50 protein-coding genes and 1 riboswitch (1 of these 51 cut by a window edge) are annotated in these 57,230 nt (G+C 72.2%); of the genes, 25 read left to right on the top strand and 25 right to left on the bottom strand.

The features are described from left to right. Positions 1–27: 27 nt before the first annotated feature. Positions 28–260, top strand: a riboswitch (cobalamin riboswitch). Positions 261–291: 31 nt separating this feature from the next. Next, on the top strand, positions 292–1,416 hold the full coding sequence (locus AB8735_RS31420; RefSeq protein WP_344022164.1) for a HoxN/HupN/NixA family nickel/cobalt transporter: 1,125 nt from the start codon (positions 292–294) through the stop codon (positions 1,414–1,416). A 28-nt stretch (positions 1,417–1,444) separates the two neighbouring features. Here the strand turns inward: AB8735_RS31420 and AB8735_RS31425 are convergent, their stop codons facing one another. The 5 genes from AB8735_RS31425 to uppS all read right to left on the bottom strand — a co-directional run bounded on the left by AB8735_RS31425 (position 1,445) and on the right by uppS (position 7,046). Then, on the bottom strand, positions 1,445–2,707 hold the full coding sequence (locus AB8735_RS31425) for an MFS transporter (RefSeq protein ID WP_372410979.1): 1,263 nt from the start codon (positions 2,705–2,707) through the stop codon (positions 1,445–1,447). Between the two features lie 99 nt (positions 2,708–2,806). Further along, positions 2,807–4,183 carry a cytochrome P450 gene (locus tag AB8735_RS31430; RefSeq protein WP_372410982.1) on the bottom strand — a complete coding sequence of 459 codons (1,377 nt, stop codon included), beginning with the start codon at positions 4,181–4,183 and terminating at the stop codon, positions 2,807–2,809. A 25-nt stretch (positions 4,184–4,208) separates the two neighbouring features. Further along, on the bottom strand, positions 4,209–5,183 hold the full coding sequence (locus AB8735_RS31435; protein ID WP_372410984.1) for a spirocyclase AveC family protein: 975 nt from the start codon (positions 5,181–5,183) through the stop codon (positions 4,209–4,211). Beyond that, positions 5,180–6,229, bottom strand: a complete 1,050-nt coding sequence (locus AB8735_RS31440) for a hypothetical protein (protein WP_372410987.1) — start codon at positions 6,227–6,229, stop codon at positions 5,180–5,182. Before AB8735_RS31440 ends, AB8735_RS31435 begins: the two co-directional genes overlap by 4 nt. A gap of 61 nt (positions 6,230–6,290) precedes the next feature. Then, complete coding sequence (gene uppS / locus AB8735_RS31445) at positions 6,291–7,046, bottom strand: polyprenyl diphosphate synthase (protein WP_372410989.1); 756 nt, start codon at positions 7,044–7,046, stop codon at positions 6,291–6,293. A 719-nt stretch (positions 7,047–7,765) separates the two neighbouring features. Between uppS and AB8735_RS31450 the strand changes: the two genes are divergently transcribed. Then, positions 7,766–8,584: a class I SAM-dependent methyltransferase gene (locus AB8735_RS31450; protein WP_372410990.1), complete on the top strand. Its 819-nt coding sequence runs from the start codon at positions 7,766–7,768 to the stop codon at positions 8,582–8,584. A gap of 73 nt (positions 8,585–8,657) precedes the next feature. Here the strand turns inward: AB8735_RS31450 and AB8735_RS31455 are convergent, their stop codons facing one another. The 3 genes from AB8735_RS31455 to AB8735_RS31465 all read right to left on the bottom strand — a co-directional run bounded on the left by AB8735_RS31455 (position 8,658) and on the right by AB8735_RS31465 (position 12,904). Then, positions 8,658–9,581 (bottom strand): aromatic prenyltransferase, encoded by a 924-nt coding sequence (locus tag AB8735_RS31455; protein WP_344022178.1) that lies wholly within the window; start codon positions 9,579–9,581, stop codon positions 8,658–8,660. A gap of 32 nt (positions 9,582–9,613) precedes the next feature. After that, complete coding sequence (locus AB8735_RS31460) at positions 9,614–10,417, bottom strand: TauD/TfdA dioxygenase family protein (RefSeq protein WP_372410992.1); 804 nt, start codon at positions 10,415–10,417, stop codon at positions 9,614–9,616. A gap of 993 nt (positions 10,418–11,410) precedes the next feature. Beyond that, positions 11,411–12,904: an alpha/beta hydrolase gene (locus tag AB8735_RS31465; RefSeq protein ID WP_372410994.1), complete on the bottom strand. Its 1,494-nt coding sequence runs from the start codon at positions 12,902–12,904 to the stop codon at positions 11,411–11,413. A gap of 179 nt (positions 12,905–13,083) precedes the next feature. Between AB8735_RS31465 and AB8735_RS31470 the strand changes: the two genes are divergently transcribed. From AB8735_RS31470 to AB8735_RS31515, 10 genes are read left to right on the top strand one after another with little or no spacing between them, the layout of a single operon-like run. Further along, positions 13,084–14,340, top strand: a complete 1,257-nt coding sequence (locus AB8735_RS31470; protein WP_372410995.1) for an ATP-grasp domain-containing protein — start codon at positions 13,084–13,086, stop codon at positions 14,338–14,340. After that, a complete protein-coding gene (locus tag AB8735_RS31475) occupies positions 14,337–15,176 on the top strand; it encodes a Rossmann-like domain-containing protein (protein WP_372410996.1) in 840 nt (279 codons plus the stop codon). Before AB8735_RS31470 ends, AB8735_RS31475 begins: the two co-directional genes overlap by 4 nt. Continuing rightward, a complete protein-coding gene (locus tag AB8735_RS31480) occupies positions 15,173–16,255 on the top strand; it encodes a PLP-dependent cysteine synthase family protein (RefSeq protein ID WP_372410998.1) in 1,083 nt (360 codons plus the stop codon). Before AB8735_RS31475 ends, AB8735_RS31480 begins: the two co-directional genes overlap by 4 nt. Next, positions 16,252–17,325: a dipeptide epimerase gene (locus tag AB8735_RS31485; RefSeq protein ID WP_372411000.1), complete on the top strand. Its 1,074-nt coding sequence runs from the start codon at positions 16,252–16,254 to the stop codon at positions 17,323–17,325. Before AB8735_RS31480 ends, AB8735_RS31485 begins: the two co-directional genes overlap by 4 nt. Then, positions 17,322–18,533, top strand: a complete 1,212-nt coding sequence (locus tag AB8735_RS31490) for an MFS transporter (RefSeq protein WP_372411002.1) — start codon at positions 17,322–17,324, stop codon at positions 18,531–18,533. Before AB8735_RS31485 ends, AB8735_RS31490 begins: the two co-directional genes overlap by 4 nt. Further along, positions 18,530–19,315 carry a class I SAM-dependent methyltransferase gene (locus AB8735_RS31495; RefSeq protein WP_372411004.1) on the top strand — a complete coding sequence of 262 codons (786 nt, stop codon included), beginning with the start codon at positions 18,530–18,532 and terminating at the stop codon, positions 19,313–19,315. The genes AB8735_RS31490 and AB8735_RS31495 overlap by 4 nt, the downstream gene beginning before the upstream one ends. A 58-nt stretch (positions 19,316–19,373) precedes the next feature. Next, the gene (locus AB8735_RS31500; protein WP_372411006.1) at positions 19,374–20,909 is read left to right on the top strand and encodes an ABC transporter substrate-binding protein; all 1,536 of its coding nucleotides are present in this window, start codon (positions 19,374–19,376) and stop codon (positions 20,907–20,909) included. Beyond that, on the top strand, positions 20,906–21,844 hold the full coding sequence (locus tag AB8735_RS31505) for an ABC transporter permease (protein ID WP_372411008.1): 939 nt from the start codon (positions 20,906–20,908) through the stop codon (positions 21,842–21,844). Before AB8735_RS31500 ends, AB8735_RS31505 begins: the two co-directional genes overlap by 4 nt. After that, positions 21,841–22,632 carry an ABC transporter permease subunit gene (locus tag AB8735_RS31510; protein WP_344022201.1) on the top strand — a complete coding sequence of 264 codons (792 nt, stop codon included), beginning with the start codon at positions 21,841–21,843 and terminating at the stop codon, positions 22,630–22,632. The genes AB8735_RS31505 and AB8735_RS31510 overlap by 4 nt, the downstream gene beginning before the upstream one ends. After that, complete coding sequence (locus AB8735_RS31515) at positions 22,629–24,104, top strand: ABC transporter ATP-binding protein (protein ID WP_372411011.1); 1,476 nt, start codon at positions 22,629–22,631, stop codon at positions 24,102–24,104. Before AB8735_RS31510 ends, AB8735_RS31515 begins: the two co-directional genes overlap by 4 nt. Positions 24,105–24,231: 127 nt before the next feature. Here AB8735_RS31515 and AB8735_RS31520 read toward each other — a convergent pair whose 3' ends face one another. Further along, positions 24,232–24,594 (bottom strand): 5-carboxymethyl-2-hydroxymuconate Delta-isomerase, encoded by a 363-nt coding sequence (locus AB8735_RS31520; protein ID WP_372411012.1) that lies wholly within the window; start codon positions 24,592–24,594, stop codon positions 24,232–24,234. A 63-nt stretch (positions 24,595–24,657) separates the two neighbouring features. Then, the gene (locus tag AB8735_RS31525; protein WP_372411014.1) at positions 24,658–25,527 is read right to left on the bottom strand and encodes a class II glutamine amidotransferase; all 870 of its coding nucleotides are present in this window, start codon (positions 25,525–25,527) and stop codon (positions 24,658–24,660) included. A 293-nt stretch (positions 25,528–25,820) separates the two neighbouring features. Here AB8735_RS31525 and AB8735_RS31530 point away from each other — a divergent pair, with 293 nt between their 5' ends. Both AB8735_RS31530 and AB8735_RS31535 read left to right on the top strand, forming a co-directional pair. After that, positions 25,821–26,675, top strand: a complete 855-nt coding sequence (locus tag AB8735_RS31530) for an arylamine N-acetyltransferase (RefSeq protein ID WP_372411015.1) — start codon at positions 25,821–25,823, stop codon at positions 26,673–26,675. Positions 26,676–26,710: 35 nt separating this feature from the next. Further along, entirely contained in the window at positions 26,711–27,574 is an 864-nt protein-coding gene (locus tag AB8735_RS31535) for an Fpg/Nei family DNA glycosylase (protein WP_372411017.1), read from the top strand. 73 nt (positions 27,575–27,647) lie between these two features. Here AB8735_RS31535 and AB8735_RS31540 read toward each other — a convergent pair whose 3' ends face one another. After that, positions 27,648–29,090: an amino acid permease gene (locus AB8735_RS31540; protein WP_372411019.1), complete on the bottom strand. Its 1,443-nt coding sequence runs from the start codon at positions 29,088–29,090 to the stop codon at positions 27,648–27,650. A gap of 134 nt (positions 29,091–29,224) precedes the next feature. Next, positions 29,225–31,567, bottom strand: coding sequence for a GH92 family glycosyl hydrolase (locus AB8735_RS31545; RefSeq protein WP_372411020.1), 2,343 nt, complete (start codon positions 31,565–31,567; stop codon positions 29,225–29,227). Between the two features lie 236 nt (positions 31,568–31,803). Between AB8735_RS31545 and AB8735_RS31550 the strand changes: the two genes are divergently transcribed. The 6 genes from AB8735_RS31550 to AB8735_RS31575 all read left to right on the top strand — a co-directional run bounded on the left by AB8735_RS31550 (position 31,804) and on the right by AB8735_RS31575 (position 40,622). Continuing rightward, positions 31,804–33,351 (top strand): hypothetical protein, encoded by a 1,548-nt coding sequence (locus tag AB8735_RS31550; protein ID WP_372411022.1) that lies wholly within the window; start codon positions 31,804–31,806, stop codon positions 33,349–33,351. A 37-nt stretch (positions 33,352–33,388) separates the two neighbouring features. Beyond that, positions 33,389–35,050 carry a peptidase M23 gene (locus AB8735_RS31555; RefSeq protein ID WP_372411024.1) on the top strand — a complete coding sequence of 554 codons (1,662 nt, stop codon included), beginning with the start codon at positions 33,389–33,391 and terminating at the stop codon, positions 35,048–35,050. A gap of 82 nt (positions 35,051–35,132) precedes the next feature. Beyond that, positions 35,133–37,073 (top strand): glycosyl hydrolase family 32, encoded by a 1,941-nt coding sequence (locus AB8735_RS31560; protein WP_372411025.1) that lies wholly within the window; start codon positions 35,133–35,135, stop codon positions 37,071–37,073. Positions 37,074–37,159: 86 nt separating this feature from the next. Then, a complete protein-coding gene (locus AB8735_RS31565) occupies positions 37,160–37,810 on the top strand; it encodes a cutinase family protein (protein WP_372411027.1) in 651 nt (216 codons plus the stop codon). A 449-nt stretch (positions 37,811–38,259) separates the two neighbouring features. Then, positions 38,260–39,771 carry an LPXTG cell wall anchor domain-containing protein gene (locus tag AB8735_RS31570; RefSeq protein ID WP_372411029.1) on the top strand — a complete coding sequence of 504 codons (1,512 nt, stop codon included), beginning with the start codon at positions 38,260–38,262 and terminating at the stop codon, positions 39,769–39,771. A gap of 140 nt (positions 39,772–39,911) precedes the next feature. Then, positions 39,912–40,622 carry a (2Fe-2S)-binding protein gene (locus AB8735_RS31575; protein WP_372411031.1) on the top strand — a complete coding sequence of 237 codons (711 nt, stop codon included), beginning with the start codon at positions 39,912–39,914 and terminating at the stop codon, positions 40,620–40,622. Between the two features lie 12 nt (positions 40,623–40,634). Here AB8735_RS31575 and AB8735_RS31580 read toward each other — a convergent pair whose 3' ends face one another. Together AB8735_RS31580 and AB8735_RS31585 are read right to left on the bottom strand one after the other, a co-directional pair. After that, positions 40,635–40,838: a DUF397 domain-containing protein gene (locus AB8735_RS31580; RefSeq protein WP_372411032.1), complete on the bottom strand. Its 204-nt coding sequence runs from the start codon at positions 40,836–40,838 to the stop codon at positions 40,635–40,637. Further along, positions 40,835–41,713 carry a helix-turn-helix domain-containing protein gene (locus tag AB8735_RS31585; protein ID WP_372411034.1) on the bottom strand — a complete coding sequence of 293 codons (879 nt, stop codon included), beginning with the start codon at positions 41,711–41,713 and terminating at the stop codon, positions 40,835–40,837. Before AB8735_RS31585 ends, AB8735_RS31580 begins: the two co-directional genes overlap by 4 nt. A gap of 511 nt (positions 41,714–42,224) precedes the next feature. Between AB8735_RS31585 and AB8735_RS31590 the strand changes: the two genes are divergently transcribed. Further along, complete coding sequence (locus AB8735_RS31590; protein WP_372411036.1) at positions 42,225–42,500, top strand: DUF6255 family natural product biosynthesis protein; 276 nt, start codon at positions 42,225–42,227, stop codon at positions 42,498–42,500. A gap of 145 nt (positions 42,501–42,645) precedes the next feature. On the opposite strand, the gene AB8735_RS31595 is transcribed toward AB8735_RS31590, so the two are convergent. Next, on the bottom strand, positions 42,646–44,130 hold the full coding sequence (locus AB8735_RS31595) for a carboxylesterase/lipase family protein (protein ID WP_372411038.1): 1,485 nt from the start codon (positions 44,128–44,130) through the stop codon (positions 42,646–42,648). An 84-nt stretch (positions 44,131–44,214) separates the two neighbouring features. Between AB8735_RS31595 and AB8735_RS31600 the strand changes: the two genes are divergently transcribed. Continuing rightward, the gene (locus tag AB8735_RS31600) at positions 44,215–45,195 is read left to right on the top strand and encodes an Lrp/AsnC family transcriptional regulator (RefSeq protein ID WP_372411040.1); all 981 of its coding nucleotides are present in this window, start codon (positions 44,215–44,217) and stop codon (positions 45,193–45,195) included. A gap of 21 nt (positions 45,196–45,216) precedes the next feature. On the opposite strand, the gene AB8735_RS31605 is transcribed toward AB8735_RS31600, so the two are convergent. From AB8735_RS31605 to egtA, 8 genes are all read right to left on the bottom strand, one after another. After that, positions 45,217–46,092: a VOC family protein gene (locus AB8735_RS31605; protein ID WP_372411042.1), complete on the bottom strand. Its 876-nt coding sequence runs from the start codon at positions 46,090–46,092 to the stop codon at positions 45,217–45,219. Between the two features lie 115 nt (positions 46,093–46,207). Continuing rightward, a complete protein-coding gene (locus tag AB8735_RS31610; RefSeq protein WP_372411043.1) occupies positions 46,208–46,600 on the bottom strand; it encodes a VOC family protein in 393 nt (130 codons plus the stop codon). A 2-nt stretch (positions 46,601–46,602) separates the two neighbouring features. After that, the gene (locus AB8735_RS31615; protein ID WP_344022241.1) at positions 46,603–46,815 is read right to left on the bottom strand and encodes a dodecin; all 213 of its coding nucleotides are present in this window, start codon (positions 46,813–46,815) and stop codon (positions 46,603–46,605) included. Between the two features lie 209 nt (positions 46,816–47,024). Beyond that, on the bottom strand, positions 47,025–47,510 hold the full coding sequence (locus AB8735_RS31620) for a universal stress protein (RefSeq protein WP_372411045.1): 486 nt from the start codon (positions 47,508–47,510) through the stop codon (positions 47,025–47,027). 33 nt (positions 47,511–47,543) lie between these two features. Continuing rightward, positions 47,544–48,542: an L-histidine N(alpha)-methyltransferase gene (gene egtD / locus AB8735_RS31625; RefSeq protein ID WP_372411047.1), complete on the bottom strand. Its 999-nt coding sequence runs from the start codon at positions 48,540–48,542 to the stop codon at positions 47,544–47,546. A gap of 50 nt (positions 48,543–48,592) precedes the next feature. After that, positions 48,593–49,330, bottom strand: a complete 738-nt coding sequence (egtC, locus tag AB8735_RS31630) for an ergothioneine biosynthesis protein EgtC (RefSeq protein ID WP_372411049.1) — start codon at positions 49,328–49,330, stop codon at positions 48,593–48,595. Further along, complete coding sequence (egtB, locus tag AB8735_RS31635; protein WP_372411051.1) at positions 49,330–50,688, bottom strand: ergothioneine biosynthesis protein EgtB; 1,359 nt, start codon at positions 50,686–50,688, stop codon at positions 49,330–49,332. The genes egtC and egtB overlap by 1 nt, the downstream gene beginning before the upstream one ends. Continuing rightward, positions 50,685–51,980, bottom strand: a complete 1,296-nt coding sequence (gene egtA, locus AB8735_RS31640) for an ergothioneine biosynthesis glutamate--cysteine ligase EgtA (protein ID WP_372411052.1) — start codon at positions 51,978–51,980, stop codon at positions 50,685–50,687. The genes egtB and egtA overlap by 4 nt, the downstream gene beginning before the upstream one ends. Positions 51,981–52,123: 143 nt before the next feature. Between egtA and AB8735_RS31645 the strand changes: the two genes are divergently transcribed. After that, on the top strand, positions 52,124–53,422 hold the full coding sequence (locus AB8735_RS31645; protein WP_344022253.1) for a cytochrome P450: 1,299 nt from the start codon (positions 52,124–52,126) through the stop codon (positions 53,420–53,422). Here the strand turns inward: AB8735_RS31645 and AB8735_RS31650 are convergent. Both AB8735_RS31650 and AB8735_RS31655 read right to left on the bottom strand, forming a co-directional pair. Next, a complete protein-coding gene (locus tag AB8735_RS31650) occupies positions 53,400–54,155 on the bottom strand; it encodes a hypothetical protein (protein WP_344022255.1) in 756 nt (251 codons plus the stop codon). The genes AB8735_RS31645 and AB8735_RS31650 overlap by 23 nt on opposite strands. Positions 54,156–54,333: 178 nt before the next feature. Then, on the bottom strand, positions 54,334–55,974 hold the full coding sequence (locus AB8735_RS31655) for an acyl-CoA dehydrogenase family protein (RefSeq protein ID WP_372411054.1): 1,641 nt from the start codon (positions 55,972–55,974) through the stop codon (positions 54,334–54,336). 244 nt (positions 55,975–56,218) lie between these two features. On the opposite strand from AB8735_RS31655, the gene AB8735_RS31660 reads away from it, so the two are divergent. Both AB8735_RS31660 and AB8735_RS31665 read left to right on the top strand, forming a co-directional pair. Next, complete coding sequence (locus tag AB8735_RS31660) at positions 56,219–56,920, top strand: response regulator transcription factor (protein WP_344022259.1); 702 nt, start codon at positions 56,219–56,221, stop codon at positions 56,918–56,920. 17 nt (positions 56,921–56,937) lie between these two features. Continuing rightward, positions 56,938–57,230: the start of a HAMP domain-containing sensor histidine kinase gene (locus AB8735_RS31665; protein ID WP_344022261.1), read on the top strand. It continues 1,141 nt past the right edge of the window; the window shows 293 of its 1,434 coding nt (coding positions 1–293); the start codon lies at positions 56,938–56,940; its stop codon lies off the right edge, out of view.

Here is a 57,230-nt window from a genome sequence, read left to right on the forward strand (position 1 = left end):
CTCGCCGCATTCGCGCAGACGGGGGCGCTACAGTGGCCCGGCCGTGGTGTTCGGGAAGACCGGTGAGGAGCCTTTGGTTCCGAGTCCGGAGCGGCCCTCGCCACTGTGATCGGGGAGTTACCGTCCCGTTCCGCGTGCCCGGCCGGGGACCTCCCCACGGCGCGCGCGGAGCCACTGGCAGCATCCGGCTGCCGGGAAGGCAGGGGCGGGCGCGAACGAACCCGTCAGCCAGGAGACCGGCCACGGCATCTCACGAACGGATTCCACGAGGTGCTGGAGCGTGACTCTCAGATGACCCTGCCCACCGCTGCCCCCGGCGGCACCGCGACCGCCGTCCGGGCGCCTTCGTTCCGCTGGCGCCGCGAGGACACCGTGCGCACCGCCGTCCTGCTGGGCGTCATAGCCCTCCTGCATGTCGTCGCCTTCGGCGTCCTCTTCCTGCTCGTCGTCCCGAACCACTACGAAGTGGGCTCCAAGGTCTACGGCGTCGGCCTCGGCATCACCGCCTACACCCTCGGCATGCGGCACGCCTTCGACGCCGACCACATCGCGGCGATCGACAACACCACCCGCAAGCTGATGGCGGACGGCAAGCGTCCCGTCTCCGTCGGCTTCTGGTTCGCGCTCGGCCACTCCAGCGTCGTCGTCCTCCTGACGCTGCTCGTCAGCGGCGGCACCCAGCTCGCCGGAAAGCTGATGGACGAGGACTCCACGACCCACCAGACCCTCGGTGTCGTCGGCACGAGCATCTCCGGCGGCTTCCTCTACCTCATCGCCGCGCTCAACCTCGTCGCCCTCGTCGGCATCCGGCGCATCTTCCGCGCCATGCGCCAGGGCCGCTACGACGAACGGGAGCTGGAGCAGCACCTCGACTCCCGCGGCTTCATGAACCGCATCCTCGGCCGCTTCACCAAGTCCATCACCCGCTCCGGCCAGATGTACCCCCTGGGCTTCCTCTTCGGCCTCGGCTTCGACACGGCCACCGAGGTCACCCTGATGGTGATGGCCGGCAGCGGCGCCGCCGCGGGCCTGCCCTGGTACGCGATCCTCTGCCTGCCGCTGCTCTTCGCCGCCGGCATGAGCCTCTTCGACACGCTCGACGGCACGTTCATGAACTTCGCCTACCAGTGGGCGTTCTCCAACCCCGTCCGGAAGGTCTACTACAACCTCACCATCACCGGTCTGTCGATCGCCGTGGCCTTCCTGATCGGCACGATCGAGCTGGTCGGCGTCCTCCACGAGAAGCTCGACATGGACGACCCGGTCAGCTCCTGGATCGCCGCGCTCAACCTCGACAACGTCGGCTTCGTCATCGTCGGCCTGTTCGTGGTCGTCTGGGCGGCGGCCCTGGCGTACTGGCGCTTCGCGAAGGTGGAGGAGAGGTGGGCGGCGCGGTCGGCCGCCGCGGAGGGCTGAGACCCCGTACCGCCGGGACCCGGAGGCGTCACCGCCGCCCGGCTCCCGGCCCGTCCTCCTCCGGCGCGATGTGCGGCAACACCCGCCGATCGGGCGGCAGTCGGGGGAGCACCACGAGCCCCACGACGGTGGCCAGGGCGCACGCGAGCGCGCCGAGCCCCAGGGCCACACGGGCCCCGAGCACGTCGGCGACCGCGCCGACGACCGGCCCCCCGACGGGCGTGCTGCCCATGAACATCACCGACCACAGCGCCATCACCCGCCCCCGGAAGCGCGGTTGGCTGGTCATCTGGAGCGTGGTGCTCACGGTGGCCAGGAAGAAGGTGCCGGCCGCACCCACGAACGGCAGCGCCACCAGCTCCGCCGTGAGCGTCGGGACGAGGGACGCGGCGAGGATCGCGAGGCCGAACCCGGCCGCCGCGCAGGTGAGCGGCAGCACCCCCGCCCGTCCCCGGAGCGTGACGGCCAGACCGCCGGCGACCGCCCCCAGCGCCATGGCGGATGTCATGTATCCGTACGTCCGGGAACCGCCGTGCAGATCGTCCACCGCCAGCAGGGGCAGCACCACCTGGAACTCGTAGGCCAGCGTGCCGACCACGGCCAGCATCAGCAGCGGCGCCCAAAGCCCTGTTTGCCCCCGCACATAGCGCAGTCCCTCCCTGACCTGCCCCGGCTCCCGGGCCACCGGCGGCGTCGGCCGCAGCCGGCCGGCGCGCATGAGGGCCAGCGAGGCGAGGACCGCGACGAAGCTCGCGGCGTTGACCAGGAAACAGACGCCCGCGCCCGCCACCGCGATGACGACTCCCGCCACCCCGGGACCGATCGCGCGCGTGGCGCTGACCATGACGCTGTTGACGGAGACCGCGTCCCGGATCAGGGCCCGGCCGACCAGTTCGGGGACGAACGTCTGGCGCGTCGGGGTGTCGACCGCGTTCACCACCCCCATCAGCAGGGCGATCACGAAGACCTGCCACAGCCGCACGGCCCCGGTCACGGTGAGCACCCCCAGCCCCAGGGCCAGCAGCAGGAACGCGGCCTGGGTGAGGAACAGGAGCCGGCGCTTGTGCGCCCGGTCGGCCACCAGCCCGCCGTACGGGCCCAGCAGCAGCACGGGCAGGAACAGCGCGGCGGTGCTCAGCCCCAGCACCGTTCCCGAATGCGACAGTTGCAGCACGAGCCATGGCTGCGCCACCGCCTGCATCCACGTCCCGACGAGGCTCAGCCCCTGCCCGGCCAGATAGAGCCGGAAGTTCGGCTCCGCGAGCACGGCCCGCACCCGTCCCCGTACCACGGTCGGCTCCTGTCCGTCGCCCGGCCCCGGCGGCACAACGACCGCCGTCGCCGCCGGGGCACGAGCGCCCGCCCGGACGGAGCAGGCGGGCCGCCGGGGTCAGGGCGGGGAGGCCCGGTCGTCGGGCCGTGGCTGCGCGATCATTTCGAGACGGCTGATCCGGTGAATGGCGCGGTGGATGACGTCGGGTGCGGCGTCGGTCGTCCGCAGCAGACGCCACCGGGAACAGACCGACGCGAGGATCACGGCCATTTCCGTCAACGCGAAGGTGTTGCCGATGCATTGCCGGTTCCCCGCTCCGAACGGAATGTAGGAACCGGGAGGGAGATCCCTGACCGTACGGTCCAGCCAGCGGCCCGGGGCGAAGGCCTCGGGGTCGGGATAGACGGCGGGATCCCGGTGGATCGCCTCCGCGCTGAAGAACAAGGAGGTTCCCGCCGGGAGCCGGACGCCGCCGAGCGCCACGTCCCGTACGGCGCGCCGGGTGATCAGCCAGCCCGGTGTGTACAGCCGCAGGGTCTCCGCGATGACACAGCGGGTGTAGCGCAGTCCGGGGAGATGCCGGTGGGTGACCGCCCGGGTTCCGCCGAGGACCTCGTCCAGCTCGGTGTGCAGGCGGTCCTCCACCGAGGGGTGCCGGCCGATCTCGTAGAGCGCCGCGGTGAGCACCGCGGCGGTGGTTTCGAATCCCGCGGCGAGCAGGGAGACCAGTTCGTCGCGTACCTGGACGTCGACGCGTACCTGTGCGTCGACTTCGCCGGAAGGGGCGTTACAGGGGGCCTCCAACAGGACGGACAGCAGTGTTCCGCCGTCCGGATCCGTGGACGGGGGCGTGGACCGGACGAGTTCGTCCAGGGAGCCGCGGAGCCTTTCGGCGGCGGCGTCGAAGCGCCGGTTCCCCGGCGTGGGGAGCCTCTCCCACCAGTCGGGCAGGAAGGTACGGGTGGTCACGCCGTGCAGCACGGTCCGCAGCGAGCGCCGCATCTCCGCACCGGCCCGGGGCGACGCGGTGGTGGACAGCAGCGCATCGACCACGATGGTGAGGGCCAATTCCTCCAGGGTTTGGGCCAGTTCGACGCGGGTGCCGGGCTGCCAGGCGGCGGTCATGGCACGGGCCTGCCGTGCCATCCGGTCGGCGTAGCGGGTGATCCGGGCAGGGCTGAACAGGGGCTGCATCAGACGGCGTTGCCGCAGGTGGAACGAACCGGCGGAGGTGAGGAGGCCGTTGCCGAGGAAGGGCCGGGTCTTGTCGAAGAGGCGGCCCTTGTCGAAGGCGTCCGCCTGCTTCACGAGCAGGGAGTGGACGAGGAGCGGGTCGGTAACGACGTAGGCGCGGGACGGTCCCACGCCGATCCGGACGATGCCGCCGAGGGAGCTCAGCGAGGTGAAGAAGGCCGTGGGGCGGGTGAGGACCGGGATGGTGTGACCGAGGAGGGGGAGCCGCGCGGGGGCGACGGGGACCTGGGAGAGTTCCATGGGTCTGGCTCCTGTTCCCTCGGGCCTACGGCAGGAGCCGGAGATAGCCGGGCATGTCCGCGGGGGGCGGTCCGCCGGCGTAGGACACGGGCAGATTGAGGACCATGTAGCCCAGGTAGGCGACGTTGGCGATGCCGATCCCGGAGAGCAGCCGGGCCCATGTCCGGCCGCGGCGGGTGAGGAGCTCCGAACCCTGGAACGCCCAGATCTCCCGCCCGCCGATCCGCGCCCAGTGCTTCATGGCGACCATGGGGGTGACCAGGCACAGGGCGATGATGAGGACGCCGGTCAGGGGGAGTTGGTACCAGTGGCCGCCGAAGAGGGAGAAGCTCCGGATGGCATGGTTGTAGCTGTACGAGCCGCCTTGCAGGTAGAGGGTCTCGACGGCCGTCGAGGCGACGACGGCGACGGCGAGAGTGACGAGGACGAGACGGGTACGGGTCCAGCGCTCGCGGAGCCCGACGATGCGGCCGATGGCCGGGTCCGCGGCCCAGTACCAGAAGATCGTCATGCCGTAGGAGAGGCCGGACGCGGCGAACAGCGTCTCCACTTGCTGTTCCGGGTGGGGGCCGTGCCACCCGGGGAGGTAGGGACCCCAGGAGGCGACATGGATCATATAGCGGTTCTGAGTGGCCATGATCTCGCGGTAGTTGACGAGCGGTGCCTGCCACAGGCCGGTGAGCCAGCCGAGGTAGAGGGCGGCCTCGAAGGTGATCTCCCGGGCCCTCCGGCATCCACGGACGACCTTGACGGCGACGGCGACGAGGGCGAGGAGCACGATCCCCTGGAAGACCCAGGAGAAGACCTTCCGGCCGGTGGAGATGTGATAGGCGCGGGGAGCGACGGGGTGCCATCCGCCGTCGACGAGCCAGGGGGTCAGGACCGCGACCGCGGCCAGGACGGAGAGCAGGCCCGCGGCGGCGCACCACATGACCGGCGTTCGCCAAACGGCCGTCCCGTGCGGGCCGTTCAGCCGGATTCCGGCGGTTCGTCGGGTCATGGCGCTTGCCTCTCTGGCGGTGTCCGGAGCTGCTGCGGGTGACCGGTGGCGGTCGCTGTGACGTGGAGCCACTGGCGGTAGGCGGAGAGGTGGGGGTTGTCGTGGGGGCGATAGCGGACGGTCGCGCGGTCCCACGCGTCCGCGGCGTGCATCAGCGCTTTCATGGTGGCGACGTGAGCGCGCAGGCCGTCGTGGTCCGTTGCGGGGGCGCAGCATTCGGGCAGGCGCTGCTCCAGGTACTGGAAGAACGCCACCTGGCGGTGGATGCGGGAGATCAGGGCGCGGACGGCCCCGGCCCGGTCGAGACCGGTGGTGCGCTCCAGGACCAGGAGGCCGTTCTCGGTGTCGCCGTGCGCCTCTTCGATCTCGACCGAGCAGATGTCGTTGGCGAAGACGCACACATCGGTGGTGACAGTCCGCATCGCCTGGACGGCCGGGGAGTCGCGGAGGGCATCGGGGAGTTCGTACCCGCCGGTGGATTCGCCGATGTCGAGCCAGATCTGTGCGGCGATGGTGACGCGGCGGATGCGGAGGTAGTCGTCGAGGTCCAGGGATCCGCCGGCCCGGCGGCGTGCGGATTCGTGGATCGGGCCGGCGATCCAGCCGTGCCAGTTGCGGGCGGCCCGGGCCTGCCACGCGGGGCTCATACGGCCGCTGATGCGGTGCCACAGATCGAGCCAGGCGGCGACGAGGGGCGGTGCCCCGGCAGGAACCGTGGGGGCGGGCAGGCGGGTGACGACCTCGCGGAGGGCGCGGCAGCGCCGTTCGGCCTCGTCCGGGTCCGCTCCCGCGGGGCCGGTGAACTGGTCGTCCCACAGGGCCATCCAGCACAGCACGTCGTGGCCGAGCGCCAGGCCGGCCGCGTCGGCGTCGGGCAGCATCCGGCCGGTGCAGTCGGCCAGTGCCATCGCGAACAGGGCGCGGAGGGCGGTGGTTCCGGCGAGCCGGTGCGCGGCGGCCCACCGCGCGGTGTGGGCTTCTGCATGGGCGACATGGGGGCTGACGCGGGCGGGGAACGGGATGCCGAACTCAAGGTCCTGGGGCATGGGTGTTTTCCGGAGGTCGTCGGCCGGAGGGCTGTCGGTCGGAGGGTTGGCGGCCGGAGGGTTATCGGCCGTGCCGGCGGTCGCGCGCCGCGTAGGCGTGCAGGGCCAGGGCGAAGTCGGCTTCGCCGAAGTCGGGCCACAGGGTGCCGGTGAAGTACAGCTCCGCTTCGGCGGTCTGCCAGGGCATGAACCCGGACAGACGTTGTTCTCCGGAGCTGCGGATGAGCAGATCGACCTCGGGCTGTCCGGCGGTGGACAGATGCTGGGCCAGCTGGTGTTCGATGACGCTCCTGGAGCGCGGTGGGCCGTCGTGCCGGAGCAGGGTCAGCGCGCGCACGGCGTCGACGAGGTCCCAGCGGCCGCTGTAGGCGATCGCCACGTTCAAGGTGGTGCCCGGCAGACCGCAGGTGCGCTCCTCGACCTCGCGGAGCACGCGGACCTGATCGGAGGGCAGACGCTCCAGGTCGCCGATGACGCGGATGCGCCAGCGCCCTTCGGCGGCCATGCCGCGGACGCCTTCGACGACCGCCCGGAGGATCTCCGCGACCGTGCCGGGATTGCGGTACAGATTGTCCTGGGAGAGCGCCCACACCGTGACGAAGGGTATGCCGGCCCGCTCGCACCAGGTCATCAGCGCGTGGACCCGGGAGGCACCGACCCGGTACGCGTCGACGGCGGGGCAGTGGTGCCGGTCGGCCCAGCGCCGGTTGCCGTCGAGGATCACCGCCAGGTGCCGGGGCACCCGCGGGAACGAGCCGGAATGCGCGGCGCGGGCCTGCTCCCGCGGCCTGCCGCCGTGGTGGAGGACATCCGTCAAGTCGCCCGGCAGGGAAGGCGCGTGATGCTCATCGGTGGTTTTCGCCCGGGTCGTTTCGCCGTGCCCGTCGCCATGCCCTTCACCGCGGCCTTCACTGTGGCCAGGGTCCTGCAGGATCTGCCGATGCGGATGCCGTCCGTGGTGACGGCCACCCTCCGGCGGCGGACCGCCGGGGCGGGCGGTCTTCGCCGGGGCGGCCGGGGGAGGGGCGGTGACCGGCAGCAGAGCAGGCGACGCCATGACAGACACCTCATATTCCTCGGACCGGCCACCACACGCCGCCGTCCGGTCGGAAACACCATGGGTCCGGGCGCCCACGACGGGCGGCCGCACCCCCATGACCCGCACGGGAGAATCCCCCTGGACGCAGGGTGCGCGAACCTGTCGAACCCGTGCGCCTGTGAACACCAGCACGTCGTTCTCTTCACCGCATTGCCCACTCAACTCGTCGCAGCCGAGGCCAACAAGCCGGGCCAGGGGGCGCTTTGGCCGTCACAGGGCAAACATCCGGAGCTGAGTGTGCCCCAGGCATAGACCGTGCGGAGTTGCTCCATCCGCACTCCTGTGCGGCACGAGGTGGCAGCCAGGGAACACCGGCGCCTTCGAGGCATGCGCGACGTCCCGAGGCGAGTGACACGGGAGCGGAGCGAACAACGTGGAGCGAACAACGTGAAGTGAACAACTCCGAACCCGCGCCCCTGCCGCTACCGTGAGGAAGTATGGAGCGCGAGAAAATCACCCTCACCGGTGCCCCGGAGACCATGCTCGCCACCCTCTACGGACGGGCGCTCGACAGCCGTTCGCCCCGTTCCCTGCTCCACGACGACGCGGCGTTCGAGGCGGTCCAGCGGATCGACTACGACTTCCACCGCACGCGGATGACATCCGCGAACGCCGCCCAGGTGGCGATGCGGGGCAAGCAACTCGACGACTGGACCGAGGCGTTCATCACGAGGAACCCGGGGGCCACGGTGCTGCACCTGGCCTGCGGACTGGACACCCGGGCCCAGCGGCTCGCGCCCCCGCCGACCGTCCGCTGGGTCGACGTCGACCTCCCCGAGGTTGTCGACCTGCGCAACCGCCTGCTCCGGGCGCCCGAGGGCGACTACCGGACGATCGGCACTTCGGTGACCGAGGACGGCTGGCTGGAGCAACTGCCAGCCGACCGGCCGACGGTGGCGGTCTTCGAGGGGCTCTCGATGTACCTCCGGGAGGAGGAGGGCAGACGTCTGATCCGCCGGATCACGGAGCACTTCCCCGGCGGAGAGCTGCTCTTCGACGCCTTCGACTCGCTGGGTATCCGCCTGCAGCCCCTGATCCCCGCCGTGCGGAACTCCGGGGCGATGCTCCACTGGGCCGTCGACGACCCGCGCCAGATCGAGCAACTGCACGAGGGCGTGAAGCTCCTGCGGTCGGTACGGGCTCACGAACTGCCCGGAATCGACCGGCTCTCGGCGCTCGACCGGTTCGGTGTGTGGGCGATGGGCAGGACGCCCCGGCTGCGCAACTCGTGGCGGATCCTACGTTTCCGCTATTGAGCGGGGTACCGAAACCCGTGTGCCGGTGGGCCTTTCGGGCTCACCGGCACACGGATGTCATGGAGACCAGTTGTCAGCGACGCAGATCGCAGCCCATCTCGGTGGTGAGGAAGTGGTTCGCGTCCTTGGCGTAGCTCTTCTCCAGCTTGGTGTAGAAGCCCGCACGCCCGAAGGACCAGGCGACATTCGTCTGCGGCACCGCGTTGAGCGTCGGCGCCTTCTGGTAGAAGTCGTCGAGGTGCTGCGGGAGTTCCGGCAGGATTTCCGTCCGGCCGCCGTCGGGAACGTTCAGGCTGTAGAGCGCCCAGCGGTGCAGTTCGGCGTGCTTCCAGCTGAACGTCATGCCCAGACAGGCGGTCCGCGCGAGCGAGCTCATCATGTGGGCGGCGTCGGGGGCACCGGCGAACGAACCACCGGTCTCCCGCACGAGTTCACGCAGCCATTCCTCGGTGCGGCAGTCCTCCTCGATGATCGGGTAGACGTTCATCGTCTCGCTCTGGAAGTCGGAGGCGACGAAGAACACCCGGCGGAGGCCGTGGCGGGCGAAGAATTCGGCGTGCGCGCGGACCGAGGCGGGAAGCGAGGGAAGGTCGAAGAGTTCCTCGACCGGCCGCACCCCGGTGAACGTCCACACCTTGGCCAGACCCCGGCCGACCTCGAAGTCGAGGCCGGCCTGCGTCGATCCGGAGAACGCGTCGAGCGCCTCGCGCTGGAGCCGCCCGACCGGTCCGTCCTCCCGGCCGACGAAGCCGTTCCGGCGGGCGATGTCCAGGAGGTCGTTCTCCCACTTGTAGAAGAAGCGGTAGTAAAGACCGTCACCGGGCTTGGTGGTGGTCTTCAGCTGCACCACTGAACGGTTCATTTCGTCTTCGAACACATCGAGGGCCTTGCGGACCCCCGCTTCGTCGAAGGGCGTTGCCATGTCGTCGGCCGTGCTCTTCAGGTCGGCGAAGAACCTGTCGGAGCTGTAGGCGACGGCGTCCACGGACTCGATCACTGGTGTTCTCCTGTACGGGGTCCGGCGACCGGTCAGACGATCTGGACGCGCTGGAGGCGACGGGTGGAGTCGCCACGGAACGGGTTTCGGCCATGGACCAGCGCGTTGTTGTCGACGACGACGACGTCGTTGTCCTGCCACTCGTGGGCGTAGCAGACGCTCGGGTCGTGCAGCCGCCGGGTGAGGTCCTCCAGCGCCGCGGCGCCCTCCTCGGGCGAGACGCCGTCGACCGTCAGGAAGAGCGGGTTCAGATACTGCTCCGGGGGGAGGGGCTCGGCGAAGCGGATCGTCCGCTCGCCGGTGACCGGGTGTGTCGAGAGGAGGCGCTCGGTCACCTGGCCGCCGTAGTGCTCGACCTTGTCCGTCCGGTAGGTGATCTCGATCTTCTCCCACAGGGTGATGTCACTGGGGCTCGCCTCCCGCAGGACCCGGGCCGTGTCGGAGAAGACGGTCTCGCCGCCCCCTCCGGCCGGCGGTGCCTGGAGGCACTGGAAGAGGAAGAACCGGGGCGTCGAGGCGGCGAAGGCCCCGTCCCAGTGGAACGGGACGTCGCCCTTGGTGAAGAGGTAGTTCTGCGGGTCTTCCCTGATGTCGAGGTCGAGCACGTGCCCGAAGTGCCACTCGAGGAGCTCCCCCCAGCCCCGGCAGTACTCGACGAGTTCGTCCTTCGGCAGCATGTCCAGGCCGCGTACGACGAGCACACGGTGCTGGAGGGTCAGCTCCTCAAGCTCTCCCACCGGGATCGCCCGAAGGTCGTCCCCCCTGTCCGCTGCGTCCAGGATGGCTCCGAACGGCTGGAGTTCGGTCACCCCGCCCCCGATTTTGCTGTGCGGCACGTCAACTTCTCCTCTGTTCGTGCGTAGTGGAGGTGACGCTAGGGGGGCCGGTACGGAAAGGCCCCTGATATGAGACGGGTTGGCTGAAAAGCCTCGCTAGTATGTCCGATTCCGCCCAGTGGTATCCCCTTGGATCCCGGCAGGTCGAGCCATCCGCCGACGGCGCGCCCGAAGTTGCGCGCGGGGAGGACCGCCCGCGCCCGCCGGTCGGGCCGCTCTTGCGGAATCCCGCGTTCATGGTGATCTGTCCGGTGCGGGATCGTTGCGGGGACGCAGGGGGAATTCCGGGAAGGCCGCGCCGGGGTTCGACGCGGCCGAACGGGTGAAAGCGCCGGCTCCCAGGAGATATGGATGAAACGTTTCTTCGAAGAGGTGAGAAGGGTCCGCGGAGATCGCCGACGCAATGTGATGATTGCCTGCCCGTCAATATCCCTTGACTCTTTGTTGGCCCTCCCCGACGCTCATGGCAGTTCGCGTACCGAGCGAACAGCGCTCGGCGGGCGGCCGGGTCGTACAGGGGGTCAGGATGAGAGGTCTCCCTTCTCTGAGTGTGGCCGGAATCGGCGCATTGCTCGTTCTCGGGGGCGGCGGGGGGCTGTTTCCGATGGTGTGTGCCGCCGGCGCGCCGTATCCCAAGGGGAGTTCCGTCGCGGCGCCGCCCGGCAATGCGAGCTATTCGGCCACCGATCTGCGGAGCGGCCGTTCACGGAAAGGCACTTCGCGGAAAGGCACTTCGCGGTCCACGGAGAGGCCCGGAGGACGGAGCGGCGCGCAGGCGGACGGTCTGGTGCGTGGTCCCGGGTCCTTTCCCACGGACCGGTCGTTCCAGATCACCTGCGACGGGAGCCGGTGGTTCGTCTTCGTCGACTGCACGGACGGATTCCGGTACACGTTCGGTCCGTTCAGCGGCGCGCTCCGTGTGACGGCGGTCTGTCCGCTCGGTGCCAGGGCGACCGGGGGCGGCGCGTTCGCGACCGACCCGTCGGGCACGCCCTAGGCCCCCGGCAGCCCGGCCCCCGTGCACCGTACGTCCGCCCCGGGCACCGCCCCGTCCACCAGGTACGCCGCCACCGTGTCGTCGACGCACGCGTTGCCGCGGCTCGCGAAGACGCCGTGGGAGTAGTCGTCGGCGAGCGTCACCAGGCGCGAGCCCGGGAGGGCCGTGGCCATGCGGCGGGCGCCGGCGAGCGGGGTGACCGGGTCGTGGTCCGAGGCGACCAGGAGCACCGGAGGGACGGACGGTCCGCCCAACTCCGTTCGGTGGGACGGGCGGTGGTGCCAGTACGCGCATGCCGACGCCTCGATTCCGGTCAGGACCGGAAGCGGGTCGAGGCGGCGCAGCCGGCGGGCGTCGGCGGTGACGCGGGCGGGGTCGGGGCCCGGGCCGTCGGCGCACTTCACGACGCGGTTGGCGGCCTCGTAGTTGCGTGAGTCGGGGGCGTCGAACGGGGTCGCCGGGCGCAGGCCCGAGACGCTGCCCGTGCGGAGATACGTGCGCAGGCCGTCGCCCAGCGGCGCCCATCGTTCCGTACGCCCGAGGGCGCGGTAGACGGTGCGGTCGAACTCGGCCGGGCCGAAGCCCCGGACGGGTCGGGTGGCCAGCCGGGCGCGGGCGCGTTCGTAGGACGCGCGGACCGCGCGCCCGGTGTCGCCGAGCGCGAAGCGCTTTCCGTGGCGGGCCAGCCAGTCCAGCAGCGTCGTCCGCTGCCGCAGCATCGCCTCGGCCTGCATCACGTCGAAGTCGTACCAGGGCATCGGTGCCACGACGCTGTCGAGCACCATCCGCCCGGTGTGGCGGGGGAACAGCGCGGCGTACGCGGCGCCGAGGTAGCTGCCGTAGGAGACGCCGAGGAAGCCGATGCGCTCCTCGCCGAGCGCGGTGCGCAGGTCGTCCAGGTCCCGGGCGGTGGCCTCGGTGGACAGGTGGGGCAGGGCGGCGCCGGCGCCGGACGCGCAGTCGTCGGCGAGGCGGTGGAGCCGGTCGGCCAGGGTGCTTTCGGCGGCCCGGGTGCGGGCCACGGGGTCCGGTGCGGGGGGACGGAAGAGGCCGCCCATCGCACCGCAGCCGACCGGCGCGCTGCGGCCGACGCCGCGCGGGTCGAAGCCGATGACGTCGTAGGCGCGGCGCACCCGTTCGGGGAGTTTGGCGCGCTTGGCCACCGCGTACGCCAGGCCGGCGCCGCCCGGCCCGCCGGGGTTGACGAGGAGGACGCCCCGGTGCTCGGCGGGGGTGCCGGTGGCCCGGACGCGGGAGACGGCCATCCGCAGCGCGGGGCCGTCGGGGCGGGAGCGGTCGAGGGGGACGGTCAGCGTGCCGCACTCGACGCGGGCGGGCGCGGCGGGCGCCGGCATCGTGTCGGGGCACGGGCCGAAGGCGAGGGAGGGGGCGGCGGCGGAGGCCGTTCCGGTGGGGGAGAGGGCGGCGGCTGTCGCGAGGAGTGCGCAGAGCAGGGGGACGGTGCGTTTCTTCGCGGTGGGTTCCTTCACGGTGCGTTTCTTCACGGGCTCGCAATCGGTGGCGCGGGGTGCTGACGGGACAGCAGATGACAATGACAATCATTATCGATACGGTATGCCCGGTCAAGGCGCACCGCCGTGTCACCTCGCCGTGTCACCTCGCCGCGGTCGCGCCGTCGTGGTCGCCCCCGTCATGAAGGAGAGCCGTTGTGGGACACCTGCTGATGGTCGAGAGCTGGGTCGGATCGATGAGCAGGCTGCTGCCGCGCGCCATCCAGGAGGGAGGGCACTCCTTCACGTTCCTCACCCGCGACCTCCACCACTACCTGCGCGGCGCCCCGGAGGGCGTCCGGCACCCGCTCCTCGGGGCGCGCACCGTCGTCAACGCCGAGACCAACGACCTGGACACGCTGCTGCCGCTGGCCGGGCGGCTGCACACCGCCCTCGGCTTCGACGGCGTCCTCACCTCCTGCGACTACTACCTCCCCGCCGCCGCCCGGATCGCCGCCCGCCTCGGGCTGCCCGGCCCCCCGGCCCGGGCCGTCACCGACGCCTGCCGCAAGGACGCCACCCGCCGCGTCCTCGGCCGGGCCGGCGTGCCCGGGCCCCGCTTCGCCCTCTGCCCGGACCTGCCCGCCGCCCGCGCGGCCGCCCGGGACCTCGGCTACCCCCTCGTCCTCAAGCCCGTCGACCTCTGCGCGGGCATGTACGTCCGCCGGGTCGCCGACGAGGACGAGCTGGCCGCCGCGCACGAGGCGCTCGCCGCCTTCCCCGTCAACGCGCGCGGCCAGCGGCGCGAACCGGCCGTCCTGCTGGAGGAGTTGCTCGACGGCCCCGAGGTCAGCGTCGAAACGGTCTCCTTCGCCGGGCACACCCATGTCGTCGGCGTCACCGACAAGAGCGTCGCCGGAGCACCCGCGTTCATCGAGACGGGCCATATGTTCCCCGCCGACCTCTCGGAGGAGGCCCTGCAGGGGGCGGTCGACACCGCCGTGCGCGCCCTGGAGGCGCTCGGCCTCGACGACGTCGTCGCCCACACCGAGATCAAGCTCACCCCCGGCGGGCCGCGCGTCGTCGAGGTCAACCCCCGCCCCGCGGGCAACCGCATCACCGAACTCGTCCGCCACGTCACCGGCGTCGACCTCGCCGCCGCCTGTGTGGACGTCGCCCTGGGCCGCGCGCCCCGGCTCGCGCCGCGCGAGACCGGACTCCGCAGCGCCGCCATCGGCTTCCTCGTGCCCGAGGCCGCAGGCACCCTCGACCGCATCGAAGGGGCGACCGGCATCGCCGGCGAACCGGGCGTCCTGGAGGCGGACCTCCCGGCCCCCGGCGCCACCGTGCGCGCCGGGGGCAGCAACAACGACTACCTGGGCCACATCATGGCCGCCGACCCCGAGGGGCCGGGTGCCCGCCGCCGCGTCGAGCAGCTGCTGTCCGGCCTGCACCCGCGGATGGTGCGCCGATGACCGCTGCCTGTCCCACCGCCACCTGCCCCACCGCCACCTGTCTGGCCGACCTCGAACTCCGCGCGAAGAACGGTGACTTCGGAGCGGATCCGGGCACCCTGCGCGTCAGCACCGCCTTCGTCACGAGCCAGTGCGTCCGCCACTCCGGCCGCAACGGCGGCTACCGCAACGAGGTGCTCAGCCTGCGCGTCGGCGCTGCCGTCGGCTCCTGCGCCGTGGAACCCGGCACCCTGCCCGACGACGCGTCCGCCGCCTGCGCCGGCCGCCCCGTCGGTGAACTCCTGGAGCACCCGCTCGCCGCCGTGCGCACGGCGGCCCTGGACGCGTACCTGATGCACGTCCTCCCGCACACCCCCGCCAACGGGGCCCGGCCCTGGTCCCTGCCCGCCGGCGACTCGCTGCGCAAGTCGCGCGCCCGGGCCCGCGCCGTCGTCGGCCTGCTCGGCGCCGTCCCCGGGCAGCGGGTTCTCGTCGTCGGCGTCGTCAACTCCCTGCTGGAGGCGCTGCGCGACCGCGGGCTGGCCTACGAGCCCTGCGACCTCAAGGGCGGGACGACCGAGTGGGGCGAGAAGATCCGCACCGACGCCACGGCCGTCGCCGACCGCTGCGACGCGTTCCTTGTCTCCGGCATGACCCTCGGCAACGGCACTTTCGAGCCGCTGCGCGAGCACGCCGCGCGGCACGGCAAGGAGCTGGTGGCGTTCGCCCAGACCGGCAGCGCCGTGCTGCCGCGGCTGCTCGGCGCGGGGGTGAGCGCCGTGTGCGCCGAGCCGTATCCGTTCTTCTGGCTCGACGGGGGACGGGGCGTCGTCCACCGCTACGGAGGCATGCCGTGACCCCCGCCCTGTGCACCGCCCCGCGCGCCAACCACGACCTGCTCGGACTCCTCGGCCGCACCCCGCTCACCCGCGTCACCACCGAACTCCCCCTGCCCCACCCGGGGTTCTGGGCCAAGCTCGAAGGGCTCGGCGCGGGCGGCATGAAGGCCCGCGCGGCCGTCTCCATGCTCACCCGCGCCCGGGAACGCGGCGAACTCCGGCCCGGCGCCACCGTCGTGGAGTCCACCTCCGGCACCCTCGGCATCGGCCTCGCCTTCGCCGGCCAGGCCCTCGGCCACCCCGTCGTCCTCGTCGGCGACACCGGGCTCGAACCCCCGATGCGCCGCCTCCTGCGCGCCCACGGCGCCGGGCTGGAGATCGTGGACCGGCCCGCGGCGGAGGGCGGCTGGCAGGCCGCCCGCCTCGCCCGGCTGCGCGAGGTGCTGGAGCGCCACCCCGGCGCGTACTGGCCCGACCAGTACAACAACCCCGACAACACCGCCGGTTACGCCTCCCTCGCCGCCGAGCTCACCGCCGCCCTCGACCACCTCGACATCCTCGTGTGCAGCGTCGGCACCGGCGGCCACAGCGCCGGGCTGATCGGGCCGCTGCGCCGCCGCTGGCCCGCACTGCGGCTCGTCGGCGTGGACGCCACCGGCTCCGTCATCTTCGGCCAGCCCGCGCGGGCGCGCCTGATGCGCGGGCTCGGCAGCAGCATCCACCCGCGCAACGTCGCCCACGAGGCGTTCGACGAGATCCACTGGGTGGGCCCGGCCGAATCCGCGTCCGCCTGCCGCCTGCTGGCCCGCGGCGCCTTCGTCAGCGGCGGCTGGTCCACCGGGGCCGCGGCCCTCGTCGCCGCCTGGGCCGCCCGCGTCCACCCCGGCGCGGTCGTCGCCACCGTCTTCCCCGACGGTCCGCACCGCTACCTCTCCACCGTCTACGACGACGACTTCGCCGCCGCGCACGGCCTGGACCTCGCCGCGGCCGCCACCCGTCCCATGGAGATCCCGCACCCGCGGGCGGTGGAGGCGACGGGATGGGCGCGGTGCGCATACTCGGCGCATTGTCCGCCGAAGGAAGGGACCGACCAGTGAAGACCTCTCTCCGCACCACCCGCCTCCACCTCGCCGAACCCCTGCGCATCTCCCGCTCCGTGATGGCCGCTCGCGACGCGGTGTGGCTGACGGTCGAGCACGACGGGATGCGCGGCCACGGCGAGGCGGTGACCAGCGTCCACTACGGGCTCGATGCCGCCGCCGTACGGAGTGACCTGACGGAGTGCGGGCGTGATCTGGCGCGCTTCGGCTCGCCCGAGAGCGCCCTGGAAGCCGCCCGCGACGGCGGCCTGCTGCCCGACGGGACGCCGCCGATCGCCGCCGACGCCGTCGAGGCCGCGCTGTTCGACCTCGTCGGCAAGCGGGCCGGAACGCCCGTGCACCGCCTGCTCGGCGCGGAGTCGTCGCCGGCCGTCCCCACGGCCCGGACGCTGGGCATCATGGACGCCGGACGAGCCGCGTCGCACGCACGGTGCCTGGCCGAGGCGGGCTTCACGGTGCTGAAGGTGAAGGCCGGTTCGCCCGATCCGCAGGACGACCTCGACCGCGTCCGGGCCGTGGCCGGGGCCGCGCCGCGCGCCCGGCTGCTCCTCGACCCCAACGGTGCCTGGACCTTGCGTCAGGCGCGTGAACTCCTCCCGCAATTCGCAGAGTTGGGCGTCGAGGCCGTCGAACAGCCCGTCGTCCCCGGCGACCCCGAGGCGCTCGCCCGCCTCGCCGAGACCTCGCCGCTACCGGTCATCGCCGACGAGGACGCGGCTTCTCTGGAGGACGCCCGCCGCCTCGCCGGACGCGTCCACGGCGTCAACGTCAAGCTCGCCAAGTGCGGCGGCCTGTCCGCCGCCCTGCGCATCGCCGAGGCGCTGGACGGCAGCGGCACGGACCTCATGCTCGGCTGCCTGACCGCCAGTTCGCTGGGCATCGCCCCCGCCGTCCACCTCGCCGGCCGCGCCCGCTGGGCCGACCTCGACGGGCACCTGCTGCTCGCCCACGACCCCTGGCGGGGCATCGGCGGCACCGACGGCACCGTCCGGGCCGGGCACGCACCCGGCCTCGGCGTGTACGAGGCATCCCCGCAGATATCCCCGCAAGGAGCGACCGCACCATGAAGACCTGGCACGAGATACGCGGCTTCCCGCCCGCGATACGCCTCCTGCTGGTCAACCAGCTCGGCGTCAACACCGGCTTCTACCTCCTGATCCCCTACCTCGCCACCCACCTCGGCCAGGACCTCGGCCTGTCGGCCGCCGCCGTCGGCATCGTCCTCGGCGTCCGCAACCTCAGCCAGCAGGGGCTCTTCATCCTGGGCGGCTCGGCCGCCGACCGGCTCGGCGCCCGGGGCGTCATCATCGCCGGATGCGCCCTGCGCACCGTCGGCTTCGCGCTGTTCGCGCTCGGGGACGGACTGGCCGTGCTGCTGGCCGCGTCCGTGCTCAGCGGGTTGGCCGGGGCCCTGTTCAACCCCGCCGTCCGCGCCTATCTCGCGCGGGAGGCGGGGGAGCGGCGGGTCGAGGCGTTCGCCCTCTTCAACGTCTTCGCCACCGCCGGGGCCCTGCTCGGGCCGCTGCTCGGCAGCGCCCTGCTCCTCGTCGACTTCCGCGTCTCCGCGCTCACCGCCGCCGCGCTCTTCGCCCTGCTCACGGTCGCCCAGGCGCTCGTCCTCCCGGCGCGGGAGGCTCCGCCGCCCACGGGGGCCTCCGTCATGGCCGACTGGCGCGAAGTCGCCCGCGACCGGCGGTTCCTGGCGTTCTCGCTCGCCCTGGTCGGGATGTTCACCCTGGAGAACCAGCTGTACCTGCTGCTGCCGCACGGCGCACGGCGCGCGACGGGGTGGGAGGGGGCGGCCGGGATCCTGTTCCTGGTGGGCACGCTCGCCAACCTGGCCTTCCAGGTACGCATCACCTCCGCGCTCAAATCCCGTGGGAACAGGGCAAGTTGGATCGGCTCCGGCCTGCTGCTGATGGGCCTGGCGTTCGTCCCGCCCATGACGGCGGCGGGGCCGGTGCCGGTGCTCCTGAGCGCTCTGCTGCTGTACCTCGGGGTGATGGTGGCCCAGCCGTTCGTCATGGAACTCGTCCCGGAATTCGGGCGACCGGAGCTGACCGGCACGTACTTCGGCGCCTTCTACGTGGTGTCGGGCATCGCGGCGGCCGTCGGCAACGCGGTGGTCGGCCGGGCCATGGACACGGGCCGGGAGTGGCTGCCGTGGGCCTGCTGCGCGGCGCTCGGCACCGCGTCCGCCGCCGCCGTCGGTGTGCTGCGCCGACGCGGCGCCGTGCCTGCGCCTGTGCCCGCGCCCGTGGCGGTGAACGCATGACCGCCGCCGCGAACTTCCTCACCGACCATCCGGAGCTGTACGAGGCCCGGTTCCCCGACCCGGAGCGCGTCGCCGCCCGTTGGGCGGAGCACTGCCTGCGGCGGTACGGGGCGCCGGGACGGCGGGTGCTGGACCTCGGATGCGGTACGGGCCGGGACGCGGCCTGGCTGCACGGGACGGCCGGGCGCCGGGTCACCGGGGCCGACCTGTCCCCGCAGATGCTCTCGTACGCGCGGACGCACCACGTCGGCCCGTCGTACGTCCGCGCCGACCTGCGCGACTTCGACCTCGGGACGGGGGCGTTCGACGCCGTCGTCTGCCTGGACAGCGCGTTCCTGTACTGCCACGCGAACGAGGAGCTGGACGGGATGCTCGCCTCCTGCCGCGCCGCCCTGGCCCCCGGCGGGCTCCTCGTCGCCGAGATGCGCAACGGGGCGTTCTTCCTGGGGCGGACGGAGCTGCTGGACGCGCCGTCGCGCGGGGAGTTCGCGTGGCGGGGCGTGACGTACGCGCACGAGACGACGCTGTCCGTCGACCGGACGGCCCAGCTGCTGCGCCGCCGGCGCGTCTGGACGGCGGACGACGGGTCGGCGCCGCTGGAGCAACGGTCGGCCTGGCGGCTGCTGTTCCCGCTGGAGCTGCGGTATGTGCTGGGGGTGCATGGGTTCCGGGTGCTGGCTCTGCATGATGGGCCGGGGCCGCGGGTGGGGGCGGGGGCGGGGCCCCGGGTGGGAGGGGGTGCGGATGGGGATCGTCTGCATGTGGTGGCGGTGAGGGTGTGAGGGATGTGCCCCTGGCCCGCCCTTTCACCCACATCAACCCACCCCCAGGAGCACCCACATGCACACCCGACGCCACTTCCTCGCCACAGCCACAGCCACAGCCGGCGCAGCCACCCTCACCCTCGCCGGCTGCGCCGGCAACAACAACGGAAACAACAAACCACGCACCGGCGGCCGCCTCCGCGCCACCTTCCCCGGCGCCGGCCCCGCCGAATCCCTCGACCCCCACAAGGGCAACCTCTTCGCGGACGCCGCCCGCGCCAAGGCCCTCTTCGACAAACTCGCCGATTTCGGCTCCGACATGACCCCCCGCCCCCGCCTCGCCACCCGCTGGGAGCCCAACGCCGCACTCGACCGCTGGAAGGTCACCCTCCGCGAGGCGCAGTTCCACGACGGGCGTCCCGTCACCGCCGAGGACGTCCTGCACAGTTACCGCCGCATCGCGGACCCCCGGCAGGCGTACCGGGCCAGGGCGTCCCTAGCCCCCGTCGACCTCACGGCCAGCCGCGCCGTCGGCGCCCGCACGGTGGAGTTCCGGCTCAAGCGTCCGACGGCCGAATTCCCCAACGTGCTCGCCGCGTTCGGGGCGTACATCGTCCCGAGGGACCGCTTCGACCCGGACAACCCCATCGGCTCCGGACCGTTCCGCCACGCCTCCTTCACCCCCGGCCGCTCCGCCCTCTTCCGCCGCAACGACGCGTACTGGGACGGCGCCCCGCACATCGACGAGCTCGAAATCCTGGTCGCCGACGAGGAGTCGGCCCGGGTGGGCGCCCTGCTCGGCGGCCAGGTCCACTACGCGCACGAACTCTCCCCCGCCACCGCCCGCGCGCACGAGAAGAACGGAAGCATCGGCATCGTCCGGCTCCGCAACAGCGCCATGCAGGGCTTCGCGATGAAGACCGACCGCGCCCCCTTCGACGACCCCCGCGTCCGCCAGGCGTTCTTCCTCATCGCCGACCGGCGCGAGCTCGTCGCCGGGGCCCTCTCCGGCGCGGGCGAGATCGGCAACGACCTCTTCGGCAAGGGATACGCCCACTACGCCGCCTCCCTCCCGCAGCGCGAGCAGGACATCGACCGCGCCCGTGCCCTCCTCAAGCAAGCAGGCCGCGAGGACCTGCGCGTCACCCTGGACACCTCCCCGGTCGCCGCCGGACTCACCGAGGCCGCCGGCATCTTCCGCGACCAGGCCGCCAAGGCCGGTGTCATGATCACCGTCCGCACCGGCAGCAAGGACAGCTACTGGAAGGACATCCTCGACTCCGGCACCATCGCCGCGTACCGCTCCGGCGCCATGCCCATCGAGTCGCACGTCTCCCAGCGGCTGCTCACGGACTCCACCACCAACGCCACCCATTGGCGCCGCCGCGAGTTCGACGACCTCTACCGGCGCCTCCAATCCACACCCGGCCCCGCCGAGCGCGAGGGAATCTACGCGCAGATGCAGCGCACCCTCCACACCGAAGGCGGCTTCCTCGTCTGGGGGTTCGCGGACTGGATCGTCGGCACCGACCGCCGCCTGCGCGGCGTCGACCGCGACGCGCCCGCCAACACCCTGGACTGGGCCCGCTTCGACAAGGTGTGGCTGGCATGAGAAAGGCATGGTGGACCCGGCGGCTGCTGACCGGCGCCGCCCAGATCACCGCCGTCGTCCTCCTCGTCGCGGCCCTCACCGAGGCGCTGCCGGGCGACGCGGCCGTGGCCCTCGCGGGCGACGACCCCGACCCGGCCCGCGTCGCCGCGCTGCGCGAGTCCCTGCACCTGGACCGCCCGGCCCATGAACGCCTCCTCGCCCTCCTCCGGGGCGACTTCGGCACCTCCCTCGCCTCCGGACGCCCGGTCACGGAGGAGATCGCCACCGCCCTCGCCCCGACCGCCCTCCTCGCGGCCATCACCCTGACCCTGCTCGTCCCCGCCGGAGTCGGCCTCGGCGTCCTGGCCGCCCGCCGCGAGGGCGGCCGCGCCGACCGGGTGATCAGCGCCGTGACCCTGACGGTGTACGCGGCACCCGAATTCGCCCTGGGCGCCCTGCTGATCACGGTCTTCGCCCTGCGCCTGGACTGGCTGCCGCCCACGGCGGTCGGCTACGCCCCCGACGACCTGCTCGCCCACCCGGCCGTCCTCGTCCTCCCCGTGACCCTGCTCCTGGCGCGCCCCGTCTGCTCGTTGAGCCGCCTGACGCGCGCCGGAATGATCGACGCGCTGGCGTCCCCGTACGTGGCCCACGCCCGCCGCTGCGGCCTGTCCGAGGCGCGGATCCACTTCACCCACGCCCTCCCCAACGCGGCCGCCCCCGCCGCCCAGCACCTGGCGCGGACCGCCGACTGGCTGTTGTGCGGCGTGGTCGTGGTGGAGGCGCTGTACGCGCTCCCGGGGCTGGGGACGCTGCTGATGAACGCGGTCGCCCACCGCGACATCCCCGTCGTCCAGGGCCTGGCGGTCCTCTTCGGAACGGTGGCGGTCACGGTCAACCTGGCGGCGGACGCCGCGGTCCGGCGCCTCACGCCGAGAACGGAGGCGGCCGCATGAAACCCGCGCACCGCCTCGCCCTCGGCACGGCCGTCGTCGCCGTACCCCTGCTCCTCGCGCTCGTCGGCCCGTTCCTCGCCGGCGAGGCCGGCCCGCGCGGCACCTCGTTCACCACCGGCGGCGGACACTGGCTGGGCACGGACTTCACCGGCCGGGACGTCCTGCGCCAAGTCCTGCTGGGCGGACGGCCGGTGGTCGTGGTGGCCCTGACGGCCACCGCGCTGACCTACGCCGTCGCCCTCCCCGTCGGCCTTGCCGCCGCCCTCACCCGCCGCCCCTGGCTGGAGGAACTCCTGACCCGCCCCCTGGACGTCCTCCTCGCCGTCCCCTCACTCCTCCTGATCCTCCTGGCGGCCGCCTTTCTGGACCCCGGTCCCGCCGGGATCACCGTGCTGGTGGCGCTCGTCGCGGTCCCCGACACGACCCGGCTCGTCCGCGCGGCCGCCGCCGACGCGGCGTCCCGCCCCGCGGTCGAGGCCCTGCGCCTGCAGGGCGAGACCTGGGCCCGCGTGGCCCTCGGTCACGTCGCCCGCGCGACGCTGCGCACCCTCGTCACGGACGCGGGCGTACGGCTGACGGGTGCGCTGTACCTGGTGGGCACCGCCGCGTTCCTGGGCGTCGGCGTGGCGCCCGACGCGGCGGACTGGGCGGTGATGGTCGACCGCAACCGCGCCGGACTGGCCCTCCAGCCCTGGGCCGTGGCCGTCCCGGCGGCGCTCGTCGTCGCCCTCTCCCTGGGCACCAACCTCCTCTTCGACGCCGCCCTCCACCGGAAGAAGGCCGCATGACCGTTCTTGCGGAGGTCCGCGACCTGCGGATCGAGATCGCCGGACGCCCTCTGGTGACGGGTGTGAACCTGACCGCCCACGAAGGCCGCGTCACCGCCCTCGTCGGCGCGTCCGGCAGCGGCAAGACGACGACGGGCCGGGCGCTGCTGGGCGAGTACCCACCGGGCGCACGCGTCACGGGCACCGTCCGGGTGGCCGACGGACCGGTCGGCTACGTCCCCCAGCACCCGTCCTCGGCCCTCAACCCGGCCCGCCGCGTGGGGGCGCTGCTGAACGACATCGCCCGCCTCCGCTTCACGCGCGCCCTGCGCCGGGACAAGATGGCGGAGGCCCTGCAATCGGCCGAATTCCCACCCGAGTTGCTCACCCGCCACCCCCATCAGCTCTCCGGCGGTCAGCAGCAGCGCGCCGTCCTCGCGCAGGCCCTGCTCCTGGGCGCCCGCGTGGTCGTCGCCGACGAACCCACCACCGGCCAGGACCCGTTCACCTCCCGCCGCATCGCGGCCGGACTCGCCGCCCTGGCCCGCCGGGGACCGGCGGTCGTCCTGCTGACCCACGACCTGGCGGTGGTGAGGGAGTTCGCGGACGAGGTGCTGGTGCTGCACGACGGCACGGTGGTCGAGTCCGGCCCGACGGAGACCGTATGGTCGGCCCCTCGGCACCCGTGGACCCGCGCCCTCCTGGCCGAGGAGCCGGTACGTACCGCGCCCCGGCCTCCCGGCCCGCCCGTACTCCGGGCCCCCGCCGTGCCGTTGACCGTCCACGAGGGGGAGACCCTGGCCGTCGTGGGCCGCTCGGGCAGCGGCAAGACGACCCTGGCGCGGAGCCTGGCGGGCCTCGACGCGACCCGTACCGGCGAACTCCTCCTCGACGGCGTGCCCCTGCCCCGCAGCGTCCGCCGTCGCACCCGCCCCCAACTGGCCGCCGTCCAGTACGTCTTCCAGGACGCCCGCGCCTCCTTCGACGAACACCGCCCGGTGGTGGACCAGGTGGCGCGCACGGCGGTCCGCCTGCGGGGCCTGGACCCCCGGGCGGCCGCGGCCGAGGCGTACGCGACCCTGGCCCGGACGGGTCTCCCCGCGTCCCTGGCCCGCCGCCGTCCCGGGGCCCTCTCCGGCGGCGAGCTCCACCGGGCTGCCCTGGCGAGAGCCCTCCTGGCCCGCCCCCGCGTCCTGATCTGCGACGAACTCACCTCGGGCCTGGACACCGTCACCCGCCGCGCGATCCTGGACCTCCTCACGTCCCTGACCGAGACGTCCCTGACCGAGACGTCCCTGGCCGAAGCGCCCCCGACCGAAGGGCCCGCCGCCCCGGCCCTGGTCCTGATCACCCACGACCCCGACGTCGCGGCCCGCGCGGACCGCATGGTGGTCGTGGACGCGGGCCGCATCGTCGAGGAGGGCGCGACGCACGAGGTCCTCGCCGCACCCCGGCACCCATTCACCCGTGCGCTCGCGTCCAAGCAGGCTTGACGAAGTCCGGTGCGGTTCGGCAGCGCCCCTAAGGGGCGCGGGGCTGTTGTGAAGTGCGGCTCCGCCGCGTGGGCGCGACCAGCCACCACGCACCCGCAGGTGACGTACCGAACTTCCAGCGGAGCGCTTACGCGTCCGCCCGGGGCTTCCGGTACGCCGCGCTGAGGTCGCGCACCTCGACGGAGGCGTGCACGGTCAGCTCCGCGGCGGAGGCGGTGTGCTTGCCCAGCAAGTCCGCGACAGCCTGGGCGAGTTCGGCCTTGAGCGGCTCGCTGCGCCCGGCCAGGATCGCCATCTCGACGTGGACGAAGGCCTGCCCGGGCGCGCCGTCCCCCACGACGGTCTCCTCAACCCGGCGGAAGCGGGTCCGGCAGTTCCCGGCGGTCGTGTCGATGAGCTCGGCGGTCATCGGGTGCAGTTCCAGCGCGAAACGGCGGCGGTCGAGCACGGTGTCGAGGGAAGCGGAATAGTCAACAGTGATCTGCGGCATCGGACGCTCCAAGATCGGGATCGGATGCCGTCATCCTGCCGTACCGCCCCGTCCGGGCCTCGGTCAGGCCGCCCGCTGCGACGCCGCCGCCTCCGGCCGCAGGTCGTCCAGGGTGAGGGGGTGGGCCGGTGCGTCGGGGAGGGCGATGTGGCTGGTGATGGTGAGGTCGGGGGCCACGTGGAGGAGCTCGCCCGACCTCATCGCGCGCCAGTGGGGATTTTCGTCCATGCGCTCGCTGGCGACCACCACGGCGGGGGCCGTGGCCAGGTCGTGGGAGTGGACCCGCATACGGCCGGCGGCGCCGCTGTGGTCGAGGTGACGGGTGCCGTGGTGGCCGCCGGCCGGGCGGTCGAGGACGTAGAGGCTGTGGGTGTCCGGGTAGGCGAGGGCCCAGAGCTCGTCCTTCGTGGTGAGGATCAGGTTGAGGGCGAAGACGGGGAGGTTGGCGGCGATCCAGCGGGCGGCCTGTCCGATACCGGCCGCGACGTCCCCGTCGCGGGCCGCGGTCTCGCGGGTGATGAGGGCGAAGAAGCGTTCCGAGTCGGTGCGGCCCCGGACGCGGGACAGATCCGGGCCCAGATGGGCGTCGAGCGCGTCCAGCCCCTCGATGACGCCGTTGTGGGCGAAGAGGCGGCCGTCCTGCTCGAAGGGGTGGGTGTTGGCCGTCTCCAGGCCGCCGGTCGAGGCGTAGCGGACGTGGGCGAGGAAGGTGGCCGAGCGCACCTGCTTGGCCTCGGCCGCGAAGGCGCGGTCCTCGTACGCGGCCACCGGTTCCTTGCGGATCTGCGGGGTGCCGTCGGCGTCGTACCAGCCGAGGCCCGTCCCGTCCGGGTCGCGGTGGCTCTGCTCCCGCAGGCTGTCGGGCGCGTCCAGCAGCCAGAACGTGGCGTGCGTACGGCGCGGGGCACTGGTCAGGCCGAACAGTCGGCACATGGGGACTCCCTTCTCATGCTGCGGAAAACCGCCCTGCGGAGAAACCCGTCCTGCGGAAAACCCGCTCTGCGGAGAACTCGTCCTGCGGAGAATAGGCCGCCGCCGGCCCGTCACCGGCTGATCCGACCGGGAATTGCCGGGGGAATTCCGGCCGTGTTCCCGGGACCGATCTTGGCGTGATGCGACCTCGGCCGTAGGACCAGGAAGTGAGGCGGACCGCGACTTCGGGTAGAGGCCGGACGGGCCCTGCACCCCTTACCGTCGTGATCGGAACGACCGCACGTTAAGGAGCCATGATGCAGACGGACCGTAGCCACGGATGGGACGGCGAACTGCTCGACCTGGACGCCTACTTGGCGCGTATCGGGTACGAAGGGGAGCGCGCGCCGACGCTAGGCGCGCTGCGGGGGCTGCACCGGGCGCACGTCACCTCGATACCGTTCGAGAACATCGCCGCCGTGCTCGGCGAGCAGGTCGCCCTCGACCTCCCCGCGCTCCAGGAGAAGCTCGTCCACGGCCGCCGCGGCGGCTACTGCTACGAGCACGCCCTGCTCTTCGCCGCCGCGCTCGAACGGTTCGGCTTCGAGGCGGCCGGGGTGAACGGCCGGGTCACCCTCGGCGCCGGCAAGGCCAATCCGCCCACCCACGCGCTGCTGGCCGTCCGGGCCGCCGACGACGAGCGGCTGTGGCTCTGCGACGTCGGCTTCGGCAGCGGGCCGCTGGAGCCGGTCGAGATCCGCGACGGCGCCGAGGCCGAGTTCGACGGCTGGCGGTTCCGGATGGAGCGGCGGGCAGGCGTGTTCGGCGTCGACGAGTGGTGGCTGCACCAGCGGAAGGAGGGCCGCTGGGAGGACCGGCACACGTTCGTCATGACCCCGGTGTCCCCCAAGGACTGGCTGATGGGCAGCCACTACGTCGCCACGCACCCGCGCTCGCCGTTCGTGCGGCGGCTGTACGCGCAGACGTTCGGCGCTGCCCGGCACCACACGCTCGACGCGACGACGTGGACCACCTATCTGCCCGACGGCTCCAGCACCGAGCGGAAGATCGAGGCGGCCGAGCTGGGACGGGTGCTGGCGGAGGAGTTCGGGATCGTGGTGGACGCCGCGTCCCTGGCCCGGCTGCGGGACGGCCTCGACTCGGCCTGAGTTGCCCCCGCCTCCTCCGGAGTCACACTGGAACCATGCCCGAACTGCCGGAGGTGGAGGCGCTCGCCGGGTTCCTGGCCGGACGGCTGGCCGGCCGGACGGTCGAGCGGGTGCTCCCGGTCGCGGTCAGCGTGCTCAAGACGTACGATCCGCCGCTGTCGGCCCTGGAGGGACGGACGGTGGCGGACGTCCGCCGGCACGGCAAGTTCCTGGACGTGGCCACGGACGGTGGCCCCCACCTCGTCCTCCACCTCGCCCGGGCCGGATGGCTGCGCTGGCACGACAGCCTGCCCGCGGCGCCGCCGCGCCCGGGGAAGGGCCCGCTGGCGCTGCGCGTGCGGCTGGAGGGCGGCGCGGGCTTCGACCTCACGGAGGCCGGTACGCAGAAGCGGCTCGCGGCGTACTGCGTCGCCGCTCCGGCGGACGTACCGGGCATCGCCCGGCTGGGACCGGACCCGCTGGCGGACGCGTTCACGCGGGAGGCGTTCGCCGCCGCGCTGAAGGGCGAACGGCGCCGGATCAAGGGCGTGTTGCGGGACCAGTCCGTGATCGCCGGAATCGGCAACGCCTACTCCGACGAGATCCTCCACACGGCCCGCATCTCCCCCTTCGCCCTCGCGGCCGACCTCCCGGAGGAACAGGTCGGCACCCTCTACGAGGCGTTGCGCTCGACGCTGCGGGACGCGGTGGAACGGGCGCGGGGGCGCGCGGCGGAGGAGCTGAAGGACGGGAAGCGCGCCGGGATGCGGGTGCACGGCCGGACGGGGGAGCCGTGCCCCGTGTGCGGGGACGTGATCCGTGAAGTCTCGTACCACGACTCGTCGTTGCAGTACTGCGCGCACTGCCAGACGGGCGGGAAGGTCCTGGCGGACCGGCGGCTGTCCCGCCTGCTGAAGTGACCCCGCCTGCTCATTCAAGACCCCGCCTGCTCATTCAAGTGACCCCGCCTGCCGAAGTGGCCCGGCGCGCCCGTCAGTCCTGCGGGATCCCGCGCGCGTCCGCATGCGCCAGCTCCGAATGCCGGTACGAGTACGAGAAGTACACCGCCATCCCGATCACGAACCACACCGCGAACCGCGCCCACGTCTCCCACGCCAGGTACGTGATCAGCCAGATGGACGCCACGACCCCGACCCCCGGCACGAAGGGCACCCCCGGGCAGCGGAACGACCGCGGCAACTCCGGCCGCTTGTAACGGAGTACGATCACCGCGGTGCAGACGACCGCGAAGGCGAGCAGGATGCCGATGTTGGTCAGCTCCGCCGCCTCGCCGATCGGGACCAGGCCCGCGATCAGCGCCGACGCGACACCCACGATCCATGTCACCCGCGTCGGCACGTGCCGCGTCGGGTGCGTGTGCGCGAACCACTTCGGCAGCAGCCCGTCGCGGGACATGGCGAACCACACCCGGGTCACTCCCAGCATGAACGTGAACATCACCGTCAGGATGCCGATGATCGCGCCGACCGCGATCACGTCCGCGACCCCGCCCAGGCCCACGGACTTGAACGCCGTGGAGAAGCCGCTCGCCTTGTCGATGTCCTTGTAGTTCTGCATGCCGGTCAGGACCAGGCAGGCCAGGACGTAGAGGACCATCGAGACCGCCAGCGAGTACATGATCGCCTTCGGCATGTGGCGCTGGGCGTCCTTGGACTCCTCGGCGGCGGTCGACATCGCGTCGTAACCGAAGACGGCGAAGAACACGGTCGCGGCCCCGGTGAAGGCGCCGCTGACGCCGAAGGGGAAAAAGGGGTGGTAGTTCGCGGTCCTGATGTGGAAGAAGCCGATGACGACGACCAGCAGCACCACCACGACCTTCAGGCCGACGACGATCGTCTCGAAGCGGGCCGCGTTCTTGATGCCCAGGGTCAGCAGATAGGCGCTGAGCAGACAGAGGACCGCGGCGAAGAGGTCGATGCGGTGGCCGTCGCCCGTGCCGGGCGCGCCGAGCATCCAGTGCGGAAGGTCGGCACCGGTCTCCTTCACGAGGAAGTTGACGTAGCCGGAGATGCCGATGGCGACCACCGAGACGATGGCCGTGTATTCCAGCAGGAGGTCCCAGCCGATGAACCAGCCGCCGATCTCGCCGAGGACCACGTACCCGTAGGTGTAGGCGGAGCCGGCGCGCGGGATCATGCCGGCGAACTCGGCGTACGAGAACGCCGCCGCCGCGCTCGCCACGCCCGCGATGAGGAAGGAGACGAGGACGGCCGGACCGGCCACGCCGTTGGCGATGGTGCCCGCGAGACTGAAGATCCCGGCGCCGATGATGCCGCCGACGCCGATCGCGGTGAGCTGCCACAGCCCCAGGACACGGGTGAGGTTCTCGCCGTGCGCCTCGGCCGTCTCCGCCTCCTCGATGGTCTCGATCGGTTTGCGGCGCAGCACGCCGTGCCCTGCCCGGAGTTGGGCCATGGCCGTGTCCTCTCCTTCGGTGGCCGTTGACGGCGGCTCATCATGGTGCACCGCGGGCGGGGACGGAAGGCGCCGCTCCGTCCCCGCCGCCGTTCAGCCGATGAGCCCCCGTTGCCCGGCCGGCGGCCCCGCGCTCAGCGGATGGCGGGGAGGCCGTCCGAGCGCCCCGTCCCCCAGCGGGAGGGCGAGCGGCCCACGGTGAACTCCAGCCGCCCGCCGTCCCGGAGCGCCGCCGTCGTCAGATACGTACGGTCGAACCGCCGGCCGTCCAGCCGCACCGACTGCACATAGCGGTCGGTGGCGGAAGTACCGGGGCAAGTGACGGTGAACCGGCCGTGCGGGTACCAGTGGCGGTCCAGCCGCAGGTCGACGCGGTCGAAGACGGGGGTGCTCAGCCCCCACACGTCCGACCCCGGCCGCACCGGATAGACGCCGATCGACGACAGGACCATCCACGCGGACATCGTCCCGAGGTCGTCGTTGCCGGTCATGCCGTCGGGGGTGTCGGTGAAGAGGGTCAGCGCCGCGTGCACCACGTCCGTGGTCTTCCACGGCCGGCCGGTGGCGAGGTAGGTGTACGGGGCGATGAGGTCGGGCTCGTTCTGCGGGTTGTACTTGTCGGCGTTGTAGTAGTCGTAGGGCCCGTGCACCCACACCTGGCGGGCCGTGCGCGCCGGGTCGGCCAGCAGCCGGTCGTAGGCGAAGAAGGAGTCGAGCCGCTCGTCCGCCGCGGACCGGCCGCCGATCAGCTCGATCATGCCGGGCAGGTCCTGGGGGACCAGCCACTGGTACTGCCAGGCGGTGCCCTCGTGGAACCCGGTGCTCTTCGCCGGGTCCTCGGAGCCGGTGAACGCGCCGTGCGCGTCGCGCGCCCGGAAGAAGCCGGTGTCGCGGTCGAAGACGCGGCGGTAGTTGCGGGCGCGGTCCGCGTAGCGCCGGGCGTCGCGGTCGTGGCCGAGGCCCCGCGCCATCTCGGAGAGCGCGCCGTCGGCGAGGGCGTACTCCAGGGTCGCCGAGGCGCCCTCCTGGAAGTCGGAGTCGCCGGGCTTGTGACGGGACAGCTCGGGGGCGAGCGGGACGTAACCGTCCGAGATATAGCGCTCGTTGCCGTCCCGCCCCGCGTACGGGGAGTCCGCCGGGGGCACCCCGTCCGCGTTCTTCTTCAGCGCCCGGTACGCCTCCTCCTCGTGATCCTTGAGCAGCCCGTGCCGGTAGGCGTTGGTGAGGAAGGGGGTGACCGGGTCACCGGTCATGATGTTCGTCTCGACCGTCCCGTAGCCCCACTTGGGCAGCCAGCCGCCCTCGGCGTCGATCCGCAGCACGGACAGTGCCATGTCCCGCGACTCGCGCGGCGCGAGGAGCGCCAGCAGCTGGGCCTGGGTGCGGTAGGTGTCCCACAGGGACCAGTTCTGGTAGTACGTGAACCCCTGGGCCCGGTGCGTCCGTTGGTCCCAGCCGCGGTAGCGGCCGTCGGCGTCGCCGCCGATGTTGGGGGCGAGGAACGACCGGTAGAGGGAGGAGTAGAAGGTGCGGCGCAGCGCCCGGCTCCCGCCCTGGACGGCCACCCCGGCCAGCCGCTCCTCCCAGGAGGTACGGGCCGCGGCGGCGGTGCGGTCGAAACCGGCCTCCTCGGCGCCGAGGTTGGTGCGGGCGCCCTCGGCGTCGACGTAGCTGATGGCGGTCGTGGCCTCCACACGGCGGTCGCGCGTGGTGTCGAAGCGCACCCAGGCGCCGGTGCGCCCGGTGCTGCCCGCGGCGCGTGTCGTCCCCCGGGTCACCCGCGCGCCCTCCCAGGTGCCGTGCGCGGTGAACGGCCGGTCGAAGCGGGTGATCGTGTGGACGGTGTACGGCCGCGTGTCCTGGCAGAACCCGCGGCCGGTGATCGTCGCGCGTACCGTCCGCTCGTCCACGATCTCCACGGAGCTGGAGACGGCCCGGTGCAGCGACTGCCCGGCGTTGATCAGGACGTTGGCCCGCTCGGTGGCCGGGAAGGTGTAGCGCTGGCGCCCGGTGCGGGCGGTGGCCGTGAGCTCGGCGGTGACGCCGGAGGCGAGGCGGACGCGGTAGTAGCCGGGGTGGGCGCTCTCGTCGGCGTGGTCGAACGCGGCGGCGTAGCGCGCGTTGTCCGTCTCCTCCACCTCGCCGGTGGTCGGCAGGACGGGCAGGTCGCCGCCGATGCGGCAGCCGACGCCGGAGAGGTGGACGGTGCTGAAGCCGCGGATGTGGTTGTCCTTGTAGTCGTAGCCCGTGCTGTGCCCGGTGTCGGGGGAGAGCTGGACCATGCCGAAGGGGACGGCTGCGCCGGGGAAGGTGTTGCCCTCGTTCTTGGTGCCGATGAAGGGGTTGACGAGGTCGGTGAGTCGCTCCGAGGGGGCGGCGGCGGTGCTGTGCGGGCTGAGCGCCGTCCCTCCGATCAGCCCCGCGAGGGCGAGCGCGACGGCGCCGCGCCGGAGGATTCCCGTCCGTCTTCGTCCCATGGCCACGCCTCTCGTGTACCGGACATCGTTGTCATCGTCGTCACGGGGAGGCTGGCCCGAGGTTCACGGGGAGTCAAGGAGGTGCTGATCGGTGGGCGTGGTGATCCGGCCGCCCGGGCGGGGCATCCCACCCCCGCCGGTCCCGGGCCGTGCACGCGCCGGGCGGGCCGGTTTCATCGGTGGTTCATCGGTGCTCTCTACCGTCGGCCGCCGACGAGGCGAACGGAGGGGTTCTCGTGACGCGTCTCAGATCGTTGCCCGGCAGGTCGTTCCTGCCGCTGATGGTCGCCATGGTCATGATTGTCATGCCCATGGCGACTACCGTGAAGGCGGCCGCCCCGTCCGACCGGGGCGGCCCGATCACCCGCAGCGAGGTGATCTGGCGTGCCCAGTTCTGGGTGGACCAGCACCCTCGATACGACCAGAAGGGGTCCGCGGACGGCCCCGGCGGCGACTACCGCTACCGCACCGACTGCTCCGGCTATGTCTCCATGGCATGGCATCTCGACGACAATCCCAACACCGAGAGACTGCCGGGCTTTTCCCATGAGATCGGGCGGAACGAATTACGGCCGGGGGACATCCTGAATTCGTTCCGCGACCACACCCTGATCTTCCACAAGTGGGAGGACGACCGCGGCGGGTTCTCCTACTACAGCTTCGGCGGAGGTGCCAGCGGCGTGGAGCCTCCGGGGCACCTGCGCGCGAACATCAACAACGCCACGATCGACGGCCACCCCAACGGCGACTACAAGGCGCTCCGTTACAACAACATCATCGAGGAGTCCGCGACCCGACCGCATCCCTATGCCTCGGGCCGGGTGGTGTCGGGGCGGTCCGCGGACGGCCGGTTGGAGGCTTTCGCGGCCGGTGCCGATGGCGTGTACCACTCGTGGCAGACGGCGGTGAACGGTGACTGGTCGCCGTGGCGGCTCGAACGCGGTCCGCGCAATGCGCAGTTGGCGGTGGCGTCGAACGCGGACGGCCGGCTGGAGTTGTTCGCGTTGTCGGACAGCACGTTGGACCACATGTGGCAGACCGGGCCGAGCGGGGATTGGTCGGGTTGGGAGAATTTCGGCACCGGAGGGTACCGGCTGGCCGCGGGCAACAACGCCGACGGTCGTATCGAGGTGTTCGCCTCCAATGCCACGGGTGTGTTCCATCGCTGGCAGAGCGCGCCCAGTGGCGGCTGGGCGGGCTGGGAAGGCGTCGGCGGCGGCCCGGCCAACTCGCGACTGGCGATGGAAACCTCCGCGGACGGGCGGCTGGAGGTGTTCGCGCTGTCGGACTCGACGTTCGGGCACCTCTACCAGGCCCAGGCCAACGGCGGCTGGTCGGCGTGGGAGAACTTCGGCGGCGGCGGACACGGCCTGACCGTCAACCACAACACCGACGGACGGCTGGAGGTCTTCGCGTCCGGACCGGCCGGCGTCTTCCACCGGTGGCAGACCGGATTCTCCTCCTGGTCCGACTGGGTCGGGACGAACGGCCCCGCGAACTCCCAGCTGACATCGGACCGTTCGGCCGACGGCCGGGTCGAGGTGTTCGCGATCAACGGCAGTACCGCCGCCCACATCTGGCAGACCGACCCGAACGCGCCCTATTCGGCCTGGGAGACCTTCGGCACCGGCGGAACCGAGATCGCCGCCGGTCATAACGCCGACGGGCGCATCGAGGTATTCGCGAGCAGCGCCGCAGGCGTCTTCCACAAATGGCAGACCGGCTTTGCCACTTGGTCGGAATGGGGCTGGGTGGGCAACTCGGCGGGTCCGGTAGTCGGCTGAGTTCCGTACGTCCCCCTTCACGGCAGAAAGGTACACAGTGATAAGACCTGGCTTACGCCATGCGTTCACCAGACTGGCCGTCGTGGCCGGAGTCTGGGCGTCGGTCGTCGGGATGACCGCCTCGGCCGCCGTCGCGGGGCCCACGCCCGTTCCGGTCCCGGGCAACGACCGGTCCGGAGTGTCCCACTACTTCAGCGGCCCGCAGGGGCTGGCCATTCCGACCGTGCCCTGCGACCCGGCCGGCCCGTCGGCCACCGACGGCATCATGGCCGACCAGCTCAACCCGCAGCTGCACGCCAAAATGGCCGGCTATATGGACGCCTACAAGGTGTCCTGCGCGCGGATGGTCACACAGGCGGTGAAGGACCGGGGGCTCAACCGGAGAGCCGCGGCCATCGCCATCGCCACGGTCATCGTGGAGAGCAGCATCAACAACTACTCCCAGGCCGTCGACCACACCAGCCTCGGGCTGTTCCAGCAGCAGGACTGGTGGGGCACCCGGGAGGAGCGCCTGAACCCGGCCCACGCCACCAACGCCTTCCTCGACCGCATGGAACAGCTGTACAAGGGCGGTTCGTGGAACAACGAGGCGATCGGCGAGGTGTGCTGGCACGTCCAGCAGCCGAGGGAGGACCTGCGCGGCCTGTACGCGGTCCAGGCGGACGACGCGGTGGTCGTCGCCAACGCGCTGTGGTCCGGGATGACCGGCGGCCCCAGACACCCTTACGGCTCGGGCCGGGTGGTGTCGGGGCGGTCCGCGGACGGCCGGTTGGAGGCTTTCGCGGCCGGTGCCGACGGTGTGTACCACTCGTGGCAGACCGCGGTGAACGGCGGCTGGTCGCAGTGGCGGCTCGAAGGGGGCCCGCGCGGAGCACAGTTGGCGGTGGCGACCAACGCCGATGGCCGGCTGGAGTTGTTCGCGTTGTCGGACAGCACGTTGGACCACATGTGGCAGACCGGGCCGAGTGCGGGCTGGTCGGGTTGGGAGAATTTCGGCACCGGAGGGTACCGGCTGGCCGCGGGGAGCAACGCCGACGGCCGTATCGAGGTGTTCGCCTCCAATGCCACGGGTGTGTTCCACCGCTGGCAGAGCGCGCCGAGCAGTGGCTGGGCGGGCTGGGAAGGCGTCGCCGGCGGCCCGGCCAACTCGCGGCTCGCCATCGAGAACGCCCCCGACGGTCGGCTGGAGGTGTTCGCGCTGTCGGACTCGACGTTCGGGCACCTCTACCAGGCCCAGGTCAACGGCGGCTGGTCGGCGTGGGAGAACTTCGGCGGAGGAGGACACGCCGTCACCGTCAGCTACAACCAGGACGGCAGGCTGGAGGTGTTCGCCTCCAACGCCAACGGCGTGTTCCACCGCTGGCAGACCGGCCCGGCCGCGTGGTCGGACTGGACGGGCACCGGCGGGCTCCCCAACGCCGAGCTGACCAGCTCGCGTTCGGTCGACGGCCGCGTCGAGGTGTTCGCGATCAACGCCAACGCCGCGAGCCACTCCTGGCAGACCCGCCCGAACGCGCCGTACTCGGAGTGGGAGACCTTCGGCGGCGGTGGCACCCAGATCGGTGCGGGCAACAACGCCGACGGCCGGATCGAGGTGTTCGGCACCGGCCGCGACGGTGTCCATCACCGGTGGCAGACCGGGTTCGCCACCTGGTCGGACTGGGCCTGGCTGAACGACTCCGGCCCCGCGGTCAACTAGCGGCTCCGGCAGGGATCTTCCGCGGCCACCGACGGGCTGCGGAAGATCCGCCTCGGCACATCGACCGGAAACGGATGGATCAATGCGCCATTCCAGAGTGCTGTGGGCCGTGCTCACCCTCGTGTTCTTGGCGGGATCGGCACTGCCCGCCGTGGCACTGCCCTCCACGGCGGGGTCCGGACAGGTCGGGGCCGCACCGTTCGTGCAGATCTACGACCCGAGCGTGGGCGAACCGGGTCCCTGGTACCTCAACGACCACACGTTTGTACAGGACGATCAGGGCACCTGGCACCTGTTCGGCATCACGCACGCCGAACCCTCGAACGACAAGGACGAGACCACCTTCGCCCACGCCACCGCGCCGAGCCTGAACGGGCCGTGGACGAAGCGTCCACCCGCGCTGTACGCGGATCCCGCCCGAGGCGAGACCCACCTGTGGGCACCGCATGTGATCAGGGCCGGGTCGACGTACTACATGTTCTACGCGGGCGGCGGATCCGATCCCGCCAACGCCGCGATCAGCCTGGCCACTTCCACCGACCTGTACACTTGGACCCGGTATCCCGGCGGTCCGCTGTTCCGTGACGGCTACGAGGCCCGCGACCCCATGGTGACCCGCGTCGGCGATCAGTGGGTCATGTACTACACCGCGACCGCCGGTCCGGGCGGCGGGAACCATGTGGTGGCGTACCGCACCAGCACCGACCTCGTGCACTGGAGCAACCGGTCGGTCGCGTTCACCGACCCGGAGAGCGGGCGCGGCGGCGGCGGGACCGAGTCGCCGTTCGTGGTGTTCGCGGGCGGGACGTGGCATCTGTTCCTCGGACCCCGGGGCGGATACGTCGGCACCGATGTGTTCTGCAGCCCGGATCCGTTCCGCTTCTCCGCGGACCAGCTCTGCGGCCATGTGTTCAGCCACGCGGCCGAAGTGATCGACACCGGGGGCCGGTGGTGGATCAGCCACGCCGGCTGGGGGCAGCGCGGGGTGTGGCTGGCCGGTCTCGACTTCGGCAACGGCAGCCGGCAGTACGCGGTCGAGGCCGGTTCGGACCCCGGCGAGCGGGTGGTGATCGTCTCCGGCGCCGACGGGCGGCAGGAGGCGTTCGCCGGCGGGCCGGACCAGGTGTGGGGGCGGTACCAGACCACGCGCGACGGGCCGTGGTCCGACTGGTATCCCTTCGGGGGACCGAGATCGGCGACGCTGTCCGCGGCACGTGACCTCGACGGGCGGCTCGAACTGTTCGCCTCCGGCGAGGGCCGGGTGGACCGCCGGGCACAGTCGGCGCCGAACGTATGGCAGGACTGGGAGAACTTCGGCACCGCCGCACACGACCTGACCGTGGCGCAGAACGCCGACGGCAGACTGGAGCTCTTCGCCAGCGGGCCGGAGGGTATTTACCACCGCTGGCAGACCGCGCCCGGCGGCACCTGGGCCGGGTGGGAGCCCTTCGGCGGACCCGCCGACTCGGTGATCGCCACCGGCCGGGACGCGAGCGGCCGGATCGAGGTGATCGCCGCCGCGAACGGCAGGGTGCACCGGCGCAGACAGGACGTGCCCAGTGGCGGCTGGCCCGCCGGCTTCGAGGAGTTCGGCTCCGTGCCCGGCGTCACGCACCTGGCCCTCAACAGACGGCCGGACGGCGCGCTCGACCTGGTGGCCGGCGGATCGGCCGGCCTGTCGCGGAGAGCCCAGTCCGGGCCTTCGGGCGCATGGTCCGCATGGAACGCCTTCGGGGGGCCGTCGGACGCCCGGATCCACGTGGGACGCAACGCCGACGGCAGGATGGAGGTCTTCGCCACCGGCCGCACCGGCATCGCGCACCGTTGGGAGAACGGCTCCGGCTGGTCGGCATGGGAGAGCTTCGGCCCCGGCGCGTCGGCGACCGCCTTCGGCACCAACGCCGACGGCCGCATCGAGGTCGTCGCCGGGACCTCCACCGGCCCGCTGAACGGCCGTTACCAGCTCGTGCCCAGCGGCGACTGGTCACCGTGGGCACCGGTCGGCGGCCCGCCGCTGGCGTGAATTTCATCGGTATGTCATCGACCGCTGCCATCGTCGTCCGGCGGCCTCGGCCGTCCGTGCACCGCCAACCACACGAGGAGAACTGCATGCGAAGAAGAATCGCGGCCGTGCTGGCCGGTCTCCTGGCGACAGCCGGGATTTCCCTGGCGCAGGGGACCGCAGCGCAGGCGACAGCTCCGTGCGACGGCACTTACACGATCGTCGTCGGGGGCACGGGCAGCTCCTGGAACAACGACGGCTTCCGCGGCAACATCCAGCAGCACGTCGGGTACCCCACCCAGATCCCCAACGGCGCGAGCGTCCGGGCGGGCGTCAACGAGCTGAACCGGCTGGTCCGCGACCAACGTGCGGCGTGCCCGGGCCAGCACGTCAAGATGGGCGGCTACTCCTTGGGCGCCGCGGTGGTGCATGTCTGGGTCAGCGAGAACTGGAGCACGTTCGACAACGTCAACGCCATTCTCGTCGCGGACCCCAAGCGCCAGGGTCCTCCCGGAACCAACGGCAGCACCACGCCGTTCGGCGTCTTCGTCGGCGCCCCGCTCGCAGGCGCCGACCGGAACTTCGGCAACGTGCCGGTCAAGACGGTCTGCAACTGGGACTACATCTGCGACGAGTCCGCCGGCATCTGGACCTACCCGAACAACCACATCAAGAACTACCCCGAAGACTTCAACATGGATCACCACAACGACAGTGCCAACGAGCAGTGGTACAACGGCGTCTGGTATCCGATGTAAAGCACGGGGAAACTCGTCGGCCGGGTACGTAGCCGAATTCCTTCACCGCCTGCCGCAGGCAGGCGGTGATTGTTTGTGCCGGTTCGCGCTGACGTGAGGGCGTGTCATCGCCCTTTTGCTGCCCGCAGCCGGCCTTGTCTCTCGTGAGGAAGGACCTTGTGCTTGACGGTCAGCCTCGGTGTACAGTACGGGCGTTCCGTTCGAACGGCTGAACTGGGTGGGGGCTCGGTTCGAGGGGGAGGCAGGGGCATCCGGCGCGACTCCGGTGAGGGTGGGACGGACGGATTCACGGGTCCGTGTTTCTGCTGTCCACGGCACGTTGATGGCCGTGCGCCCGCCACTGGCCGGGCCGCCGCCGAGGTCTCCGCTGCCCGCCCGCACCGTGTGACCGACATGCCGGTCCCTTGTGCTTCGGTGCCCCGCCGATGAAATCCCGAGGAGAGAACCGTATGTCACAGTCCGTACGTCCGGGCAGAGGCGCCGCGCTTCCGGTCGCGCTTGTTGGAGCGGCGTTGTTGTCCACCGGGACGGTGGGGATGGCGTTTGCCGATGAGGCGCCTAAGAATGGGCCGAAGGCCGGGGCCGTAGCGGGAAGCACGTCCGCGCGGGCGGCTGCCGCGTGGGCGGTGACGCAGCTTTCCGGTGGCAACAATGCCAACGGAGACGTGGAGCTGACTGCTGACCTTGTCCTGGGGCTGGAAGCCACGAACTCCGCCGGCCTCAAGGCCGAGGCTGCGACCGACTGGCTCCAGGGAAAGGCGGCCAAGTACGTCCACCGTGAGGACGGTATCAACGTCGAGCACGCGGCCAAGCTGGCCCTCGTCGCGGCGGCTTCCGAGCGTCACAAACCGAGCGCCTTCGGCGGGGATCTCCCGAAGCTCTTGAAGGATTCTGTCCAGAACGGTCGGTTCAAGGGGGGCAAGAGTGATGCGTCGAATCAGTCCGTTCAAGCACTCGCCATCATGGCGCTGCAGCGGACTGAGGGCCAAGTTCCCAAGGAAGCCATCGATTTGGTGATGAACAGCCAGTGCCCTGGTAAGGGCGGATTCCCGGCGATCCTCACCGAGAAGAAGGGGACGGGCGGTGGGGGCACCGGGTCCGCGGGTGCCGCGCCTGCTTCCTGCACCCCGGACGTCGAGAGCACTGCCATGGCAGTGCAGGCCCTGCTGAGTCAGGAAGGCAACAGCGATGCGCAGGCCGCGGCCGGGCTCGGCGTCACCTGGCTGAGGGCACAGCAGAATCCGAAGAACGGAGGATTCAGCCGCTTCGGTAAACTGGATAAGCGCAACAACACCAAGTCCACAGCCCTCGCCGTGGAAGCACTGGTCGCTGGGAACGAGCACGCGGACGCGAATAGGGGCGTCGACTGGCTGCAGAGTGTCCAGGTGGGTTGCCGCGGCGACCGCTCGGAATGGGGCGCTGTCGGCTGGAACAAGGCCGAGGTGGACAAGAAGACGCTGCTCACCACTGCGTACGCCATGCCTGCCCTCAACAGGCAGCCGCTGATCGCCATTTCCGGTCAGCACTCCACCCCGGGCACCGAGCCGTTCGTCTGCACGTCCAAGGACGAAACCTCGGATGGCTCCAGCACTACGGGCGGTACCTCCACGGAGTCGTCCAGCGCTTCCCCCGAGAAGAAGAGCCCCTCTCCCACCGAATCCTCTGCCTCCCCCACCACGTCCGAGACGACCGACCCGAGCGCCACCGCCACGGCGACTGCCACCGCCACCGCGACCGCGACTTCGGACACCACGTCCGGCACCACCAGCGGCTCCGGCGGGACCACCGGTACCGGCACCACGTCCGGCACCGGCTCCACCGGCAGCACCGCCAGTGACGACAGCCTCGCCCGCACCGGATCGAGCGCCGCGTTCCCCGCCGCCATCGGCGCCGGTACGCTCCTGCTCGCCGGATCGGGTGCCATGGTCGCGGCCCGCAAGCGTCGCAACGGCGCCAACTGACGTCGTACTCCACCGCGAACGAGACAGGCGCCGTACCCACCCGGGTACGGCGCCTGTTCGGCGCGGAGGGCCGCGGGATGACAAGGTGTGTTTGACACCGGCCCTCCGCCCCCGAACCCCGAAGGAACACGACCGCCGCCATGCCCCTGCACGAACTCGCCTCCGTCGGCCCCTTCTTCGCGCTGCGCACCGACGAGGACGAACTGGCAGGGGCCGGTGGCTACCTCCCGCTCGGTGAGGACGCCGTCCGGCTCAGGGTCGAGACCGTGGGCCGGCGGCTCGGGACCGAGGACGTGCGGATCGCCGCGTCCGTGGCCTTCCAGGGCATCACCGGCCGCCTCCTCTCGATCGCCCTGGGCTCCGCCACCCTCACCGGCCGCCTGCCCGACCTCACCACCCTCCGCTGGCACCCCCTCCTCACCGCCCCCGAGGACCTCTGGCTCCCGGGCGCGCCCATGCTGCCACCTGCCCCGGACCCGGTCGCCCAGATCACGGCAACCGTGCTGGACGCCCGTCTGGTCCCGCTGTACGAGCTGATGCGGGACGTCGTCCCGATCTCGCCCCGCCTGATGTGGGGCAACGCGGGCTCCTCCCTCGCGGGTGCCCTCCGCGTCCTGCACGCCTGGTGCCGGGAGCAGGGGCGTCAGGACGACGCCACCTATGCGGTCACCCTGACCCGCGCGCTCTTCGCGCACCCGTTGCTCGCCGACACCGGAGTCCTGCGCGCCGATACCGAAGGCACGCCGTCGTTCGCTCGGGACACCTGCTGCCTCTACTACCGCGTGCCGACGGGCGCCGGCATGTGCGGCGACTGCGTGCTGCGCCACCCGCCCAGGTCCCGGCAGCACTGACGAGCCCTGCGGCTACCTCATGGATGTGGTGCGATCCGGGCAGGCCGTGATGTCTTGAGCAAAGGCGACGTAGGCAGCAGGGCTGAACCTGAGTATCGGACCGCTCGGTATTTTCGAGTCGCGTATCGCGATGTTTCTGACGTCGAGAGATAACGCGACCTCTACACAGTTCTGTCCTCCAGAGCTGTAACTACTCCTCCTGAACTGTTGGTTCATTGTGTCTCCTTGAGGATTCTCTTGATGAAGTCGCGGGATGAATCCGGGGCGAGAGCCCGCTCGCGGAGCCGGCCGAGTGCGGACTCGTATCGCCCGACGTGGGAGTCCTCCTCCAAGTAGATGGAGGTGGTGAGTGGTTCGAGCGCGACAACCGGCTCCCCCGCGTCGAACCGGAAGACCGTGTACGCGCCGTCGATGCCAGTGTGCACCCCGGCTGCGAACGGCAGAACCTGCAGGTCGACGTTGGGAAGTTCGGACTTGTCGAGCAGGTGCTCAAGCTGCCCTCTCAGGACAGCCGGTCCGCCTACTTGGCGCCGCAAGCATGCCTCGTCAAGGACGCACCACATCGAGAGTGGTGCCGCAGGGCCCGCCGCCTCGCCCTGTCGGTACGTCAGGACGGTCTGTCGTTTCATGCGCAGTTCGGTGAAAGTCCTCACCTCGCGCGCAGTGCTCCACATGCTGCTGCCTTCGATGACCGCATGCGCGTAGTTCACGGTCTGCAACAGGCCGGGAATCACCAAGGCTGCGTAGGTATCTGCATGATGTGCCACTTCTTCCAGCTCGATGAAGTCGGCAAAAGGTGCGCGAATCGCGTCGCCGTACTGTGCGAACAAGTTCTTCCGGCGACCGGCCTCGGCGAACCGCGCGATCCTTCTGACTTCTGCGATCTGTACGGCGTCTTCGACCCCGTACACCTCGAAGAACCTGTCCAGTTCGGGGCGCTGCTTGCCGTTCTCAATCTTGCTCAGCGTGGGAGCGCCGGACAGGCCGAGCAGTTTGGCGGAATCCACGAGATTCAGGCCGGCCCGGACCCTCATGGTCCTCAAGATCGCACCGAGCCTCCGACGCATCAGAGTCGGCGTGGCGTCGGACATGTGATCACCTTCTCCACTGGCATGGGGTGACTCTAACGGCCTCAACCGTCAGCCCAAGAACGGTAGTTAACACGTTCGAGGCAACCTTGAGGCGAAAATTTGCGCCTCAAGGTTGGTTGCTCGCAGTGTGGTGGAGGAGAACCGACGCAGACCACTCCAGGGGGTCGTCAGTGATGACATACAGAGCGGGCACCTACGTGGTGGATGTCCATGAGGGGAAGCTTGCGCAAGTGGTCGGATCGTGCGGCGACCTCGTCGAGGTCCGTGAGCCGTACGGCAGCTCGCGTTGGGAGGCTTCCGCGAGTGCGCTGCGGTTGGCGACCAGGGAGGAGCGTCAGGCAGCAGGACTGCGCCCGTACCAGTCGGGTTGCGACGAGTGCGCCGAGCTCGAAGCGGCCGGGCAGACGGCTGCTGCGATGCAGGACTGGCCGCGTTCCCGGAACGCCACCGCCGCCAGGTACACGCATTGGATTGCGGTCCACTCCGCTTCGGCGCCCCGGAGGAGCAACTGATGCGTGCCGTAGGACGCTTGATCAGTCACTGCCCGCACCGCTCGGGCTGGGAGCCCGGCGAAGGAGAGGCGCGCTGCCGCGACTGCGGCACACGCCGCTTCACCGACTACCGCGCCCTCCGCACCCCGGAACGCCCGACCGCGACCACCTCGACCGCCTCGCCACCGAGAGACCGCGCCCGCGCGGACCGCTCGGCGGCGATCCTCATCTCGCGTGGTCTCCACAACCTCTGCCGCTGGGGAAGCAGCAACAGAATGTGGCGCCTGGCTGTCTGATGAGGCGGGCAGTTGTGACGCGTCCCACGTGAGAGATGTACGGGACCAGGCCGCCGCCGGTCGGCCGTGTCCTCGTCCGCCCGCGAGGGGGGGGCGGTACGGCCCCGTGCCCGCACCGCCCCACCCAACCACCTTGCCGGTCAGTTCAGTTGAAGTGGTGGACGGCGCCCGCCGCCCAGCCCGGGTCCCCGTTCCGCGCGAACGACGCCCACGCGCGCTGGACTTCGCCGGCCAGGGCCGTCGGCTGTTCGCCGGCCAGCATCGCCGCGTCCTTCCAGGCGCCCGGGGAGCCGAGCAGGAAGGGGAGTTCGATGCAGTGGCACGCGCCGTACTCGCTGTGCTTCGGCGACCAGTCGAACTGGTAGCGCCAGGGGGGCGTGCCGCGGTCGGTGAGGAGCTTGGCCAAGTGGTCTTCCGGGTTGCGGAAGAGCTGTTGAGTGCACATGTCGACGACGACCTGGGTGACCGTCCGGCCGTGGGGGGTGGCATAGGACGCGTCGCCGAACCACTGCGTCGCGAACCGGTTCAGGTCGTCCTGGGTGAGTTTCTCCACGGCCGGGTCGCCGACGATGTAAGCCCCGGCCTCGTCGCGGGTGTTGCCCAGCATGACCTGGATGCCGGCGTCGGTGAGTGCCCCCGCGGCACGCACCGGGTCGTCCTGCACCAGGTCGCCGTCGGCGACGGGCTGGAAGGGCGGGATCGCGTTGAGCGGCCTGGCCGTGGCCATGGCCACGGCGTTCTGGGCGTGGAGCAGGTCGGCGACCGGGACGGTGCGCAGGCGGGCGCCGTCGGACGGGCCCAGGCCCAGCTGTTTCAGGAGGAGTTCGCTGTGCGCCTTGGCCTCCTCCGCGGTGCCGGGCGGCATGCCGGAGGGGACGCTCTGCAGGATGGCGCGGTGGAAGAGGCCCTTGGCCCGGGGGTTGGCCAGCATGGCGAGGATGGAGTAGCCGCCCGCCGACTGGCCGGACAGGGTGATGTTGGAGGGGTCGCCGCCGAAGGCCGCGATGTTGTCGTGGAGCCAGCGCAGTCCGGCCAGTTGGTCGCGCAGGCCCAGGTTGGGCTCGCTGACTCCGGGGAGGTCGAGGAAGCCCAGCGTGCCGAGGCGGTAGGCGACGGTCACCACGACGATGTCGCCGGTGGCGGCGAGGGCGGCCCCGTCGTACCAGGGCAGTCCCGCCCCGCCGGTCCAGAAGCCGCCGCCGTGGAGGAAGACCAGCACCGGATGTCCGGTGCCGGGCGGCGCCCACACGTTGAGGGAGAGGCAGTCCTCGGACTGGGGGACGGTGAAGTCGCCCATCACATGGGCCAGGGGGGAGGTGAGTTGGGGGGCCGCGGGGCCCGGTTCGAGGGCGTCGCGGACGCCCGTCCAGGGCTGGACCGGGCGCGGCGGGGAGAAGCGGTCGGTACGGGCGTAGGGGATGCCGCGGAAGGCGGTGACCGTACCGGCGGCCCGGCCGCGGACGCGGCCCGACGTCGTGGTGACGACCGTCCGGGCGTCGGGGGCGAGTTGGGCGGCGTGTACGAAGGGGGTCGGGAGGGCCGCGGCGCCCGCTCCTACGGCTCCGGCCCGGAGCAAGGTGCGTCGGGAGATGCCCGTGCTACGCGAGTTGCGTATGTCGTCGTCGTTCATGAGTGGATCATGGCCCGGAATCGCTCATTCGCTCCTCGAACTCCCGGACGACGCCGTGAAGCGACATCGGTCTAGCCTGGAGGGGTGGATTCGGTCACCTCGTCGGTCGCCCCATTGGTCGCCTCACCGCTCACCACGACAAGCCCGTCGTTCGTCGTGGACCCGCTCGACCTGCGGATCCTGCACGCGCTGCAACTCGACGGACGCGCCCCGTTCCGCCGGATCGCCGACGTCCTCGGTGTCTCGGACCGGACGGTCGCCCGCCGCTTCGACCGCCTGCGCGCCTCCGGCGTCGTCCGGGTGACGGTCGTACCCGACAGCAGCCGTACCGGGCAGGGGGAGTGGCTGGTGCGGCTGCGCGTGCTGCCGGACGCCGCGCATGCCGTCGCCGATGCGCTGGCACGGCGGCCGGACACCCCATGGGTGTGCCTGGTGTCGAGCGGTACGGAGATCGTGTGTCTCTTCCGGACGATGGACGGCGCACCGGCGCCGCTCGCCGGACTGACGTACCGTCAGGGAATCGTCCACGCCGACGCGCAGCGGCTGCTGCGCCACCTGACGGATCACCGTCGGCAGGCCGGTGACGGCACCCCCGTGGCCCTCACCGACCTCGACCGGCGGCTGTTGCCGGCACTCGCCGCCGACGGCCGGGCCGCCTACCCCCAACTGGCCCGTACCGTCGGCTGGTCCGAGTCCGCCGTCCGCCGACGGCTGGAGGAATTGCGCGAGTCGCGGACGATCCGCTTCGACGTCGCCACCGATCCCCGCCTGTTCGGCTACTCGGCCCAGTGCCTGCTCTGGCTGTCCGTCACCCCCTCCCGCATCTCCTCCGTGGCCGGAGCGCTGGCCGGCGACCCCGGTACGACCTTCGTCGGGGCGACGAGCGGTCCGCACCAGTTGCTGGCCGTTATGGTCTGCCGCGATGAAATCGCGCTGTACGACTACGTCAACGAACGGATCGGGGCGCTGGACGGGGTGCGGTCCGTGGAGACCGCCGTGGTCACCCGCCACGCCAGGCCGTCCTGCCTCCTCATCGGGGCGATACCGGTGGACCGCGGATCCTGAAGTCCCTGCTGAAATCCCTGCTCATCGTGCGGTGAAGAACAGGCCGGCGCCGCACGCGTCGCGCGCGGAGACGAAGAACCCGTCCTCCGTGGTGCGCGTGGCGGTCCCGTTGCGCTCGACGATGCCGCGGGCGACGCCGACGTCCTCGACCCGCACCGTCATCGCGGCCAGGTAGGAGGGGGCGGGCACGGGCTCGCCGGGGAGGAGCTCCCCGGCCGCCGAGGCGCGGACGACGTCCACCCGCCCGGAGCCCATCTCCAGTGCGGCGAGGGGCCCTTGGCGGTGCGGCACGGTGTCCAGGATCCGCGCGTACCGGTCCACGACCGCCGCGAAGACGGGGTCGTCGGCGACGATCAGGACGCCGCCGAGGCCGTGCGCGCCGTTGGGATGGTCGAGGAAGTGCGGCTGGTGCACATACTCGCGGGTCAGGTGCTGGGCTATGCCCACCCGGCCCTCGCCGGTCGCCGCCGGGTCGAGGTGGACGAACCGGGCCCGCAGGGTGCGGTTGCCGTCCCGGGTGGCGGCGCCGCGCTCCAGCTCCACGACGTCCGAGGCGGGCAGCCCGGCGGCGGTCAGCCGCCGGCCGGAGATCCCGGCGTCGTCGGTGTCGAAGGCGACCGCCTGGAACCCCTCGTACCGGTCGGCCGTCGCCCGGGCGCGCCACGGATCGGGCGCCGACTCGTCGACGATGCCCAGCAGTTCGATGTAGGAGTCGCCGAACAGGGCGCACCGGTTGGCGGTGCAGGTGAGGACGGGGTCCCGCCCCGCCCCTTCGCTCAGCCGATGGCGGGAGCGGGGGCTGAGGGCGAAGCCGAACGAGAGGTAGGCGTGCGCCAGTCCGTCCAGGTCGCGGGTGAGGATGCTCGTGTGGTGCAGGCCATGGATGTCCCGGGTCATGGACCGATCATGGCCCGGAAAAGGGCCGATCGCCGACCGGGCGGCCGGTCGACGCCGTGATCCGACACGGGGGGCGCCCCGGGGGACGGAATCGGTCACCCGGGAGGTCGGGTCGCTAGCGCTCCTGGAGCACCGACAGCACGTTCCCCGCCGGGTCCGTGAACCAGGCGATGAGCGGGCCCCCGCCGCGGAAGATGCCCTTCTCGTCCGCCTCCAGGCCCGGGTAGCGTTCGAACTCGACGCCACGGGCCGTGAGTTCGTCCACGGCCTGCTCGATGTCCGGCACGGGGAAGTTGAGGACGGTGAACGAGGCGGGGGTGTGGTCGGCCTTGGGGTAGACCAGGATGGTCGCCCCGCCGGCCGGGTGCAGGTGCAGCAGGCCGTGTTCCTCGGTCACGTCGAGGCCCAGGGTCGTGCCGTAGAAGCGGGCCGCCTCGGGTACGTCGTCCACGGAGAAGCCGCTGAACGCCTTGCTGTCACGGAGCGGGGGCGTCGGTGTCGGGGGCACGGCTATGCGTCCTCCAGCCGGAAGCCCACCTTCAGGCCGACTTGTACATGGGCGATCCGGCCGTTCTCCAAGTGGCCGCGTACCTGGGTGACTTCGAACCAGTCGAGTTCCCGGAGCGTTTGGGCGGCGCGGGCGATGCCGTTGCGGATCGCGTCGTCCATGCTGTCCGCGGACGAGCCGACGATCTCCGTCACCCGGTAGGTGTGGTTGGGCATGGGCTCTCCCTCGTGTGCCTCGTGCCGGGGCCGTCCTTCCAGGGTGCCTTGGCGCGGGCCGAGGCGCGCGGGCGGTGGGGCGTTCGGGGGATTTTGCCCCTGGCCCTCCCCCAGAGGGGGCACCCCCATTTCACCGTTTCTTCCGGGGCAAGCCCCAGGCCCCTGAAGCGCCCTTCGGGCGCTGTCCTCAAACGCCGGACGGGCTGGGTTTACGGCACAACCGTCACCGGCCACCGCCCCGCCTTCACCAGCCGCACCGCCACCGACCCCACAATCCGGTGCCCCGCCCGTTCCGACGCGCCGACGACGACCGCGTCCGCCTTCAGGTCGTCCGCGGCCCGGACCAGGCCGGAGAACGGGTCGCCGCGGAAGGTGTGGAACTCCCAGCGGACGGAGTAGACGTCCCGCAGACGTTCCGTCGTCGCGCGGATCTCGCCCAGGAGTTCCTCCGCGACCTCCTCCGTCACATCGCTCACGGGCGCGCCGAGTGCCGCACTGCCCGCGAGGATCGGCTGGACGTAGACGAGCGCGAGCAGCGCGTGCTGGCGGCGGGCCAGGCCTGCGGCGTAGGAGGCGGCGCGCCAGGAGGACTCGGAACCGTCGACGCCGACGACGATCACCTTGGGGCCGTCGGTGCCGCGTTCGAAGCCGGTGGGCAGGCCGGCGCTCTCGGGGGTGCGCTGCTCGTCGTTCACACCCCCAAGGCTACCTGCGGATATACGGGGATTTCAGTCCCTGGTCCAGCCCCCGTTCCAGTCCCCCGCGGGGCAGGGGCGGGAGAGGGAGAGGGCGAAGCGGGAGGCGGAGTCGGTCCACCAGTGGGCGAGCTCCAGGCCCGCCGCCGCCAGCTCCCGCGCGACCTTCTCCCGGCGGAACTTCGCGGAGATCTCGGTGCGCAGCTCCTCGCCCTTCTCGAAGGAGACCTCGAGGTCGAGGGCGCGGACCTTGACGGTCACGGGGCGCAGCGCCCGCAGCCGCATCTCGATCCACTCCTGGTCCGGGTCCCACAGGGCGACGTGGCCGAAGTCGTCGGGGTCGAAGTCCGCGCCCAGTTCGCGGTTGACGACCAGGAGCACGTTCTTGTTGAAGGCGGCGGTGACGCCCCGCGCGTCGTCGTAGGCGGCGACCAGGGCGCGTTCGTCCTTGACCAGGTCGGTGCCCAGGAGCAGGGCGTCGCCCGGGGCCAGCCGTTCCCGCAGCACGGCGAGGAAGTCCGCGCGCTCGGCGGGCGGCAGGTTGCCGATGGTGCCCCCGAGGAAGGCCAGCAGGCGCGGCCCCGGGGTGTCCGGGAGGACGAGCCCGTCCTGGAAGTCGGCGACGAGCGCGTGCACGGTGAGCTCCGGGTGCTCCTCCAGCAGCGTCGCGGCGGCCCCGGCGAGGGCGCTCTCGCTGACGTCGACGGGGACGTAGGTGTGCAGGTGCGGCAGGGCGCGGATGAGGTGGCGGGTCTTGTCGGAGGAGCCGGAGCCGAGTTCGACGAGGGTGCGGGCGGCGGTGGCGCGGGCGATCGCGTCCGCCCGGGCCAGCAGGATCTCGCGCTCGGCGCGCGTGGGGTAGTACTCGGGCAACAGCGTGATCTCGTCGAAGAGTTCGCTGCCCCGCGCGTCGTAGAACCACTTCGGCGGGAGCGCCTTGGGCGAGCTGGTCAGTCCCTCGGCGACGTCGGCGCGCAGGGCGGCGGCCGTCGCGTCGGGCGGAAGGGTGCGGGTGAGGGCGAACGGGCTCACGGAAGGGGCTCCTTGCGCGAAAGAAGGACCGACGAAGGGCTACAGGGGGGCTACAGGGGGGAGAGGGAGAGGCGGGTGCGGTCGGCGGTCAGGAGGGTGCGGTCGGGCACCTCGGTCCAGCGCGGGTCGTCGTCGTAGGGCTCGGACGCCACGACGACCCGTTCACCGGGACCGGCGAGGTACCAGAGGGCGTCCCCCCAGGCGGTGGCGGTCACCACCGCGCCGTCGGTCAGCAGCAGGTTCAGCCGGGACCCGGGTGCGGCCTCCGCCAGCGTGATCACGGCCCCGGCCAGCGCCCGTTCGGGCGCGGCGCCGGCCAGCAGCCGGTGCGCCACCAGGGCCCAGACGAACGCCGCGTCGCAGCGGGCCTCCAGGCGCAGCAGTGCGCCCGGCGGCAGCAGCGGCGCGAGCGGCACCGCGGAGTCGGGCCAGCCGGTCAGCGCGCCCTGGTGGCTGAAGAGCCAGCGGCCCGTGGTGAACGGCGCCGCCGCGTCCTCGCCGTCGCCGGGCACGGTCGCGTCCCGCACCGCGGCCAGCAGCGCCCGGCTGCGGACGACGCGTATCAGGTCGGCGAAGGACCGGTCGGCCCAGACGGGCCCGGCCCTGCGGTAGCGCGCGGGCCGCGGATCGCCGTCCGCGTACCAGCCGATGCCGAAGCCGTCGGCGTTGACCGTGCCGTACCGCTGTCGGCGCGGCGCCCAGGACTGCCGCACCAGGGAGTGCGGCGGTTCGGCGACGGACGCGCCGAGCGGGGCGTCGGGGCCCAGGACGGCCAGGTGCCGGCACATCAGCGCGGCTCCGCATCGCGCGCGGTGCGGAAGCCGGCGAAGATCTGCCGGCGTTGCGGCAGGTCCCAGTTGCGGAAGGTGCCCCGGCAGGCGACGGGCGCGACGCCGAAGGAACCGCCGCGCAGCACCTTGTGGGAAGTCCCGAAGAAGACCTCGGAGTACTCGCGGTAGGGGAAGGCGCGGAAGCCGGGGTACGGCAGGAAGTCGCTCGCCGTCCACTCCCATACGTCGCCCATCAACTGCCGCACGCCCAGCGGCGAGGCGCCGTCCGGGTACGAGCCGACGGGCGCCGGACGCAGGTGCCGCTGGCCGAGGTTGGCGTGGCGCGGCGCGGGGTCCGTGTCGCCCCAGGGGTAGCGCCGGGAGCGGCCGGAGGCGGGGTCGTGCCGGGCGGCCTTCTCCCACTCGGCCTCCGTCGGCAGCCGCCGCCCCGCCCAGGCGGCGTATGCGGCCGCCTCGTACCAGCTCACGTGCAGCACCGGCTCCTCGGGCGGTACGGGCTCCACCGCGCCGAAGCGGCGGCGCACCCAGACCGTGCCCTCCCGCCGCCAGAACAGCGGTGCGGTCAGGCCGTGGCGGCGCACCTGCTCCCAGCCCGCCGGGTGCCACCAGCGCGGCTCGTCGTAGCCGCCGTCCTCGATGAAGTGCTGGTAGGCGCGGTTGCTCACGGGCACGGTGTCCAGGAAGAACGCCGGGACGTCGCGCACATGGGCGGGCCGTTCGTTGTCCAGCGCCCAGGGCTCGGCGGTGGTGCCCATGGTGAACGGGCCGCCCGTGACGAGGACTTCACGGGGCAGTGCGGCGGCGTCCGCCGGGGCGGGCGGCGGCTCGGGGGCGGTCAGCGCCACGGGCCCGGACCGCAGCTGATGGGTGATCAGCATGGTTTCGTCGTGCTGCTGCTCGTGCTGGGCGATCATCCCGAAGGCGAAGCTCGCCTCCAGCAGCGGCCCGCCGCCCTCCACCGGGACGCTGTCCAGGAGGTCCAGCACCCGCCCCCGTACATCCGCCGCATAGCCGCGCGCCTGGTCGGGCGGCAGCAGCGGCAGCGACGGGCGCTCGGCCCGCGGGTGCTCGAACGCGTCGTAGAGCGGGTCGAGTTCGGGCCGCAGCGCCGCCTGCCCGCCCACCGCGCGCCACAGCCACAGCTCCTCCTGATTGCCGATGTGCGCCAGGTCCCACACCAGCGGCGACATCAACGGCGAGTGCTGGGCGGACAGTTCGGCGTCCGGCACGCAGCCCGTGAGCGCGCCGGTGCGCTCACGGGCCGTGAGCAGGGCGTCCGCGGCGCGCCGTCGCAGCGCGCCGGGACCTGCCCCGTACTCCGTTCCGTTTCCGTTCTCCTCCCCGCGGCCGGTCACGAGCCGGCCTCCGTGTCCACGGGACGTTCCGCGACCAGGTCCAGCAGATCGTCGGCGGGGCAGCGGCCCCGCACCACGTACCGGCCGATGAACTCGTCCACCGCCGCGAGGATCCGCGGCGAGGCCCCCAGCCGGGGCAGGGCCTCCCGGGCCGCTGCGAAGCAGACGACGGCCGCGGCGTGCAGCTCGGGGTCCGAGAGCCCGTCCCGCGCCGCCCTGCGCCACAGCGGATTGCGCGGGGTCGGCTCCCCGGCCGCCGTGTCCGCCAGGGCCTTGACCGTCCGGTACGCGGTCTCGGCCGCCGACGGATCGTCGAACAGGGCCACCGTCACGGCCAGCGGCACCATCCAGCCGTCCTCCCCGGGCTGTGCGTCGATCATGCGCAGCTCCAGGTGGCCGCGCGGCCGTATCGGCGGGAACAGCGTGGTGAGGTGGTAGAGCACGTCGCCCACTGTGGCCGGCCGCGGCTCGCCGGTGCGCAGCCACTCGCGCAGCGCCAGCCCCCGCCTCGGCTCCCACGGGCCGTTCTCGCCCCGGACGAACATCACCTCCGCGTCCAGCGCGTACTGCGTCCACGCGGCGCGCGGCTCCATGTCCTCGGCGGGGGCGAGGGTGCGGCCGGGGTCCATGCGCGCGTACGTCGCCTGGCGGGTGGAGCGCCAGCCGGTCGGACGGCCCTTGTGCAGCGGGGAGTTGGCGAACGCCGCGTTGAGCACCGCGCCCAGCAGGTGCGCCAGCCGCCAGCGGCGGCCGAAGCCCAGCGGGCCGGGTTCCTCGTGCCCCGCGTCGAGGCAGACCTGGACGGAGGCGGTGCGGCACATGATGGTGCTCCCGGCCTCGTTCCAGGAGTTGTAGAAGACCTCCATCGCGTCGTACCGGCGGGTGACGACCACGCGGCCGGGATGGGTCCACGGCTCCTTGCCGTAACCGGAGAGGAAGAGCCCGATGTCCCGCAACTCGGCGCGGGCGAGGGCGAGATCGGCGGCCACCTCCTCCACACAGGCGGTGAGGGAGTCGGTGGGCTGCGAGCTGAACTCGATCTGGCCGCCGGGCTCGACGGTGAGCAGCGATCGCAGCGGGAGTTTCTGCAGGCGGTCGGCGGCCGCGGCCAGCCGGGCCGGTTCGACGGGTCGGGTGGGATCGTGCAGGTCGTGGACGAGCCACTCCAGCTCGACCCCCAGGAGCCTGGGTGGTCCGGTCTTGAAGCAGATGCCCCGGACCAGGGCCTCCGCCTCGTCCACGCTGACCGTCCGGGCGGAGCCCGCACCATAGGCTGTGCTCTCGTCGGTCACTCCGGGTGCCCTCCTGTCGGTAAGCCCCAATTTCCTGTACCCCCAATCGGACGGCACCACTCGCCCGGCCTCTCGCCGCCGGGTCCTTGACGGCGCCCTGACGGCCTTGACGCGCCCGGCCGGCCGCGGCGTACGGTCCCGGGGTGACCGCACTCCAGGTGACCGCCGTCTTCGACCCCGCGGCCCACGCCCGGGGCGTCCCCTACGCGCTCTACCGGGAGCTGCGCGAGCACGCCCCCGTGTGCCGGGTGCCCGAACCACCGGTCGGCGACTGGCCCGCCGGTCCCGGCTACTGGGCCGTCTTCCGGCACGCCGACGTCAAACACGTGCTGCGCACCCCCGAGCTCTTCTCCTCCCACCTGGGCGCGACCCAGCTGCGGGACCCCGACAGCCCGGAGGACCTGCGCTTCGCCCGGGCCATGATGCTCAACCAGGACCCGCCCGGCCACGTACGGCTGCGCCGCATCGTCGCCGCCGCGTTCACCCCGCGCGCGGTGCGGGAGCTGGAGGACGTCATCGAGGCGCGGGCGCGCGCCCTGGTGGGGGCCGTCGCCCCGCACGGAACGTGCGACTTCGTGCCGCTCGCCGCCGACCTGCCCGTACGGACCCTCGCGCATCTCATGGGCGTCCCCGAGGAGGACCGCGCCCTGCTGGCGGACTGGGCGGACCGGGTCATCGGCTACCAGGACCCCGAGCGCGCCGACGCCGACGCCGTCGACCCCGCGCAGCTCAGCCCCCTGGGCCGCGCCGCGCACGCCCTGCGCCCCGGACCGCTCGTCCGGCCCGACGGCGCCCCGCTCAACCCCCGCTCCCGGGCCGCCCTGCCCGACATGTTCGCCTACGCCCACGGGCTCGCGCGGCGGCCGAGGGCGGGCAGCGTCATGGCCCGGATGCGGCAGGCTGGCCTGTCCGGCGACGAGTTCGAGACCATGTTCTTCCTCTTCGCCGTGGCCGGGAACGAGACCCTGCGCAACGGCATACCCGGCGCCCTGCACACCCTCCTCGACCACCCGGACCAGCTGGCCCTGCTGCGCGAGCGACCCGGGCTCACCGCCACGGCGGTCGAGGAGGCGCTGCGGTACTGGCCGCCGGTGCTGCACTTCCGGCGCACCGCCACCCGGGACACCGAACTCGCGGGGGTGCGCATACGGCGCGGCGAGAAGGTCGTCGTCCACCACGGCTCGGCCAACCGCGACGAGCGCGTCTTCCCCGACCCCGACCGCTTCGACATCACCCGCAGCCCCAACGACCACGTCAGCTTCGGCTTCGGCCCGCACTTCTGCCTGGGCGCCCATCTCGCGCGCGTCCAGACGGGAGCCCTGCTGCGGGCCGCCCTCGACCTGCTGCCCGGCCTCGGACGGGCAGGCGAACCCGTCCGGCTCACCTCCAACTTCCAGAACGGCCTCAAGCACCTGCCCGTCAGGTGGAGAACAGCGCCGTGAACGCGTCCGTGGTGTCCGAAGGGGCGTGCCCGAAGGGCGAGTTGAAGTCCCAGATGAGGAAGAGGAGGAAGGCGATCAGCGCGGTGTAGACCCCGGCGAGCAGCAACTCCCGCGAGGAGCGCCGGATCTGCAGGGTGAAGATCAGCCCCACCGCGACCAGCGCCCCGCCGATCAGCCCGAACCACACCACCCCCGGCATGGTGTCGCCGGCGCCCTGCGCCCGGGCGTTGCGGGCCGCGTCCGCGGCGCCGACCTGGTCCAGCAGCGGCTGGTAGGACTGGCCCTCGTGGTCGTCGCGCGGCACGTACGCGGTGACGTCGGTCCGCACCCGGTCCAGCAACGCCGCGCCCCGGCCGGTCAGTTCGCCCGTGTCGAGCATGCCGGGCCACTCCTCGCGCACCACGTAGCGCACATAGGCGTCCACGTCCTGCCGGACCCGGTCGCGGGCCGGCGGCGCGAACGCCTGGACGCGCTCGGTCACTTCGTGCAGGGCCTGCGCCTCGGCCTGGACGGTGGCCTGCGCGGTGTTGCGCGCCTCCCAGACGCCGGCGATGGCCAGGCCCAGCACGATCGCGTAGACCACGCCGATCATCATCGTCATGTACTCGATCACGTCCGGGATCCCGGACCGGTCCCGGTCCGGGCCGCGCCCGCGCTCCTTGAACAGGGCGATGGACAGCACGACGGCGGTCGCGACGGCGATCGTGAGGACCAGGACCAGCCAGTCGGACATGGGCGTCTCCGGGAGGAACGGGCGGCGGGGGTGCGCCGTGATCCTGCTTCCCCCGCCGCCCGTTCACCCGGATGGCCGCCGCGTTTCCCTCGATGAGGTGAGCTGTTCGAATCCGGTGTGCGTGTGTCCCTTTGTACGTGTGTCCCTTGTCCCTTCCTTACGCGCCCTTCGCCCGTCTTTACGCGTCCTTCGCCCGCGCCCGCTCCAGGACCGCTCCGAAGTCGGTGCCCGCCGGCAGGGTGCCGAACGCCTGCCCCCAGTCCCCGCCCAGCCGCGACGCGCAGAACGCGTCGGCCACCGCCGGGGGCGCGTGCCGCACCAGCAGGGCGCCCTGGAGGACGAGCGTCAGCCGCTCGGCGAGCCGCCGGGCGGCCAGCTGGTCCCGCTCGCCGTCCCCGAGCGAGCCCAGCAGCTCCCGCAGCCCGTCCGCCGCCGCGTCCAGCCGGGCGTCCGCGCCCGCCGCGAGCGCGACCTCCGCCTCGTAGGCGTCCAGCGCGGCCGGTTCCCGCCGCAGTGCCCGCAGCACGTCCAGGGCCGCGACGTTGCCCGAGCCCTCCCAAATGGACAGCAGCGGCGCCTCCCGGTACAGCCGCGGCAGGCCCGACTCCTCCACGTACCCGTTGCCGCCCAGGCACTCCAGCGCCTCCGCGGCGTGCGCGCTGCCGCGCTTGCACACCCAGTACTTCCCGGCCGCCAGCGCGAGCCGGCGCAGCGCCCCCTCGGCGGCATCCCCCGCCTCCGACCGGTCCAGCGCCGCCGCCAGCCGCAGCGCCAGGACGGTCGCGGCCTCCGACTCGACGGCCAGATCGGCCAGGACGTTGCGCATCAGCGGCTGGTCGATCAGCTCCGCGCCGAACGCCCGGCGGTGCGCCGTGTGGTGCAGCGCCTGCCGCAGCCCGGCCCGCATCCCGGCGGCGGAGCCGATCACGCAGTCGAGCCGCGTCATGTTGACCATCTCGACGATGGTGCGCACCCCGCGCCCCGGCTCGCCCACCCGCCAGGCCACGGCCCGCTCGTACTCGACCTCCGCCGAGGCGTTGGAGCGGTTGCCCAGCTTGTCCTTGAGCCGCATCAGGCGCATCGCGTTGCGGGTGCCGTCGGGCAGGACGCGCGGCATCAGGAAACAGGTCGGGCCCTCCTCGGTCCGGGCCAGGACCAGGAACACATCGCTCATCGGCGCCGAGGTGAACCACTTGTGCCCGGTGAGCACATAGGTGCCCTCGCCGGCCGGGACGGCCGTGGTGGTGTTGGCGCGGACGTCCGAGCCGCCCTGCTTCTCGGTCATCGACATGCCGGCGATCAGCCCGCGTTTGGCGAGCGGCGGGCGCAGCCCGGGGTCGTAGACGGGGGAGGCGAGCAACGGCTCGTAGGCGGCGGCCAGTTCGGGCTCGGCCCGCAGGGCGGGGACGGCGGCGTTGGTCATCGAGACCGGACAGCCGTGGCCGGGCTCGGCCTGGGCCCAGACGTAGAACTTGGCCGCCCGCACCAGATGGGCGCCGGGGCGGGCCTGGATCCAGGGCGCGGCGTGCTGGCCGCTCTCCACGGCGGCGGTCATCAGGTGGTGCCAGGCCGGGTGGAAGTCGACCTCGTCGACGCGATGGCCGTAGCGGTCGTGGGTGCGCAGCACCGGCGGGTACGCCTCGGCCTGGCGCGCCCACTCCTGCACCTCCGCCGAGCCCGCCCGGGCCCCGAGGGCGCGGACCGCCTCCTCGCCCCAGCCGCCGCCGTCCCTGCGGAGGGCCTCCAGCAGGGCCGGGTCGTCGGCGGTGGTGAAGCCGGTCAGGGGCGGGGCCTGGTTGAAGACCTCGTGCGTGCTCACGGGCGACCTCCGGGTGGTGCGCTACGAGACGTACTGGACGCGCTACGGAACGTACTTCTGCGGGCGTACTTCTGCGGGCGTGCTTCTGTGGAACGTACTTGATGGAGTACGGACAACCGGGGCGATTATCGCGGGGCCCGCGTCCCCCCGAGAGGCTGTTGGGGAATATGAGGAATCGGTGACAGTTCCCGGGTGCGGACCCCTCGCGACGCATTGGTGTGCTTACCCGACAGATACTGTCCGTATGTCACGCGTGCTTCTGATCGAGGACGACCGGGCCGTCAGGGAAGGGGTCACCCTCACCCTGCGCCGCCGCGGCCACGAGGTCGAGGCCGCGGGGACCGGCGAGGCCGGGCTCGCCGCCCTCGCCTCCTTCCGCCCCGACCTCGTCCTGCTCGACCTGATGCTGCCCGACATCAGCGGCTTCGAGGTCTGCCGCCGCATCCGCACCACCCAGCAGCTGCCGATCATCATGCTCACCGCCCGCAGCGACGACATCGACGTCGTCCTCGGCCTGGAGGCCGGCGCCGACGACTACATCGTCAAGCCCGCCCGCGGCGAGGTCCTGGAGGCCCGCATCCGCGCCGTCCTGCGCCGCGCCGCCCTCCCCGACGGCGGCGGCCCCGACCCCGAGCGCCCCGCCCCCGCCGAGACCCACGGCGACCTGGTCGTCGACCGCGCCGGACTGCTGGTCTCCAAGCACGGCCAGGACCTCGCCCTCGCCCCCTCCGAGATGAAGCTGCTGCTCTACCTGTCCGCCACCCCCGGCCGGGTCTTCAGCCGCCAGCAGCTCCTGGAGCACGTCTGGGAGCACAGCTACCACGGCGACGCCCGCCTCGTGGACGCCTGTGTGATGCGGCTGCGCACCAAGGTCGAGGACTCCACGCGCTCGCCCCGCTACATCCAGACCGTGCGCGGCTTCGGCTACCGGTTCGGCCCGCTGTGAGACGCCCCGGCGGAGGGGTGCGCGGCCTGGCCCGCGGCCTGCGCGCCCGCCTCGTCGTCGCCTTCCTCCTCGTCGCCGCGCTCAGCGCGCTGGCCACCGCCGGGCTCACCTTCCGCGAGGCGCGCACCGCGATCCTCCAGCGGACCCAGGACACCGCCGTCAACGCCCTGCGCGGCCAGGTGAACTCCCAGGTGACCGATCTCAGGATGCCGCCGGAGAAGGCCGACCTGGCCAATTTCTCCAGGGGGCTCGATGTGGCGGGCGAGGCCGCCCAGCACTGGATCGTCCACACCCGCTACAAGGGCGGCCC

The sequence above is a fragment of the Streptomyces luteireticuli genome, from assembly GCF_041519305.1.
Lineage (GTDB): Bacteria > Actinomycetota > Actinomycetes > Streptomycetales > Streptomycetaceae > Streptomyces > Streptomyces luteireticuli.

Excerpts from the sequence above, each read along its gene's own strand:
- AB8735_RS31420 (WP_344022164.1), top strand. The coding sequence starts at position 292 with ATGACCCTGCCCACCGCTGCCCCCGGCGGCACCGCGACCGCCGTCCGG.
- AB8735_RS31430 (WP_372410982.1), bottom strand. The coding sequence starts at position 4,183 with ATGGAACTCTCCCAGGTCCCCGTCGCCCCCGCGCGGCTCCCCCTCCTC.
- AB8735_RS31435 (WP_372410984.1), bottom strand. The coding sequence starts at position 5,183 with ATGACCCGACGAACCGCCGGAATCCGGCTGAACGGCCCGCACGGGACG.
- AB8735_RS31440 (WP_372410987.1), bottom strand. The coding sequence starts at position 6,229 with ATGCCCCAGGACCTTGAGTTCGGCATCCCGTTCCCCGCCCGCGTCAGC.
- AB8735_RS31450 (WP_372410990.1), top strand. The coding sequence starts at position 7,766 with ATGGAGCGCGAGAAAATCACCCTCACCGGTGCCCCGGAGACCATGCTC.
- AB8735_RS31475 (WP_372410996.1), top strand. The coding sequence starts at position 14,337 with ATGACCGCTGCCTGTCCCACCGCCACCTGCCCCACCGCCACCTGTCTG.
- AB8735_RS31490 (WP_372411002.1), top strand. The coding sequence starts at position 17,322 with ATGAAGACCTGGCACGAGATACGCGGCTTCCCGCCCGCGATACGCCTC.
- AB8735_RS31495 (WP_372411004.1), top strand. The coding sequence starts at position 18,530 with ATGACCGCCGCCGCGAACTTCCTCACCGACCATCCGGAGCTGTACGAG.
- AB8735_RS31500 (WP_372411006.1), top strand. The coding sequence starts at position 19,374 with ATGCACACCCGACGCCACTTCCTCGCCACAGCCACAGCCACAGCCGGC.
- AB8735_RS31505 (WP_372411008.1), top strand. The coding sequence starts at position 20,906 with ATGAGAAAGGCATGGTGGACCCGGCGGCTGCTGACCGGCGCCGCCCAG.
- AB8735_RS31510 (WP_344022201.1), top strand. The coding sequence starts at position 21,841 with ATGAAACCCGCGCACCGCCTCGCCCTCGGCACGGCCGTCGTCGCCGTA.
- AB8735_RS31515 (WP_372411011.1), top strand. The coding sequence starts at position 22,629 with ATGACCGTTCTTGCGGAGGTCCGCGACCTGCGGATCGAGATCGCCGGA.
- AB8735_RS31520 (WP_372411012.1), bottom strand. The coding sequence starts at position 24,594 with ATGCCGCAGATCACTGTTGACTATTCCGCTTCCCTCGACACCGTGCTC.
- AB8735_RS31525 (WP_372411014.1), bottom strand. The coding sequence starts at position 25,527 with ATGTGCCGACTGTTCGGCCTGACCAGTGCCCCGCGCCGTACGCACGCC.
- AB8735_RS31530 (WP_372411015.1), top strand. The coding sequence starts at position 25,821 with ATGATGCAGACGGACCGTAGCCACGGATGGGACGGCGAACTGCTCGAC.
- AB8735_RS31535 (WP_372411017.1), top strand. The coding sequence starts at position 26,711 with ATGCCCGAACTGCCGGAGGTGGAGGCGCTCGCCGGGTTCCTGGCCGGA.
- AB8735_RS31540 (WP_372411019.1), bottom strand. The coding sequence starts at position 29,090 with ATGGCCCAACTCCGGGCAGGGCACGGCGTGCTGCGCCGCAAACCGATC.
- AB8735_RS31545 (WP_372411020.1), bottom strand. The coding sequence starts at position 31,567 with ATGGGACGAAGACGGACGGGAATCCTCCGGCGCGGCGCCGTCGCGCTC.
- AB8735_RS31560 (WP_372411025.1), top strand. The coding sequence starts at position 35,133 with ATGCGCCATTCCAGAGTGCTGTGGGCCGTGCTCACCCTCGTGTTCTTG.
- AB8735_RS31565 (WP_372411027.1), top strand. The coding sequence starts at position 37,160 with ATGCGAAGAAGAATCGCGGCCGTGCTGGCCGGTCTCCTGGCGACAGCC.
- AB8735_RS31570 (WP_372411029.1), top strand. The coding sequence starts at position 38,260 with ATGTCACAGTCCGTACGTCCGGGCAGAGGCGCCGCGCTTCCGGTCGCG.
- AB8735_RS31575 (WP_372411031.1), top strand. The coding sequence starts at position 39,912 with ATGCCCCTGCACGAACTCGCCTCCGTCGGCCCCTTCTTCGCGCTGCGC.
- AB8735_RS31580 (WP_372411032.1), bottom strand. The coding sequence starts at position 40,838 with ATGAACCAACAGTTCAGGAGGAGTAGTTACAGCTCTGGAGGACAGAAC.
- AB8735_RS31585 (WP_372411034.1), bottom strand. The coding sequence starts at position 41,713 with ATGTCCGACGCCACGCCGACTCTGATGCGTCGGAGGCTCGGTGCGATC.
- AB8735_RS31590 (WP_372411036.1), top strand. The coding sequence starts at position 42,225 with ATGCGTGCCGTAGGACGCTTGATCAGTCACTGCCCGCACCGCTCGGGC.
- AB8735_RS31595 (WP_372411038.1), bottom strand. The coding sequence starts at position 44,130 with ATGAACGACGACGACATACGCAACTCGCGTAGCACGGGCATCTCCCGA.
- AB8735_RS31605 (WP_372411042.1), bottom strand. The coding sequence starts at position 46,092 with ATGACCCGGGACATCCATGGCCTGCACCACACGAGCATCCTCACCCGC.
- AB8735_RS31615 (WP_344022241.1), bottom strand. The coding sequence starts at position 46,815 with ATGCCCAACCACACCTACCGGGTGACGGAGATCGTCGGCTCGTCCGCG.
- egtC (WP_372411049.1), bottom strand. The coding sequence starts at position 49,330 with ATGTGCCGGCACCTGGCCGTCCTGGGCCCCGACGCCCCGCTCGGCGCG.
- AB8735_RS31650 (WP_344022255.1), bottom strand. The coding sequence starts at position 54,155 with ATGTCCGACTGGCTGGTCCTGGTCCTCACGATCGCCGTCGCGACCGCC.
- AB8735_RS31660 (WP_344022259.1), top strand. The coding sequence starts at position 56,219 with ATGTCACGCGTGCTTCTGATCGAGGACGACCGGGCCGTCAGGGAAGGG.